Annotated in this window: 36 protein-coding genes; 20 read left to right on the top strand and 16 right to left on the bottom strand. The window is 37.8% G+C overall.

The genetic code is table 11. The annotated features are described in order from the left end of the window. The 7 genes from H0X48_03885 to H0X48_03855 all read right to left on the bottom strand — a co-directional run. Positions 1–9,184: hypothetical protein (locus tag H0X48_03885; GenBank protein ID MBA3954431.1), on the bottom strand; the 9,184-nt coding region annotated here is incomplete at its 3' end. A 150-nt stretch (positions 9,185–9,334) separates the two neighbouring features. Beyond that, positions 9,335–11,386, bottom strand: coding sequence for a hypothetical protein (locus H0X48_03880; GenBank protein ID MBA3954430.1), 2,052 nt, complete (start codon positions 11,384–11,386; stop codon positions 9,335–9,337). Positions 11,387–11,760: 374 nt separating this feature from the next. Further along, positions 11,761–12,381 carry a M15 family metallopeptidase gene (locus H0X48_03875; protein ID MBA3954429.1) on the bottom strand — a complete coding sequence of 207 codons (621 nt, stop codon included), beginning with the start codon at positions 12,379–12,381 and terminating at the stop codon, positions 11,761–11,763. 87 nt (positions 12,382–12,468) lie between these two features. Further along, the gene (locus H0X48_03870; GenBank protein ID MBA3954428.1) at positions 12,469–12,816 is read right to left on the bottom strand and encodes a hypothetical protein; all 348 of its coding nucleotides are present in this window, start codon (positions 12,814–12,816) and stop codon (positions 12,469–12,471) included. Further along, the gene (locus tag H0X48_03865; GenBank protein MBA3954427.1) at positions 12,755–13,060 is read right to left on the bottom strand and encodes a type II toxin-antitoxin system RelE/ParE family toxin; all 306 of its coding nucleotides are present in this window, start codon (positions 13,058–13,060) and stop codon (positions 12,755–12,757) included. The genes H0X48_03870 and H0X48_03865 overlap by 62 nt, the downstream gene beginning before the upstream one ends. A gap of 89 nt (positions 13,061–13,149) precedes the next feature. After that, complete coding sequence (gene radA / locus H0X48_03860; protein MBA3954426.1) at positions 13,150–14,484, bottom strand: DNA repair protein RadA; 1,335 nt, start codon at positions 14,482–14,484, stop codon at positions 13,150–13,152. Next, positions 14,459–15,073 carry a thymidine kinase gene (locus H0X48_03855; protein ID MBA3954425.1) on the bottom strand — a complete coding sequence of 205 codons (615 nt, stop codon included), beginning with the start codon at positions 15,071–15,073 and terminating at the stop codon, positions 14,459–14,461. Before H0X48_03855 ends, radA begins: the two co-directional genes overlap by 26 nt. Positions 15,074–15,210: 137 nt before the next feature. Between H0X48_03855 and H0X48_03850 the strand changes: the two genes are divergently transcribed. After that, entirely contained in the window at positions 15,211–15,756 is a 546-nt protein-coding gene (locus H0X48_03850; GenBank protein ID MBA3954424.1) for a hypothetical protein, read from the top strand. Here H0X48_03850 and H0X48_03845 read toward each other — a convergent pair. Continuing rightward, the gene (locus H0X48_03845; protein ID MBA3954423.1) at positions 15,753–16,751 is read right to left on the bottom strand and encodes a hypothetical protein; all 999 of its coding nucleotides are present in this window, start codon (positions 16,749–16,751) and stop codon (positions 15,753–15,755) included. The genes H0X48_03850 and H0X48_03845 overlap by 4 nt on opposite strands. A 94-nt stretch (positions 16,752–16,845) precedes the next feature. Between H0X48_03845 and H0X48_03840 the strand changes: the two genes are divergently transcribed. From H0X48_03840 to H0X48_03810, 7 genes are read left to right on the top strand one after another with little or no spacing between them, the layout of a single operon-like run. Then, positions 16,846–18,075, top strand: a complete 1,230-nt coding sequence (locus tag H0X48_03840) for a type II secretion system F family protein (GenBank protein ID MBA3954422.1) — start codon at positions 16,846–16,848, stop codon at positions 18,073–18,075. 33 nt (positions 18,076–18,108) lie between these two features. Beyond that, on the top strand, positions 18,109–18,531 hold the full coding sequence (locus H0X48_03835; GenBank protein MBA3954421.1) for a type II secretion system protein GspG: 423 nt from the start codon (positions 18,109–18,111) through the stop codon (positions 18,529–18,531). 8 nt (positions 18,532–18,539) lie between these two features. Continuing rightward, positions 18,540–19,004, top strand: a complete 465-nt coding sequence (locus H0X48_03830; protein ID MBA3954420.1) for a prepilin-type N-terminal cleavage/methylation domain-containing protein — start codon at positions 18,540–18,542, stop codon at positions 19,002–19,004. Next, the gene (locus tag H0X48_03825; GenBank protein MBA3954419.1) at positions 19,001–19,420 is read left to right on the top strand and encodes a type II secretion system protein; all 420 of its coding nucleotides are present in this window, start codon (positions 19,001–19,003) and stop codon (positions 19,418–19,420) included. The genes H0X48_03830 and H0X48_03825 overlap by 4 nt, the downstream gene beginning before the upstream one ends. Beyond that, positions 19,417–20,301 carry a prepilin-type N-terminal cleavage/methylation domain-containing protein gene (locus H0X48_03820; protein ID MBA3954418.1) on the top strand — a complete coding sequence of 295 codons (885 nt, stop codon included), beginning with the start codon at positions 19,417–19,419 and terminating at the stop codon, positions 20,299–20,301. The genes H0X48_03825 and H0X48_03820 overlap by 4 nt, the downstream gene beginning before the upstream one ends. Positions 20,302–20,312: 11 nt before the next feature. Beyond that, the gene (locus H0X48_03815) at positions 20,313–21,482 is read left to right on the top strand and encodes a hypothetical protein (protein ID MBA3954417.1); all 1,170 of its coding nucleotides are present in this window, start codon (positions 20,313–20,315) and stop codon (positions 21,480–21,482) included. Positions 21,483–21,506: 24 nt separating this feature from the next. After that, complete coding sequence (locus tag H0X48_03810) at positions 21,507–23,027, top strand: MCE family protein (GenBank protein ID MBA3954416.1); 1,521 nt, start codon at positions 21,507–21,509, stop codon at positions 23,025–23,027. A gap of 36 nt (positions 23,028–23,063) precedes the next feature. Here the strand turns inward: H0X48_03810 and H0X48_03805 are convergent, their stop codons facing one another. Further along, entirely contained in the window at positions 23,064–23,840 is a 777-nt protein-coding gene (locus H0X48_03805) for a hypothetical protein (protein MBA3954415.1), read from the bottom strand. Positions 23,841–24,024: 184 nt separating this feature from the next. Here H0X48_03805 and H0X48_03800 point away from each other — a divergent pair, with 184 nt between their 5' ends. The 3 genes from H0X48_03800 to H0X48_03790 all read left to right on the top strand — a co-directional run bounded on the left by H0X48_03800 (position 24,025) and on the right by H0X48_03790 (position 26,459). Then, positions 24,025–24,549 (top strand): hypothetical protein, encoded by a 525-nt coding sequence (locus H0X48_03800; protein ID MBA3954414.1) that lies wholly within the window; start codon positions 24,025–24,027, stop codon positions 24,547–24,549. After that, positions 24,546–25,232: an RNA methyltransferase gene (locus tag H0X48_03795; GenBank protein ID MBA3954413.1), complete on the top strand. Its 687-nt coding sequence runs from the start codon at positions 24,546–24,548 to the stop codon at positions 25,230–25,232. Before H0X48_03800 ends, H0X48_03795 begins: the two co-directional genes overlap by 4 nt. 96 nt (positions 25,233–25,328) lie before the next feature. Continuing rightward, a complete protein-coding gene (locus H0X48_03790) occupies positions 25,329–26,459 on the top strand; it encodes a hypothetical protein (protein MBA3954412.1) in 1,131 nt (376 codons plus the stop codon). 77 nt (positions 26,460–26,536) lie between these two features. Here H0X48_03790 and ybeY read toward each other — a convergent pair whose 3' ends face one another. Both ybeY and H0X48_03780 read right to left on the bottom strand, forming a co-directional pair. After that, positions 26,537–26,986 carry an rRNA maturation RNase YbeY gene (gene ybeY / locus H0X48_03785; protein MBA3954411.1) on the bottom strand — a complete coding sequence of 150 codons (450 nt, stop codon included), beginning with the start codon at positions 26,984–26,986 and terminating at the stop codon, positions 26,537–26,539. Continuing rightward, complete coding sequence (locus H0X48_03780; protein ID MBA3954410.1) at positions 26,983–29,448, bottom strand: valine--tRNA ligase; 2,466 nt, start codon at positions 29,446–29,448, stop codon at positions 26,983–26,985. The genes ybeY and H0X48_03780 overlap by 4 nt, the downstream gene beginning before the upstream one ends. Before the next feature lie 216 nt (positions 29,449–29,664). On the opposite strand from H0X48_03780, the gene H0X48_03775 reads away from it, so the two are divergent. From H0X48_03775 to H0X48_03765, 3 genes are read left to right on the top strand one after another with little or no spacing between them, the layout of a single operon-like run. After that, positions 29,665–30,387 (top strand): hypothetical protein, encoded by a 723-nt coding sequence (locus tag H0X48_03775; GenBank protein MBA3954409.1) that lies wholly within the window; start codon positions 29,665–29,667, stop codon positions 30,385–30,387. 25 nt (positions 30,388–30,412) lie between these two features. Further along, the gene (locus H0X48_03770) at positions 30,413–31,606 is read left to right on the top strand and encodes a tyrosine--tRNA ligase (GenBank protein MBA3954408.1); all 1,194 of its coding nucleotides are present in this window, start codon (positions 30,413–30,415) and stop codon (positions 31,604–31,606) included. A gap of 10 nt (positions 31,607–31,616) precedes the next feature. Continuing rightward, positions 31,617–31,961: a hypothetical protein gene (locus H0X48_03765; protein ID MBA3954407.1), complete on the top strand. Its 345-nt coding sequence runs from the start codon at positions 31,617–31,619 to the stop codon at positions 31,959–31,961. Between the two features lie 53 nt (positions 31,962–32,014). On the opposite strand, the gene H0X48_03760 is transcribed toward H0X48_03765, so the two are convergent. The 4 genes from H0X48_03760 to H0X48_03745 all read right to left on the bottom strand — a co-directional run bounded on the left by H0X48_03760 (position 32,015) and on the right by H0X48_03745 (position 35,322). Then, the gene (locus H0X48_03760; GenBank protein ID MBA3954406.1) at positions 32,015–32,623 is read right to left on the bottom strand and encodes a pentapeptide repeat-containing protein; all 609 of its coding nucleotides are present in this window, start codon (positions 32,621–32,623) and stop codon (positions 32,015–32,017) included. A gap of 87 nt (positions 32,624–32,710) precedes the next feature. Next, on the bottom strand, positions 32,711–33,370 hold the full coding sequence (locus H0X48_03755) for a deoxynucleoside kinase (GenBank protein MBA3954405.1): 660 nt from the start codon (positions 33,368–33,370) through the stop codon (positions 32,711–32,713). 40 nt (positions 33,371–33,410) lie between these two features. Next, positions 33,411–34,613, bottom strand: coding sequence for an alanine racemase (alr, locus tag H0X48_03750; GenBank protein ID MBA3954404.1), 1,203 nt, complete (start codon positions 34,611–34,613; stop codon positions 33,411–33,413). A gap of 76 nt (positions 34,614–34,689) precedes the next feature. Continuing rightward, positions 34,690–35,322, bottom strand: coding sequence for a hypothetical protein (locus tag H0X48_03745; protein MBA3954403.1), 633 nt, complete (start codon positions 35,320–35,322; stop codon positions 34,690–34,692). A 222-nt stretch (positions 35,323–35,544) separates the two neighbouring features. On the opposite strand from H0X48_03745, the gene H0X48_03740 reads away from it, so the two are divergent. The 4 genes from H0X48_03740 (at position 35,545) to ftsZ (ending at position 39,714) form a co-directional block, all read left to right on the top strand. Next, a complete protein-coding gene (locus H0X48_03740) occupies positions 35,545–36,294 on the top strand; it encodes an RNA methyltransferase (GenBank protein MBA3954402.1) in 750 nt (249 codons plus the stop codon). 163 nt (positions 36,295–36,457) lie between these two features. Further along, positions 36,458–37,204: a hypothetical protein gene (locus H0X48_03735; protein ID MBA3954401.1), complete on the top strand. Its 747-nt coding sequence runs from the start codon at positions 36,458–36,460 to the stop codon at positions 37,202–37,204. Further along, positions 37,201–38,436, top strand: a complete 1,236-nt coding sequence (gene ftsA / locus H0X48_03730) for a cell division protein FtsA (protein ID MBA3954400.1) — start codon at positions 37,201–37,203, stop codon at positions 38,434–38,436. The genes H0X48_03735 and ftsA overlap by 4 nt, the downstream gene beginning before the upstream one ends. A gap of 15 nt (positions 38,437–38,451) precedes the next feature. Continuing rightward, entirely contained in the window at positions 38,452–39,714 is a 1,263-nt protein-coding gene (ftsZ, locus tag H0X48_03725; GenBank protein MBA3954399.1) for a cell division protein FtsZ, read from the top strand. Positions 39,715–39,789: 75 nt separating this feature from the next. Here the strand turns inward: ftsZ and H0X48_03720 are convergent, their stop codons facing one another. Next, positions 39,790–40,050: a hypothetical protein gene (locus tag H0X48_03720; GenBank protein ID MBA3954398.1), complete on the bottom strand. Its 261-nt coding sequence runs from the start codon at positions 40,048–40,050 to the stop codon at positions 39,790–39,792. 104 nt (positions 40,051–40,154) lie between these two features. Between H0X48_03720 and pgeF the strand changes: the two genes are divergently transcribed. Continuing rightward, positions 40,155–40,901: a peptidoglycan editing factor PgeF gene (gene pgeF / locus H0X48_03715; GenBank protein MBA3954397.1), complete on the top strand. Its 747-nt coding sequence runs from the start codon at positions 40,155–40,157 to the stop codon at positions 40,899–40,901. A 100-nt stretch (positions 40,902–41,001) separates the two neighbouring features. Further along, positions 41,002–41,206, top strand: a 205-nt coding sequence (locus H0X48_03710) for a hypothetical protein (protein ID MBA3954396.1), incomplete at its 3' end; no start/stop codon positions are given.

Below are 41,206 nucleotides of genomic sequence, written 5' to 3'. Positions count from 1 at the left end.
AAATAGTACCTGTTGTAATATCAGCGTCAACTATTAACGAAGAGCTTAGAGCACCTGTGGTGGCTGCAGCATGTACTACTCCAGGGGATGTTGCTCCTAAAGCTGTAAGAGCAGTTGCTCCAGTAAGAGTAGTAGCACCAGTTACGTTAAGTGTTCCGCCAATGGTAGTATTGCCAGTTGATCCTATAACAGTAAATTTGCCATTGTTAATGTTAAGTGCATTACCTGAAGTTGCACCAATAGAAAGTCCCGTTGAATTTGCTTGCGGGGTAAGGGTAAGTGGTGTTATGCTAGCAGCTGTTGTAGTAATACTTAAAGCTCCTGTCATTGCATCGCCAGATTTAAGTACGTTAAGTGCAGCTGAACCTGAGGTATTACCTGTAAGATTTCCTGTTACGTTACCGGTTAGATTAGCAGTAATAGTTCCTGCACTAAAGTTACCTGTTCCATCGCGTAGTACTAGTGTACCAGCGGTATTAGCTGCAGTTGCATTATTAACAGTTACCGTTGTGTTAGCAATGTTTGCTGCTGATTGACCACCAACAGAATTAACAGTAGTAGCAGTTTGAGTGCCTGTAACATCGCCAGCAAGTGTACCTGTAAAGTTTGTAGCGGAAGAAGCATTTCCCGTTAATGGACCAACAAAACTAAAAGCTGTAATAGTATTAGCTGCAAAACTTCCTGAGCTATCTCGTTTAACTAGGCTGTTACTAGTATTAGCAGAGCTTACAAGAGAGCTTAATTTGCTATCTGGAATAGTTGCCTCTGCAATATCGCTGCCAAGTATAGAACCTGCAAGATTAAGCTTTGAATAGCTTATGGCTGCATTAGCTGCTACATCACTATTAACTAGCGAAGAAGAAGAAAGAGTGCCATTAGAATTTGCGTGTACTAAGTTGCCTGAAGTACTCGCTAGCTGAGAAAAAGTAGGCGTTCCTAAGACACCTAAATTACCTGCAATTGTAGTGTTGCCGTTAGCTTCAACAATAAAGTTGGTGTTATTTACCGTTAAAGCATTACCAGCAGTGCTGGTGATTGCTAGTCCTATAGGATTGCTATTTTGAGTTAGAGAGATAACGGGACCTGAATTATTGGTACCTGTCGCGCCAACTGCTATCAGGGCGCTATGATTTAAAGGTGGCATTATTGTTAATGTATCGGTCATAGTATCACCCGCTTTAAGCACATTAAGCGAGGCAGCTCCAGTTAATGAAGCTGTAATAGTGCCAGCTGCAAAATTACCAGTGCCATCACGAAGCACTAAAGTACCACCCGTATTAGTGCTTTGTGCGTTGCTTACAGTCTGAGTTGCATTAGCAACAGCATTTGCTGATTGCCCCCCTATCATACTTACTACTGTAGCCCCTTGTGTTCCTGTAACGTCGCCACTAAGAGTGCCATTAAAGTTGGTAGCCCCAGTAGCAGTACCATTTAAATCACCATTAAAAGTGTTAGCAGTTATAGTATTGGCAGAAAAACTACCTGAGCCATCTCTTTTAACCAAGGAATTATTTATACTACTGCTTGTAACGGGTGAGTTTAATTTATTGTCAGAAATAGTACCTAGAGTAATATCACCATCAACTAAAAGTGATGAAGTAAGTGCTCCGGTACCACTGGCAGCATGGACAAGACCTGGAGATGTTGCACCTAAAGAAGCGAGTCTAGTAGCCCCTGTAACTGAAAGGGTTCCTGCGATAGAAGTGTCGCCAGTTGTTCCTAAAACAGTAAATTTATTGGTATTTATTTTTAATGCATTACCTGTAGTAGCTTCTATGGAAATACCATCAGATGCACTTTCAGGAGTTACAAGTAAAGCAGGTGCATTGGCACTTCCATTGATGGTTACCCCGGCATTGTTTGCTGTTGAATTAACAATTATACCTCCGCCGCTTAGTGGTGATACCGTAAGCTGACCGGTCATAGTGTCACCAGTTTTTAAAACGTTAAGCGATGCTGCGCCACTTAACGAGCCATTAAAAGTGTTAGCAGTTATAGTATTGGCAAAAAAGCTGCCTGAGCCATCTCTTTTAACCAAAGAATTATTGATACTACTGCTTGTAACGGGTGAGTTTAATTTATTGTCAGAAATAGTGCCTAAAGCAATATCACCGTCAACTAAAAGCGAGGAGGTCAGCGATCCGGTACCACTGGCAGCATGAACAAGGCCTGGAGATGTTGCACCTAATGCTGTAAGTGCTGTATCTCCTTGTACAGACAGAGTCCCTGCTATGGTAGTGTTTCCTGTAGAACCTTGTACTATAAATTTGTCCGTATTTACTGAAAGGGCGCTCCCTGATGTGTTGCCAATAGCAATGCCGGTAGAAGTTGTCTCAGCATTTACTAATAGAGCAGGAGCTCCTGCTTGTCCGTTAACTACAAGAGCAGTACCTGCACTAGGAGAAATAACGAGTTCTCCTGTCATAGTATCGCCGGATTTTTGGACAAAACTAGCAGGATTAATGTTGTCTAAATTTGCTTTGTCTGCTGCAGACATAAAGCCAGCTATTGTAGTTGTTGCAAGAGCATGTAATGTGCCTCCGGGCTGATCTCCGTGGGCATGTTGGTGATCTGAGCGTGAAAAGGAGTTTGCTATTCCTGGTTGATTTGTAATGCCTATCGTAACAGATGTGCCAGTAGGTAATGGATCGGCCCCCGTAGGCACTAAGCGATTTGATAGAGTGTTAAGATTTATATTATCAATAAGTCCGACATTAGTAATATTATTAGCACCTAGATCTAAGTTGCCTATCATGCTGCGTGCTCCCGTTACTAAGAGATACTGAGGATGATCGTCATTTAAAAGACCTGTGAGGTCACCATGATTGGTTACACCTGACATGCTACTTGCTTTAAACGTTAAGCGCGGTTGCTCTTGACGTATTGATGCAATTGCAATGCCAGTTACTGGATCATTGGTTACAATAACCGAGGCTATTAATGCAATGTTGCTAGTAAAAGTACTTGGTGGATTAGGTATTGCACCATTTTCTGCTTCTATTAATGTGTTATAGGTTGTTTGAGCATAAACAAACATATAATGATCAGTTCCGTCAGGGTTTCCATTAGCTACAATATATAAGCTATGACGAGCAAATTGTCCTGAGGGTATAGGTGCTAATGTACCTGTACTATTATCATAGTTGCCATCAAGAGTATTGGTTGGAGTGTTCGTCGTAAAGCCGCCTGTGCTACTATGATAATAAGGGGTCCATGTTACAGCAGTACCACCAGTTGGTAAATATTCATGAGTACTATAATAATAACGGCCTTGGGTTACATCAAGTTGCAGAGGCATAGTACTATTTTGAGTAACTATGGAACCAGAAATATAGAGATTGCCTATAGCTTGACGCCAAGCAGTATCAAGTAAGGTAGCTGTATGGTCACCTTGTCGTTTAGTCTGTTGTATATAATCAACCGTAGTAGTGTTAGTGGTAATTATACCAAGAATAATAGTTGAGATACTTGAAGGTCTTGCTTGTGCATAGGTTATTACACCATCTTTGGTTACAAAAATATAGTTGGTTTGATTAAGCGGCAACGTAATATCTTGTTGAGGCCACTCTACATATTTTAAATCTGTAGTAGTAGCGTTTTGTACCATTAAATAGCCCGTACCTGCTGACAAGGTTACGGTAGTTCCATTTATAGTGACTACTTCTCCCCCGGATTGAGTTCCAGTGTTTGATCCATAAAATATTTGAGGTGCAATATTAGTTTGAGTTGCAATACTATTACCTGCTATAATAGGCCCAATTGCTACCGTAGCAGCATTAACAGGATCAGACAAAAGCAACGATATATTAGCGCTTGGATCTATGACTATTTTTGAGCGGTCTACAACACCAGAGACGCTTCCCGTAGCTGCTGGATGATCAATTTGAATATTAGTAGTGTTGCCTGAAGCGTAAACACCTATAACATTAAGATTTGGTCCTACGCCTTCATCTGTAAGATATAATGCTTTATTGAACGCAGTTAAGGTCATACCATCAATTTGAAGTGCAGCACCATTTCTTACTACAAAGGCGTTTCCACCTAAAACACTGACTGCCGATCCTGCAAATATGCCACTTCCTATACATATAGAACCAGTACCATTAAGATTAACGAGGTCAAATGTAGGGCTATAAGAATTAGCTAATGCTAGCCAATTAACGCCATATAAGCCTAAAAGTGAAAAAGTATTTGTCCCTGTATTGCTTACTTGAAACCCAGTGGAAAAGTTACTTAACGGATCTATAGTACAAGAAATGAGCGATACAACAGAAATGCCCTGTAGAGAATCTTGTTTAATATGAATGGTATTAGATAAAAAGTTACAGCGCACTATATCAAAAAAACCGCCACCATTATAGACAATTGCAGCGTTACCTGGCCCTGTAGCTCCTGTAAAGGTAAGCTTTTCAAGTGAGGCGTTAGGTGTACCAATTATTAAATCTTGGTTGGTGCTTGCTGCTTGTATAATACAGGCATTAGTTGATTCACCACGAATGCTTACATAGGGTTTAAGTTGAATGGTAGTTTCACTGTAAACTCCAGGACCTACAACTATAACATAACGTTTAATAGCAGAATTATCAGTGATGCTAGCAAGAGCAGTATTAATAGCATTAAATTCATTTGGTCCTGAAAGAGGACCTTTTGTTACTATGAGAGTGTTTTGTGCTATACCTGGAATATTTTGAGCAAAAGAGACACTATTATTAAATTGAGTTATCCCGTCAACGCTTAGAGTACTTGTCGTACCACTTAACGCTACAGGGCCGGTAATAGTAGTATTGCCAGCGTTGAGTGTAGTTAAGTTTCCTGTCCCCGTTATATTGCCGACTACATTTGCTGTAATAGTACTAGCAGCAAAATTACCAAAACTATCACGAGATACCAGAGTATTTATCTGATTATCGGGTGTACCGTTAGTAGCGCTTAGAGCCACTTTTCCTGGGGTTATTATTTGGGCTAATTTACTGTCACTAATAGCTGCATTAGCAGCAATATCATTGTTTGTAATAGAGCCTGCAAGAGCAAGTTTAGTATACTCAATACCGGCATTAGCCCCTATGTCAGCATTAACAATAGGTGAAGAGCTTAAAATACCAGTGCTGTCTGCATGTACTATGCCTGAAGAGAGATTAAGTTGGGTAGCGCCACCTACAGCAAGAGTCCCTGCTATGGATGTGTTACCATTAGACCCTGAAACAGTAAACTTATTGACGTTAACTTCAAGAGCATTCTCTAAAGTGCTTTCTATAACTATACCTTTGGAATTTCCTTCAGGAATTACTCTAATTGCAGGTGTAGCAGGGGCTCCTGTAACAGTTAAAGCTGTTTCTGATGAAGGGGTTATGCTTAAGGGCCCCGACATAGAATCGCCTAATTTGTTTACATTACCTGAAGCGTTGCCTGTAAGATTAGCAGTAATGATGTTGGCTGAAAAGCTACCTTGTTCATCCCGTAGAACAAGAGTGCCTGGGTCACTAAGTGAGCTAGCAGCTTGTACTTGAGTTACTGCTGAAGCTACAGTTGTTGCTGTTTTACCCCCTACTGAGGCTACTTTGGTGTTATTTTGTGTTCCTGTAACATCGCCTGATAAAGTGCCGGAAAAGTTAGCTGCTGTTAATGCTGTATCAGCAGTACCTGCTAAATGAGCAGTAATGGTACCTGCTGTAAAATCACCATTGCCGTCACGTTGTACTAATGTGCCAAAACCATTAGCGGGTGTAGCGCTGTTAGCTAGATTGACCCCAGTAACAATATTGTTTGTAGGTAGACCCCCTACAAAACTCACTACTGAAGCTAACTGAGTTCCTGTAACGTCACCTGACAGTAAACCGGTAAAGTTTGTTGCTGTATCTGCATTGCCCTGTAAGCTTGCAGTAATTATATTTGCAGAAAAATTGCCATTACTATCTCGTTGCACAACCGAACCGGGGTTATTTGTTGGTGTTTGACCGCTTACGGTAGTAGCCGTCGTTGCGGTATCTGCGTTACCTGCTAAAGTTGCAGCAATAGTTCCAGCAGTAAAGTTTCCGCTGTCATCACGTTTAACTAAAGTGCTTGCAACGTTATTAAAAGTTGCGTTATTAGCAAGAGTTGCACCGCTTGCAATAGAGTTACCTGATACGCCCGAGATAGAAGATACAACTGTTGCTCCTTGAGGGCCAGTAACTTCGCCTGCTAGATTACCAGTAAAGTTTATTGCATTTATTGCCGTACCATTTAGATTAGCGGTTATAGTCCCTGCAGAAAAATCACCATTTGTACCTCGTTGTACGACCGTATTACCTATGTTTGCTGAAGTTTGTCCACTGACTGTGTCTGCTATAGTTGCTGTACTCGCGTTGCCGTTTAAAGCAGCAGTTATAGTTCCAGCAGAAAAACCACCAGTATCATCCCGTTGCACAACGGTGCCTGATATTGATAGCGGTGTTTGACCAAGTACGTTTTGAGCTTCAAGAGCAGTAGACACTGTTCCTGTAATGAGACCTGCTGAAAACCCTCCAAATGCATCGCGTCTTACTATACTGTTATCAGTGTTAGATGATGTTGCTTCATTAGCAAGAGTAGCTCCTATTGCAAGAGAGTTGCCTGATACTCCCGAAATAGAAGATACGACTGTTGCTCCTTGGGGTCCCGTAACTTCACCTGCTAGATCATCAGTAAAGTTTACGGCATTTGTTGCAGTACCAGTTAGATTAGCCGTTATAGTGCCTGCAGAAAAATCACCATTGTTATCGCGTTGTACTACGGTATTGGCATTATTAGCGGAAGTTTGACCTGCTACAGCGGCTGCTAGTGTTGCAGTGTCAGCATTACCTAACAAATTGGCAGTTATAGCTCCAGCAGAAAAATTGCCATTCGTATCTCTTTTGACTAACGTAAAAGCAGTGTTAGCATCAGTAGCAGCGTTTGCTAGTGTTGCTCCGCTAGAGACTAAGTTTGCAGTCAGGCCACCAACTGAGATGACTTGTGTGTTGTTTTGTGTGCCAGTAACATCTCCGTTTAATATACCGCTAAAACTGGTTGCGCTTCCTGCTGATACTGCAGTACTGGCATTTCCTGCTAAATCTGCTGTAATGAGACCTGCAGAAAAGTTACCATTAGAATCACGTTTAACAACGGCTTGGAATGTATTGGTGTCAGTTGCAGCATTGGCCAGAGTGGCTCCGCTTGCAAGTAAATTTGCCGGTACGCCTGCAACAGAAACGACTTGTGTATTACTTTGTGGTCCTGTAACTTCGCCGCTAAGGGTTCCAGTAAAATCTGTTGCAGTGGCTGCTGTGGTTGCTGTTGTTGCATTACCCGTTAAACTTGCAGTTATCGTACCGGCAGCAAAATCACCGTTATTATCCCTTTGAACAACAGCTCCTGCATTGCTTAAGGGTGTTTGACCACTTACTTGAGCTGCAAGCGTTGCTGTTGTTGCATTGCCAAGTAGGTTAGCGGTAATAGTATGGGCAGCAAAGTCTCCCTGTCCGTCAAGTTTAACAAAAGAATTAGCCTGACCAGTTGAGCTTACAGGGGATGCTAATTTAGTGTCAGTTATAACCCTATTGTTGATATCGGCTGTTGTTAAAAGAGCTGATGATACGACGCCTAAAGCATCTGTATGTACTAATCCTTGAGGCAGTGAATTAAAATTAATAGGACCTGTTGTACTAAAAGCTCCTGTATTAGCTAACCCTTGAGTGGTTGTAGTGCCAAGAGTAGATGCTCCAGCTGTCAGAGGACCTGAAGAAATAAGAGATGCTCCACTTATAGAACCTTGTAGTGCTTTAATATCACCAGTATTTGATGTTATATTTCCTGGAGTAGAAATGTTAGGAGCATTAAGAGTTGATACGTTAAATGTTCCAACAGTCAATGCACCTGAAATAAGGGCATCTCCTTGAACATCAAGGGCTGCGTTAGGCATATGTGTGCCTATGCCTAGTGTTGTAGTTTCTATACTATTAGCAGCAAAGTTGCCTTGGTTGTCAAGTTTAACAAAAGAGTTTGGTTGACCTGTAGAGCCTACAGAAGACGCTAACTTACTATCAGTTATAGCAGCATCATTAATATTTTTAGTAGCAAGTAATGATGATGAAACGTTGCCAAGTGTATCTGTATGGAGTAAGCCTTCTGAAAAAGAAGTAAAGTTAACAGAACCTGTAGCTGTAAGAGATCCGGTGTTTGTTGTGCCTAAATGTGCAGTTTGAGCAGTTATATCATCTGAAGCTAATAAATTTTGTGCGCTTACGGTACCCACAGGCACTAAGACATCATATGCTCCTGGGCTTTTAACAGTTGTATTGGGCATTACCATAATAGAGCCATTAACAACAATATTGCCGTGTACGTCAAGTGCTTGGGTTGGTGAGTCTGTACCTATGCCTACCTGAGTGCTTTTAAGAATGCTTGCTGCAAAGCTTCCAGTATCGTCACGCTTTACTATTGTATTAGGTATATTAAGTGGTGTAGCTGATGTTATTGCAGAGATATCAGGTACAATAAAATTAGGTGCACTTAAAGTTCCTGATACAGTTAAATCGGAAAATGTTCCCGTATTTGAACTAATGGAATTGCTGATTAGTGAGCCTTTGATAGTTGCTTTGTCTTGAACGGCAAGAGAATGAGCAATAATGCTTTTTGCTTTTAAACATTTTTTCACTAAAAGATTATTTATTACAGAGTATCTAGGCTGCTGAGACGTTTTGCACATTTTAGTAGTAACAGAAAGGGATGCATCGCCATTGAGTAAAGTCTGATGATATTTTTCTAAAATAGGATGTGCTAACTTGGATGAGCATGGACTTTTCTGTAGGGGCTTATCTAAGATACACGAAAGAGCTTTAGTAATTTTTTCATAAGAAGTAACGTCAGACTGATTTTCAAGAATGGGAAGTAAATCTAAAAAAGATGGTGATAGATCTGTTTTTAAAGCACTTGTGCTCCATTGTCCGCTTTCTCTTAAGGCTTGTTTTACTTCATTTGGTACGTAGACCCAATGAGTGTTAGGCGATTGAGCAACTCTTTTAAGATCACTTAAGGATAAAGAGGGAGCCTTAAGTGACTTTGTATTATCTTGAGTGGTAAGGGTAGTTATAACGTAATCTGAAGAATTTAGAGATATGCTGTTACTGCACGAAAGCAAGCAAGCTGCTAAACCTAATATAATACTATAGTATGTAAATAACTTCATAATGATACCTCCTAATAAATTGTACTCTCTTTAATGTTGATCTTTAACATAGAGCTTAGGTTTTGTCTAATTTGTGTTAAAGAATGACTGGTAAGAGTAGAATATAAGCGCATGGCCTAACTTCAATGAGCGAGAATAGTTAGAGCAATATTAACCCTTTTGGATAAAAGCAAGAAAAGCATCAGAGTGATTTTTTTGTAAAGAGAGGCTTTTGTCGTTTTTAAAAATTACTTTGTAATGGGTAGATTGATACGTAAAATAAGATGTTATGGTGGTATTGATTGTTAAGGTATCACAATCAGGAATACCGTAACAAAAGAGTACATTAGTGAGTTCTGTAGTGGCTTGATCAAAAAATCGTGGTAAAAGTGGGCTTGATTTACAGATAAGTTTTTTGATAAAAATAACGCGTGACGCTTTAAGATCGTCAATAGGTAACAATGCTCCTACTATGTCTTGAAGTGTATCACTGTGAGTTTGTAACTGCGAAATATAACAGGGGTTATTATACAGTTGCCATGGCATAGGACTTGTAAAAATGAGTGGCGTTTGCAGATCTTTTTGAGTTGCTAGAGAGAGATGGGGACACGTTTTTTTTGAAGACAGTAAAAGCTTGAAATGCATTGTATTTTTATGACGTATCCAGGGAATATTGCAAGCATATTCTTTAAGTAAATTACTGTTTTTGTCATGGTAAACATGTACTGATTCTAAGGCCTTAATAAATAGGTGTTTTGAGAGTAACTGCTTTTTTAGAGCACTAAAAAAACTATTAAAACAGAGTTTTGTTGTTAAGGTAAGGCTTTTTTTTCCTAAATCTATAGACTCTGGTGTAATGCCGTAAATGGTTGTATGTGTACCATTTTTTACTTGTCTGTAAGGTGGTAATGCCAACGAAGGAACACTTTGTTTAATAGGGCATTCAGCTACAGATCCTGCAATAATTGTATAATTAAGCCGTAAAGGCTTTTTGTTGTACATAAACGGTATTTCTAAATGGTAACCACCAGCATAACATGAAGCATAAAAAAGCAAGTTTACAGTTAACTGCGTATGGAAAAATAAGAGGAGCTCTCTAAACTCATGTATTGGTAACGTTGCTATGGTGCCTTCGGGTATTTTGTTTTTAGACTTTTTTATATGCTCTTTAATAGTTTGTAGTTTTCTATAAGTTTCCGTTTTATTTTTTTGGGGATTATGTTGATAATGTTTTTCAAGTAATTGGTAATAGTGTTGTTGTTCTTGATAGTTTGTTGAAGCAGAGCCATGGCCTGTAAGATAGATATTCCAGCAGAGTGGCTTGTAGCCTGATTTTTTGTATTCTTGGGTGGTTATAAAAAGTTTCTTTAAAATAAGAGAGAGAGGCTTATAAGAACATGTTAAAATATCGCGGCCAGGTTTTAGTGTAAACTCAGGTAAAAGACTAAGTTTAAATCCTGTTGCATACTCTAAAGGGGAAAACTTTGTATGTGTTTGAGATTGTAATGGCTTTAGGTTTTGCTGTAGAGTTTTAGAGGGCACTAAAACACACATATCTTGGCTAATTGAGTATAATCGCCAATTGTGTAACTGTTTTAACGTAAGCATACAGAGCATATACGTTGTTAGTTCGTTATAACATGTTTTATGATATCTGTTAGTAAGTGCTTGAGTAAAAAGCAGAGGAGCTTGCTCAATAGAAAAGGTAGGAGAATTACTTATGTTTTTAAGTGTTTTAAGAAGTTCTTGTTGAGAAGTAGTATTGAGCAAATTCTTAAGGGAGTTGTTTACCAGGTCATACATAGTAGTTGTATAGGTGGCTTGTATGCGAAATTGTTTAATAAGCTCTTGAGATGAAAATCGTTTAAAAGAATTGTACTTTTTAAAAATATACGTTCTGTTTTTTAAAATAAAATCTTCTAAAATAGTAGTATGATCTTGAATGTTTTGGAGTAAACTTTTGCTTGTTACTATAGGTGCTGCTTGCTGATGTAATGCTACTATAAGTGTAGATGTTATAGCGCCAACTCCTTCTGGTCTACTTAGAGTGTCGTAGCCATCTTGCTCGAGGCTTTTTGCGCACGTTTCTTCGTAATCTCTATCTAAAATAATAATTAATGATTTAGGGGCAATGGGGCTTTTACAAAAGCTTTTTAAGCCACCAAAAAAAACCAAATGGATAAGTAAAATACTATGTATAGTAGTCTTTTGTTTGGCTAACATGGTGTAATTGCTCTAGTATTAAAAATAAGATTTTATGTATATTTCTTAATGATACGCCTTTTGATAACATATGCAATAGATTTGCTAGCTTACCTCTAGCCTCTTTTGGTATACTAACCTAAAAAGTTGAAAGCAGTTATTTTCAGGGAGAGTACATGATACAAGAGATAGTAGGCTGGGTAGCCTTGATTAGTGCAACTATAGCCGTATGGCGCCTTTCAGAAAACCAATCTAATCTTACACGGCGTACGCGTAAGTCTTATAAGCAAGTAGATTACTAAATTAATATATAATAAGGGGTGCGCCCCTTAAGATCCCCAAGAAGATTGCAATAAGTACTAAAAAAGGGGATACAGAAGTATCCCCTTTTTTGATTAACGTGCTAAATCTTCAAAGCTTATATCAAGCAATGGATAATGTTCACTATGCGGCAACTCAAAATGCCACCAATTAGTATCATAAGAAATAAAGCCATATTTAACCATAAGCTTTTCAAGCAAATCACGATTGCTTAAAGCCGTTTGAACAGCACTTGTATAAGAGCGGCGTGTTTTTAAAGTAAATTCATCATACTCTGAAGGCATGATTATCTCAGAGCCATCAGCTTTTACTAGGGTAACGTCAACTGCAGTACCGCGATTATGAGCGCAGCCTGTTGGCGTTGCACTTACATATGCCTCTTCAGGTGCTGCTACACGTATAGTTTCTTCTAAAGATAATGGTCGATAGGCATCAAATATTTTAAGACCTAATCCTAAAGTCTCGAGCTCTTGCTGAATAGCTGTTAATCTTTCACCCAGTGCTGTATGTACGTAGCATTGTGAGGTTGAATAAAGCTTTTTATGCATAAAATTATCAGCCGTTGCATACTTAATATTTAAAACAATGCGGGGATTAAGAGCGTGTACGCTTATAAGATTATGCTTATGCTCATTGGCATACGAATAACCTAAAGAGATAAGTGCTAAGCCAACACTTGAAAAAAGTTTTTTCATAAGAGCCTCTTGTAATAAGTAGCGTTAAAGAAATTTGCTCAAGTATATCTTGTTTAGCTTAAAAGCTCTAGAGAGCTTTTGTAAATATTAGCTTCTTTTGGCTGCTGTTTCATGATGTACAATTTTAGCTATAGTCTTAAGCGTTGGATTGCCATTTTTAGAAAATGCACTTTGAACTGTTGAACGCGTTAGATTAGCATTCTTAGCAACTCTCTTTTTATTTACTCTCAAATAAGAATCTAAAATTTCCATGAAAGCTTCTGTATCATTATCTATTAAACATTGTAATAATGCTTCACCTACAAAAGTATGATCCAGAAAGATGCTTTCGGGATTAAAATCTTTAAGTTTCTTAACTTTGTTAGGGTCTAAATTAATTGTAGCTATAGTGTCCAATGTTAATTCTTGCTTTTTTGATATCTTTTTCTTGGTCATTTTTATGCCCACCCACTAGTAATATAAGTGTATCTTTTATCATAACAAAATAGAGCCGCCATCCGTTTTTCCAACGCAATTCGTATAAACCGTCACCTAAAAATTTAGAATCGCCAAAGTGGCCATATGCTGTTATACGCTCTAAGCGAGCTGTTATTTGTAGGCGCTCTTTTTTTGTAAGGTTAAAAAACCAATCTTCAAAATCTTCTGTTTGTTGTATCTTGACAGTCTTGAGTTGCTTCATATAACTTTAGCTCCAGTTAATATATACTAGTGTATATTATAACAGGCACCTCCTGGTTTTGTCAAGTTGTAATCTAACTATACATTTTATCAGTCACCAAAAAGAGAAAGAAGCTCATAGACGTTAGTAAAGCGCATTGTTTTACAGGAAGTTTCAATTTTTTGATTATGAGCAAGCAGTAATTTACTTATACCAAACTTTTCAGCTTCACTTGCATGAATACCAATATGATTAATAGGCTTAATTTGCCCTGTAAGACTAATCTCACCTAAGGCAAGCGATTTTTCTGGTAACGGTTTTTGAAAGTAACTTGAAAGCAATGCCAAAGCTATACCTAAATCTGCGCCACTTGTTTTAATTTTAAAGCCGCCACTGACTTTAAAAAAAATATCATGGGCACTAAGTTTAACTTGCAAGTACTTTTCCAAAATTGCAGCAATCAATACTACCTGTGTCTGATCAATACCCGACACAACACGTTGTGGCATGCCAAACTTAGATGATAACACTAAAGCCTGCAGCTCAAGCAGGAGAGGCCGTGAGCCTTCGATAAAGCTAATAAGAACAGAACCTGGACTATAGGATATCTCTTCAAGTAATTGCTGATTTATATTAGGTACCTCTTGCATGCCTTCTTCGACCATTTCAAAAAAACCAAGCTCATGAATAGTGCCAAATCTGTTTTTAACTGAGCGTAATACACGTGTTTGCCAGCGATCTTCGCCTTGCAAATAAAACACTGCGTCAACCATATGCTCAAGCGTCTTAGGCCCGGCTATAACGCCGTCTTTCGTGATATGCCCAGTAACTATAACCGTAATATCATGCTCTTTTGCAAGACGCATAAGCTTAAATGCTGACTCTTTAAGCTGTCCTATGCTACCAGGTATACTATGAGCATCTTGGGTATAACAGTTTTGAATAGAATCAATTATTACCACATGCGGTTTATGTGCTTGAGCAGTAGAAATAATCTGATCAAGATTGGCTTGATCGGCAAATAAAAGTTGAGGGCTTGTAATACCTAAACGGTCTGCTCTGAGTTTTACTTGCTCAAGAGATTCCTCAGAAGAAAAATAAAATATAGTGTAACTACGCGCAAGTTTATCGGCAATTTGCAATAGTAAAGTTGATTTGCCAATGCCAGGATCACCTGTAACGACAGCAAACTCACCTGGCACTAGGCCACCACCAGTAACACGATCCCATTCTTTTATACCTGACAGCATGCGAGTAAAGGGTTTAGTTTCAATACCCGACAGTGCCGTAAGGGTCACTGGAGCAACAAGTGTTTTTTGCCCGCCACTTGGCGCTTGACTAAGTTCAAGAGTATTCCAGGATTTACACTCAGGACAGCAGCCTAGCCATTTTATAGTTTGATAGGCACAGTTGGTGCAATTATAAGTTGTTTTGATTTTGCTCATGTTTAACCCACGCTTTCTGGTCAATAATATAGCAGTCTCTACAGCGCGCTTGATAACACTCTTGAGCTCCAACCATTATAATAGGATCATCAAATTTAGCTGCTTTTCCATCAATAAGTCTTTGGGTATAATGGGCGTCTTTGCCACACTCTCTGCACACAGCCGATAGCTTAGTAACTGAGTCTGCAAGTGCCATTAGCGTAGGCATACAGCCAAAAGGGACACCCCGAAAGTCTAAGTTAAGTCCTGCTGCAATAACACGTTTTCCTGAGTCAATAAGATCAAGAATAATAGCAATAATGTCGTTTGAAAAAAATTGCACTTCATCCAGAGCGATAACTTGAGTTTCATCTGAGATAAATAAATACATATCATAAGGATTTTCTAAAGCTATAGCTTTAAACTTTTCACCACTATGAGCGTAGATATACTCTATAGTCATGCGATCATCAAGTTTATGTTTAAAAACACACAGCTTTAAGTTAGCTAACTCTGCTCGTCTTAAACGTTTAATAAGCTCTTCAGACTTTCCTGAGAACATTGAACCACAAATTACTTCTAGTGTTCCTTTAGTAGCGCGTTTAAGCATGAGGATCTCGCCCTTATTTTTATAAAATTATTGTAAAATGGAAAATAAATTTGGTACTATTAATCTGTAAGAGTGTACAAGTAGTATCTATAAAAAGCACTCTCTACTACTATTAAATCTACCACGAAAGAGAGATTATGAAAAACGTTATTTTATCTATATTTTGCCTATGGGCAACGGCAAATAGTTGTGTAAGGGCACAAAGCGCACCTGAAAGAACACTGTTTTTTTGTTGTTCTCCATCGGGCTTTTGCTCAGATGTTGGTTTTGAGCTTATAACTGAGTGTCAAGGAAGCTGTAGAGATTTTAGCCGCTGCCAAGCGCGATCTATTCAGTCTGTACCGGTAATTGCTGCCCCTTCTCAAGAATGTTTGTTCTCTCAACAACTATTTCAGTGGTTGCTCAGGGAATACCAATTATCAACTAGAACGATAGCTCCGGTAACACAAAGTTTAGTCCCTCAGTCTACCATACTAGAAACAAGCATTGGCAATCCTGGCATAGCGCCTTTTGCTGCAGTAGTACCAACTCAAGTAATTGCTCCTCTAGGTCGATCTAATGCACTAGCAGCTCCGGTTCAAATCAATAGTGCCCTTGTTAACAGGCCAGTTTCTAACTTTGTCACTGCTACAACTGACTCTGGCCCTCTAAGAACCGGTGCACCAACGCCAGGAGTACGTTAATTTTTAACTATAAGCCCCGTTTGGTACGCAGTAGCAGTAACTTGTGCTGCTATAACTGCTTGTTCAAGATGCTCTTTTTTAGAAGTAATAAAAGATTCTTGTTCTTTTAAAGAAAGAAGTAAGAGTGAACTTTGAGCTAGATCTTGCTGTATTGCACTATAAGTTTCTTGATTAAGTTCAGGACCCGCAGTTGACAATAGGTAACAAAACCGGTGTATAAGTGACCAATAGAGTGCTTCAAGTTCTTCGGTGCCTACAAGGCCGTTTACGGCTAATAGATCTTCAAGTTTATAAGAAAGTTCTTTTACACAAAGCCATATATCTTGTTGATCGTAAGGGCTCCAAATAACTTTGTTGAGTGCAATTTCTAAAAACTGCTCAACTGCCTTTTGCAATTCGTAGATGCTTATGTCTTGGTCATCTTGTGCATTTTGACGCATAGTTATATCATAGATAGTATAAGACAATTGTTTTAAGGTATCTTCAGAATTTTCCTTAAATTTTTTAAAGTCTTTTAAAAGAAAGTGATAAAGAGCTCGTTCGATTGCTTCTTGTTTGGCAGCTTTTTCTGATTCATGGAGCATAAGGGGCCTCATAAGCTCAGGTAGTTTGTCTGCAAGTATTAATAATGCATAAGTATTGACATGTGGTGTAGCTTTTAGTTTTTGACCAAAGAGTTTAAAGATTGATTTAGCATATAAGCGTGGCTGTGGGCTTTGGGTAGCAAAGCTTAGAAATTGTATAATATGAGAGAAATCAAGCGCAAGAAGATTTTCTGCATAAGCTGTGTGATTATAAGAATGAGTTATAAAGCTTGTAATACTTGCTCTGTTAAAATCTATAGGCCTAAAAGCACTATCATACAAAGAAGATGAACCTAATTGAGAGATATGTTGATTCTCAAAACCTTTTTGAGTATCTTTAGAGCAAGTAGCTTGCATAATGAGTAAAAAACTAGTGAAACTAATACAATAGATCGATGAGCGCAGTTTCATATAACTCCTTGAGAGTAAAGACACTTAAAACTTTGTAAATCAGGGTAACATGAAAATGGCCTGTTGTTCAAGCGCAGTTTAAAGGATTTTTTTTATGGCATTATATTTTTATCAAGCTTTTTCTAAAGAAGGCAAAAGAGTAACCGGTTATGTTGATGCTGCAACAACGCAAGCGGTACGCGACCAGCTTGCCAAAATGAATCTACTACCAACCACTATTACACCTGCGCCAAGCCAAACAGCACGTTTACCATTTTTTCAGCGTATTTTTCAACGTGGTGTAAGTCTTAAAGATAAAATGTTCTTTACCAAGCAACTTTCGGTATTACTTAAATCAGGTATTGCGTTAGTACAAGCTCTTGATCTGCTTGCAGAACAAACAGAAGGGCGATTACAATCTATTGTTATCTCGTTACGTGACGGCATAAAAGAGGGTCGTTCATTAGCTGATGAGTTGCAACGCTTTCCTGCAGTATTTGATACCATTTATATACAGCTTGTTAAAGCAGGTGAAGCAAGTGGCAAACTCGAGGTTATTCTAGAGCGTCTTAATGATTATTTAGAACGTACTGATGAAATGAGAGGGCGCATAAAAGATGCTATTAGATATCCGCTCATTCAGCTTGCTGTTATTGTTCTTATTACGGTATTACTTTTATGGAAAGTAGTGCCACAAATTGTAAGTACTTTAGAAAGTCAAAAAGTACCGCTACCAGCTCCTACGCGATTTCTTATAGCTCTTTCAACTTTTTTTACTCATAATATACTGTTTATAGCTGTAGGTTTAGTGATTATTATTGCAGGTCTCTATTTTTGGAGTCGTAGTGCGTCAGGAAGTTATACTATAGACAGATTAAAACTAAAACTGCCTCTTATTAAGTATTTTTCAAAAATGGGTGCTATAGTACAATTTAGTCGTACGCTGGGTATACTTATAGAAGGTGGCGTAAATCTTCCTGAAGCTCTTGGTATAGTAACCAAAATTGTAAACAATAAAGTACTTACCCAGCAACTTGAAATAGCGCGTGATAATATTATAAAACAGGGTAAAATGGCGCCCTATTTAAAAGAAACAGGACTTTTCCCACCAGTAGCTATCTATTTAATTAATACCGGCGAACAAAGCGGTCAACTAGATGCTATGCTATTAACCGTAGCACGGTATTACGAAGACGATCTTGAAGAAAGAGCTGATAGCTTGTCAGCATTATTAAACCCGCTTATGCTTTTGATTATGGCAGGTGTTATAGGATTTATTATTTTAGCGGTACTTGGTCCGTTACAAAACATAGGTAGTGTTGCTCAAAAGGCAACGAGCCGTTAATAAGTGATTATCTCTCAATACAGAAAGGATACTATGAAAGTACAAACGAACCATCTCAAACCAGGTTATAGTTTAATAGAACTTGGTATAGCGCTTGGTCTTATTTCTATGCTTATGCTTGGTGGCTTTGCTATCATTCGTCAAATAACGAGCAGCAATAATAAAAGTACCACAGAAAATCGTTTAAGAGCTCTTGATACAGAACTTGAACGTTACAAAATAAGTGTTGGCGATTATCCAAAAGATCTTGAAGAGCTCTTTCAAGCACCTCAAGGAGCTAATGCTAGAAAATGGAGTGGTACCAATTTAGAAGAAAAAGATCTAGAAGATGCTTGGGGCCAAAGATTTGACTACGCTCCTAATGGTAAAGGTGCACAGCCACCGTATGATTTAACTTCTAAAGGTGCTCCCGGATCAACTGCACCAATCTACTCAGCTCGTTCTCAAGAGGCATAAAAACTGATATGAAGTCAGGATTTAGCCTTATAGAATTAGTAATAGTTATAGCACTTATAGGCGTTATAACCGGTCTTATGTTACCTCGACTAAGAAAACGGGAAACGTCTGTAGGTCAAGATTTCATCGTGCGCCTGAATGCTTTTGTGCAAGAGGGCGCACAAGCTGCGTTACAGACAAGTCATGCACAAACGATAACGTTTAATTTTGCTTCAAATACTATTGAGCGTAGCCCCGAGCAAGGCCGTATGACCATGCCGAGTGAACTAGAATTTACTGATATTGTAATAAATGGCGAATCGCAACTTGCTACTGGTAAAGTTACCAAAACTTTTTTTTATATTTTACCTGACGGTACTGCTCAAGAGGTACGTATACTCTTTGTTGATCATGAACAAGAAAAATTACTACCAAATTCAGGTAACTATGAGCTTGTGCTTAACCCTTTTACTGTACAGTTTAAACTTTTATGAAAAGCTTTATCTCTAACTCGTGTAGTCGTGTAGCAGGTTTAACGCTTGTTGAGCTTATGTTTGCTATTGTACTTGTAGGGACAAGCACGTTGTCACTAGTAAAGTTACAAAGCATTTTGCTACGAGGTGTTTTTGAAGCACATGCTCTTGAAGAGCGTATAAGCATACTTAAAAATGTCTTTGTACAAGCTGACCGTGAAGGATGGCAAATAACCGCAGGTACCAAAAAAATTGAAGTAGCAGACCCTGAAACAAAAATTACCTATACACTATCAAAAAGTAGTGGAGAATCTGCTTTAGGTAAAATTTCTGGACTCTATAAAGAACAGGTAGAAGGTTCTTGGGACGATATTAGAGGAAATCGTCAAGAGAGTTTTATAAGCTTTAAGTTCTCTCCTAAGGAGCCAGTAAAATGAAGCAGGGATTTACGCTTATTGAATTATTAATAGCGGTATCTATCTCATCGATGCTTTCACTGAGCCTGTATAAGCTTATTCAACAAACACGCTTTGTTGTGTCTGATATTACCACTGTTATTGCTACTGATGTACCTTTAAGTGCTTTGTATGGGCAACTGGAAAAAGATATTACTGGTATACTCTATCCGTTTAGCGTTCAAAAAGAGCTTGAGCAACAAGCCCAGCAACCGGAAAAGCCTGCAGGCTACGCAGTTGAGCAAAAGTCACCTGAAAAGCCAGAAGAAAAAAAGCAGGAAGAAAAAAAATTACAAGATATTTTTTATATTAATCAAACAGATAACGGGCTCTTTTGGTCATTTTTAACAACCGGCGGTCTGCAAGCTATAACCAGTAAAGGTGAACTACAAGCTCGTCCCCTTATTAAACGTGTTGCTTATAGACTAGAAAAAGATCCAAGCGACCTGGGTACTTTTAGTTTATACTACAGCTCTAGTGTAGATAAGCTTGATTTAGATACCCTTAAAAATAGACCTCTAAAACAGTATTACGAACTTATTGGTTCTCTAAGGCAGCTTAAAATACAAACAACGGTGTTTGATGTGCCTGAAGCTCCAGAAGCACAGACAAATCAAGCTGATTCTAAACCCGAAGCACAACCCAAGACACCACAAAAGCTTGAAAATTGGAACGAAAAAGAAATTAAAGAAAAATATCGTACTGTTATTCCTGCCTTTGTTTCTTTAACAGGCAGCGTTGTAGTAGCCCAGACAACACGAGAAGTCCCCTTTGATTTTGCTTTTAAAGTGCCTGCTTATCGTATACCAGAGCCTAAAAAGCAAGTAAAACCTGTAGCTCCTTTAGTACCACCTAAACCTTAAAAGACACTACTATGGATAAGAAATCTGGTTATATACTTATATTATCGCTGATGCTTGTTTCTGTTGCTGTTACACTTATTACCAGTGTTGTGCAACGAGCTATAAGTTACCAGCGTCAAGCGCGCTTAGTGCTTGATAGAGAAAAAGCACGTACTCTTGCTCTTGGTGGTATTGAAATAGCACGTGCTCAATTAGCGCTTATTATTCCTAAAGAGCAAAAAAATGGGCCAGCTCAAAGCGCTTATGCTGGATCGTTACCGCAATCAAATCAATCGAGTAAGCCTGAAGATAAAACTAAAGAAGAAGAGGCTAAGCAGCCACCTCAGCAGCGTTGGTTTGGGCAGCTTGTTACTCTTATTAACGCGTGGCAGCAGTTTAGTTTAACTGACAAAGCTGACGGTATAGATGGCATAGTGCAGCTACACATATCTTCTGAACAAGGCAAATTAGCTATAAATCAATTACTACCGTTAATGCAACCGAAACCTGCAGCTCAAAATAAACCAACTCCTAATGGAGCGCCAGGGGCTAAACCTGCTACCCCTACTAATCCGCCTAATGCTCAAGCTCAAGAAACCAACAAACCCTTAGCAGTGGTACTGAATGAACTGTTAGCACCAGCTGTTGGTAATGGCCAGTTTTTTGCTTCTGTTGAGCAGCTTAAAAAACAGTTAGGTCGTGGCTTTGAGGATGCTACCGAGTTACTGCAAGCGAAAGATATGCAAACAGCATTTCAGGAGAAAATAACCCTTATGCCCGGTAAAAAGCCTGATAAACAAACAGTATATCTTACAGATCTTTTTACTATTCATTCAGGTTCTGGTAGGATTAATCCATGGTTTATAAGTAATTCGTTTGGCAGTCTTTTAGGTTTTACTCAAAAAGAGGGGCCACGTGACACAAAAGAATGGGTAAAAAACTTTAAGCCTTTTATGCAATGGCAAAGTGTATGGGATAAGCTACTGATGCCTACTTTTGGAAAATCGTATGCTAGTTTGCCTAAAGAAATAACTGCTTTGTTTTCGTTGCAATTTGAAGCAACAGCCTTTTTTGTGCTATCGTATGGTACCGTAGGCGGTATTACCCAGAAAGTTGCGGCTCTTTTAGAAAAAGATACAGTGCCTGCAGAACTCTCGCCACAAAGTGTTATTTTTAAGATCACTAAACTATATTGGTTATAAAAACTTTTTTTTTGAGGAACTACGTTGCATTTTAAAGCAGAAACAACTGTTGGTATTTTTATTATAGCAGCGCTTTGCGCATTTTTATATATGAGTTTTCAAGTAGGGTTTTTACGTTTTGATAAAGCTCGTTATGCAAGCTATACAGCTCACTTTAAAGATATTGCAGGAGTATCAAAAAAAGCAGAAGTTAAAATAGCTGGGGTAAAAGTTGGATGGGTTGACTCTGTGCAATTAGAGTCTGACGGCTCTAGCGTGAAAGCTGAGCTTAGAGTGCTTAAAAAGTATGCTCTTTACCAAGACTCTCAAGCTACCGTTAAGCAAGAAGGTATTTTGGGCGGTAAATTTGTAGAAATTGTACCAGGTAATGATACTACACCTCGTCTAAAAAGTGGTCAAACATTATGTTATAGTCCACGTGAATCTGTTTCGATGGACGATCTTATGCAAAGCTTTAAAAAGATATCTCAAAACGTTGAAGATGTAACACGAACGCTTAAAGAAGCATGTATAGATACTGATGGCAGTTCAAATTTAAAAAATACCCTAGGATTTATTAATGATGCTGCGCGTAAGATAGCGTGTATTAGTAATTCACTAGATAATCTTATTACACCAAATCAAGAGAGTATGCAAACTATAATACAAGATATTAGATCTGTTGCTGCTGAACTTAAAAATCAGTTACCTGAATTATGTAAAAATATAACATGTGTAAGTGATAACATTAATAACACAATGTTACCCCATATTCAAGCTAGTATAGAGCAGGTGGCTAGTAGTATAGAGTTAGCTACTGATCAGCTTACCAACGGTGTTTGTACTCAAGCAGAACAAGCTCTTGCTACAGTTAATTGTATAGCACAAAAAATTAATCAAGGTGAAGGTACCATAGGGCAACTCGTTAACGATACAGCAGCATACGAAAATATTCAGCATGTTGTCAGTGGTCTTGGTAGTGCAGTCAATACTTTAAAAAACTTAACTTTTGCAGTTGATTCTCATCTTGAGTGTCTTAAAGATGTCGGCTCAAAGACTGCATGTAAAGATTTTAAACTCTATGCTAATGGCAAGATTCAGTATAATAACGATCTCTATCTTTTAGGTGGTGCTACGTATTCTACTAGAGGTTTTATAAAACGTGACATACTACAAACACGTTCTTGTGATCTGTATGGTAATACAGGAAAATCACGTTCTGAGTGTTTTGAGTTTACTAAGCAACATTTAGATTCGCTTAAGCTAAATTTACAGCTTGGTAAAATATATAAGAATGCAGCCTTTAGATTGGGTATTTTTGAGGGCACTCTTGGATTAGCAGTTGAATATGCTGTGCCATTTGGTACACGTGGTGCATTTTTAACGAGTTTTGAAGCTTTTGATTTACGTGGACAAAATAGACTCTATTGCGATCGTAGACCGCATCTCAAATGGCTTAATAAGATTTATATTGGCTCTCATGCGTATTTAGCATTTGGAATTGATGATTTTGTAAGCAAATACAACAAAAGCGGCTTTATCGGTGCGGGCGTTACTTTGTGGTAATAAAAAAGCTTGGTAATTATACCAAGCTTTTTGTTTTTATAACAAAGGTTTTTGTATTTCTATTTTATGATCTACAAGCCAGGTAAAAAAAGTATTTTTAATATAAGCAAGTCTGTGCAATCTGTCAGGCGTTTCTTCTAAAAGCTTGTCATCAAACCATATAATTCTATTTATTTTATACAGCTGAACCTTTTTTATTAGTGATTTATAAAGATTAAGATATTTAATTTCTGTTTCTAAGTCACGCACAAAAGATATAAGCGGTGTAGTGAAGTCAAGAGGATTAGAAAGCTTGGTATAGGTATGTTGTATATCGTTTATCAATTGTTTTGCTAAAGTTGGTTGAGGTACGGTATATAATTCACTAAGGGTTTTTGTATTATGCCATTTGGACCAACAATCGGGAAGATAAAGATTGTGCCTTAGATATAAAAGAGTACTTTGTAGTGCTATATAACTAATACTTGCTACAGTAAGGGCAGTTGTAAATTTATTATGCATTATAACATGTGATAATGAGTTAATATGCTGCTGCGCTCGTTCTCGACTAGAATCAAGTAATTTTTGACGAGAAGAATTTTTAGCTGCAGACGCACTAGCAGATCTACTATCTGAGTTAACATGAACATTAATTGTAGGTGTAAAGAGAATATCATTGGGATTAAAACTTGTAGCGCTTTCTGTATGTTTTGAACCACTATTCTTTGGTGCTGCTACTGATTTGTTGAAAAAACCAAACCAAGTATAGCTTGTATTAAAGACGCTAAAAGTAAGTGTAAAAACGATTAAAATATAGTTAATCCGAGCGCTCATACTCTTGTCCTTATAAGTTAATACTGTGTAAATTAGTATAGTATCCTATAGAGCCTATCAAAAGTATATTTAAAACTACTATAATTAATGTAGTTATGTTTATTTATTCTGTTAGACCAACAGTTGCTGATCCTTTTAGGCCTGATACACTTATACTAGTACTAATTAATTTATGGGGGATTTCATGAAACAAAGCAATAGAGTACTTCTGTTTTTAATACTTATAGCAAGTACTCATATTAAAGCTGATGCATTAGAAAATGCTATCAAAGAGTCTAAGCTCAACGAATTTATAGAATTTTTTAATAATTCAGTTGTTGCGCGTACATTAAAACAGCAAGATGCTAAACGTTATGCAGAACTTGCTCAAGAAGTTTTAGGAGAGCGTTCGTCGTATCTTTTAAGGCGCTTTGATATTTACGATATTACTCGTATGGCTACGGGCTTTATGTTGGGAGCTTTAGGCTTTGAAGGTTTTCAAGTAGGAGTCAACAGCTGTAATGACAAAAATGGTGCTAAAATAAACGTAAGCACTGTTCATCATGCTGCTTTAGCTAGCTTGGGACTGGTGACTTTTTTGCTTGGTGCTGATCAGTTGCGTAAAGGTTATTTTAAGGATGACCGGTATGAAAAATATAAAAATTCTCTTGCTATACACACTATTTTACAAAGTACCCAACCTAACCATTGCCAATTAGAGACAGAATGACTATAGACGATAAAAAAAAGATTTTTGATGAATTTTGCCAGTACATAAGCCCTGAGCGCGCTGAAAAGATTATAAAAAATAGTGCAGAGCGAACACGATATATTACCATAGTGCTTGAAGATATCTATCAAGGCCACAATGCAAGTGCAGCTTTACGCTCAAGTGATTGCTTTGGCATACAAGACGTTCATGTTATTGAACAAAAGCATAGTTATAAATTAGCAGAAAATGTTGCTAAAGGGGCAAGTGATTGGCTGAATGTTAAACAATATAATGATAAAAATGTTAATAATACGCAAGTGTGCTTTGATGCACTACGTGCTCAAGGTTATAAAATAGTGGCCACCAGCCCGTGGAAAAATGACGTATTAATACATGAACTGCCATTAGACACTAAAACTGCTTTAGTATTTGGTACTGAGCAATATGGCCTGAGTGATTATGCGTTACAAAATGCTGATGCCTTTGTAAAAGTTCCTATGTATGGTTTTACTGAGAGTTTTAATATTTCAGTAAGCGTAGCTTTGTGTTTATATGAAACTACCAAGCGTATACGAGAAAGTAATATGCCTTGGCAATTAACTCCAGAAGAGCGTATTGAATTGCAGCTCTATTGGCTTGGTAGAACGACGCATAGATACGGACAAATACAAGCTCTTCTTAAGGGTGTCACTACCAGTTGACGTAGAGTTACTATAGGTAATACTTAACTTAAAAGAAGGTAGAGTAACGAAGCTAGAAAAATATAGTTTAGGCTCGTATGCTTTAGGATCCAATTCATGATGTTAAGTAAAAAAAATCGCAGTATGATCGCGCTTTGCCTTTTTGGGTTAACATTAGCGCAAACACGTGTTGCTCGGGGTAGTATTACTCTGGGCATTATTGCTGGAGTTGCAAGTGGTCTTACGCTTTTTGGTGGTGGACTGTGGTGGTACAACTCATCAGTTGATAAAGCTCAAAAGCAGCTTATAGAAGATAGTAAATTATTGTACACCAAATACAGCAGATTATACGCCGCAGAACTGCGTATTTTTAAAGATTGTAAAGATACACCTATGCTTGCAGCTACCCTACCTAATGGCGCTTTTAATGTGTATGTTACTGAGCTTTCAAAAAATCGTGCTACGGTACAAACGGCTTTAGTCTCTTTGCATGGTATTATTAGTTCAAAAAAAATCGGTGATACTCTTTCAAGGCAAGCACAAGAACAAATACAGTATTTGTCTGTTTTAGCTGGGCAACTTGAGAATTTCGCTCACTTTTTAGATGTGCATTATGGGTACTTTGAGCTGTATAAAAAGCATCAGACACTTGCATGGCATTATGCAAAAGAAATGGAAATTATTACGCGCTATGGTCAAAACGATCCTGATAGAGTGAGCAAGCAAGTCAAGGCGACTCTTTTGAGCTCGTGTAGCGACAGTTCCATTGCTTATCCTTACGTTACGTATAGCAATGGGGTACATGATGACCTGCGTGCTTTAGATAGCGCGTTAGAATCTTTTACACGAACTGAAGGACAAACAGTTGATGGAACTGCTGGTACACTTTATAAAAATAGTATGTCGTTGCGTTATGCATTAGAAACTATAAAAAACGTAGTAGCTCAAACACGTGAATATCAAGCACAAAGAGAACTCTATCAACAAGCATTACGTGCTCAAGCCTTAGTTGAAGCTGAACAACGTAAAGCTTTGGCTGAAGAGCAAAAAAATGCTATAGAAATGCAAAAGCTTGAAGAACTGCGTCGAGCAAACTCGTTACAGCAACAATCTATTTATGAACAACAGCGTCAAGCTCGCGCTTTAAAAGAAACAAAACAGCTGCTTAACCAGTCACTTGTTTCAGTTAATGATCACAATGCAAAGCAGCAATTAAAGCATATTCAGAAAAAGCTTAATAATTTATAAGCAAAGTATACTAAGATACAAAAAGAGCCCTGAAGCATTTAAGTAATTAGGGCTCTTTTTGTATCTTTAAGAGATGTTTAGATTAGCTTTTTAAGTAGCCAAGCTTCTTTGCCACGCATACGGCTGTAATCAGCATCTTCTATATGATCGTATCCAAGTAAATGACAAATACCATGGACAACTAGTACGCGTAAGCGTTTTTCAAGAGTAGTTTTATATTTTTCAGCTTCTTTTACTAAGTATTCCATGGATATAATTAAGTCACCGAGATTTTTATCTTCTTCTGTTGTAACTTTAATACGTTTACCAGCTTCTAGATAATTGTGATAACTAAAAGAAAGTACATCTGTAGCTTTATCTTTATCTCGGTATTGACGATTATAAAAACGTATAGTTTTATTAGTAGTCAACCAAATGCCAATATCAAAATCTTGATAATTTAAAGCAACAAGTAACTTTTGAACATCTTGACGTAGGTGCTCTACGTCAAGATGTATTTTTCTTTGGGTATTTTTAATAGTTATCATGAAATGGTTATTTCTCCATGCCAGAGTTCATCTAAAGCGGTAAGCTTGCTCGATGCGGCTTGAGAGCTATAGGTAATTTCATGCGCTTTAGTAACCGCTTTAAGCAAGGCCTCTTGGCCTTTAAGAGCTTGAGCTAGTACAGGATCTTGTACGTGTATTGCAAGAGTGGCTAATTCAGTTTTAAGTGAAAGTTGCTGCTCAGTTTTAAGTCTACGTACTTGGCTTATAATAGTTAAGATAGCTTCCATTACCGTAGTACTTTGTTCAAAAACGTACAGTTTCTGGAATCTTGTAAAGCGTGTTTGATGAAGAGACGGTGTGCCTACGGTTGCTTTGTAAATCAAGCCATAGAGCGTTTCTGTTACATGCGGTACAAAAGGAGCATACAGCTGTAAAATCCTTAAGCCTACTGTATATAATGTCCAACGAGTTGCTTCTACCTCTTGTGCAGTATAATTAGCAGGGTTCATAAGCTGATCTTTTATAATTTCTAGATAATTATCACAAAAATCATTCCAGAAAAACTTTTCTACTGCTGCTAAAGCTAAACTAAACTCATTAAGCTCAAAGTAATGGTTATAACTAGTAAAGCAGGTACTACTATTTTGTAGTAACCATGAATTTACAGGTCCTAAATGAGTTGGTACTTGATTTGTGTCAGGTGTATACCCCTCTAAGTAAGGTTGAGCAAACCTAAATGCGTTCCAAAGTTTAATAAGTAGTTTTTGGCCTATAGAGATTTGGCTTTCAGAAAATGCCATGTCATGGCCAAGAGTGCCTGAAGCTGTCCAGTAGCGTAAAGCATCTGCTGGATAAGTATTCAGCAATGTCTCGGGTGCTAGGGGGCTATTACCTTGAGATTTAGATATTTTCTCTTTTTCTGTGCTTAATACATGGCCAGAGATAACAATGGTATACCAAGGTATTAATTTATTATGCATCCAGCTTTTAACGATTGTATAGAATGCCCAAGTACGAATAATATCATGAGCTTGAGGACGCATGCTCATAGGCATAAACGGTTCTGCTTGAGCAAAAACATTATCACTATTTTTGTTATAAAGACCGGCTACTATATAAGGTGTTAGTGACGAAGTATTCCACGTATCCATAACATCAGTATCAGGTACTATGCTATTTTCACCAGGGCAGTTAGAGCACGTGCCTGGATAAGGAGTCTCTTGGGGGTCAATAGGCAAATCTTTAGGATCTGCAAGCAATGTTTCGTTACAGTTAGTACAATGCCACGCAGGAAAGGGGATACCATAAAAACGTTGACGGGACAGGCACCAGTCCCAGCTTATATTCTCAACCCAGTTTTTGTAACGGGATTTCATAAATGTGGGGTACCATTTAATTTCTTCAGCAAGAGCCAAGAATTCTTGCTTGTAAGCTAATACTTTTAAAAACCATTGTTTTAAGATTAAGTATTCGATTTCTCTTTTGCAGCGCTCATGTATATTTACGTTGTGCTTAATAGGCTTTTTGGCGAGCAACAATCCCGTTTGTTCAAGAACTTCTAGTACTTTTTCTCGTGCTGCTGCTACACGTAGCCCAGCGAGCGGCCCTGTTGATTCAACCCATTTTCCATCAAGACCAATAGATTGTCTGTAGGGTAAATTAAATTTTTTATACCATAAAATATCTGTTTTGTCACCGAACGTACAGCACATCACAAGGCCAGTGCCTTTAGCTGGATCAACATCTGTGTCTTCTAGTACGGGTACTTGGTAATTAAATAAAGGCACCGTTGCTGTTTTGTTTTTAAGGTGTTGGTAACGTGTATCTTCTGGGTGGTAAAGCAGAGCTACACATGAGGGTAGCAACTCAGGACGCGTGGTACCGATAACTAACTTTTCTTCATCGCACATAAATACTATATCATTAAACGTTGAAGGCTTTTCAGCATCTTCAAGTTCTGCTTGTGCTACCGTAGTTCTGCAGGTGGTGCAGTACAGAGCAGGTTCATCTTTGCGATAAATAAAACCTTTTTTATAAAGCTCTATAAAAGATTGCTGAGAAATTTTACGAGTACGCGCATCTATAGTTGAATAAGATAATGACCAATCAATAGAAAATCCTAAACGTTGCCACAATGCTTCAAAATGCTTTTCTACTTGAGCAGTTTCTTGAAGGCAAAGGTTAATAAATTCTGAACGTGCCATACCATGAGCATAGACATTATGTTTTTTTTCTACAAAACGCTCAGTTGGTAGTCCATTATCGTCAAAACCAAAAGGGTAAAAGACGCTGAATCCGTTCATTCGTTTATAGCGAGCGATAATATCAGTTTGTGTGTAAGAAAACACGTGACCTATATGTAATGCGCCTGATACCGTAGGTGGTGGTGTATCTATGCTATAAAGCGGCCCAGGATTATTGTCAGCGCTATAGGTATTTTGAGTGTGCCAAAGCTCTTGAGCTTGAGCTTCAGCTTGTAAGTGTTCGTACTTTTTATCCATATTAGTCAAATCTATCTCAATAAAAGTGGTATATTATATTATATTAATAATACTAGTAGCTGAAAAAGTGGTCAATTAGTTTAGTATATACTATTTTTGCAAGAGTTTTATATAAGTGCTTAAACAGGCTGTCCCAGTTGACCCTAGAGTAAAATTCTCTTAAACTAAAGCTACTTAAGTACACAAATAAAGCTCATTACAACGAAATATTTTTTTATGTCTAGTGTTGATATACTTACTTTTGCCTCATCGGCCGTTATTTTAGGTTTAGCCTACGTTATTGTTTGTACAGTAAATGGTTATCTACAAACATGGTTTATAGATAAGTTAGGAGATCCAACAGCTAAAGAGCTGGGCTATTTAGCTCTCAGTCCTGAAAGGCATATAGACCTTGTAGGCTTTATTGCCTGCGTATTATTAGGTATTGGCTGGCATATGCCGGTTCCTATTAATGCTCAGAGAATACAAGGTTATTTAAGGCTACCCCGTGTACTATTAGCTTATTTAACATCAACGTTATGTGCTCTTATATTGGCTATGGGAACGTTAGTTGTATCTCTAGCAGTATTTGGCGAGAATCCTACCTATCGTTTTTTAAGTATTGTTTTTCACTCTCAAGAAAAACTAGATTTCGGTCGGATTTTAAGTATTTTTGAAGGATATTCTTCTAGTGTAATACTTATTGGCCTGCTTATTGCTGCAAGCATTGTGCTTAACTTGTATATAGCTGTTCTTAATTTTATTTACAATATGATACGACTGTTTCTTTTTATTGGCGTTGAAAAATCGTATACTTACGCAAACCATTCTGAAAACATTTTAACTTTTGGAACGTTGCTGGGTTTTTTTCTCTTTAAGCCTTTTGTTTCAAATATATTTTTTAGCTTGATTATAAGAGCAGCTCATTATATTACCTATTTTTTAGGCATACTATCTTAACTTTTTAAAAACATAAGAAACTAACATGAACAAACAAGAAGTTTTGGAAAAACTACGTGCTGGTACAGAACAAGTTATTCCCCAAGAAGCGTTTATAAAAAAATTAGAACTTGGTAGGCCTTTGCGCATTAAATTAGGTGCAGATCCTACGTCAGCTGATCTTCATTTAGGCCACGCGGTAGTACTTTCTAAATTGCGTCAATTTCAAGATATGGGCCACGAAGTTATTTTTTTAATTGGTGACTTTACTGCACGTATTGGCGATCCTACAGGCCGCTCAAAAACACGTCCAGCGCTTACTGATGAGCAAATAGCTTATAATACAGAAACCTATTTTAATCAAGTAAGTAAAGTACTCGATCCGGCAAAAATTACTATACGCTATAATTCTGAGTGGCTCGATAAGCTTTCTAGTCGCGAATGGGTAAGCTTATGTGGTAAAGTTACTTTAGCTCGTTTAATTGAGCGAGAAGATTTTGCAACACGTATAGATGCTCAGCAGCCTATTGGTTTTCATGAACTACTCTATCCACTTATGCAAGGGTATGACTCGGTAGCACTGCATGCTGACGTTGAGCTTGGTGGCACTGATCAGACCTTTAATTTACTTATGGGACGTTATTTACAAGAGCATTATGGTCAAGAACCGCAGGTTATATTAACTGTACCGTTGTTAGAAGGCCTTGATGGTATTAATAAAATGTCTAAATCCCTGGGTAATGCTATAGGCCTTTCTGAGCCTGCAGGTGAGGCATATGGTAAATTAATGTCACTTTCGGATGACCTTATGTGGCGTTATTACAGTGTAGTGCTCCATAAAACTGCTCAAGAAATAGAGAGCATGAAACATGATGTTGCTCAGAATATTGCACATCCTATGGTACTTAAAAAAGCATTAGCACACGCTATTATTACTCGTTTTTGGTCACCTCAAGAAGCAGATGTAGCTCAACAAGTATTTGAAGAGCTCTTTCAGAAAAAAGATTATAGTAATGCCCAACAAGTGGATTTGTCATCGTTTTATAATAAAGACATTTGGATACTAGATATATTAAAAGAACTTGAAGCCGTAACAAGTTCATCAGAGGGGCGTAGGTTGGTTGAAGCTGGTGCAGTAACTATAAATGGCGAGAAAATCGTTGATCCTAAAAATCATACTATGCTAAAACCAGATATGTATATTAAAGTCGGAAAACACCGTTTTTATAAAACTATTTAGGTAATAGAGTATGTTAAAAAATCAATGCTTAATGTTTGCTTTACTAAGTTTATTTATTGTCTGTTCAGCTCAAGGAGTAAAATTTGTTGAGCTGTTTTTTAGTAGTGAGGCTTCTAAGCCCTCTAAAATTGATAGCTGTGAAGCAAAAATAAAAGAAGTTAATGAAAAACTAGGCGTAAAAGTTACTAGCCACTGTATTGGTGGAGGTGTCTACTCATGGACAATAAGTGTGCCTGATGCTGTTTGTTTAAAAACTTTAAAAGATAACTACGCAGCTGCTTCTATGACCCAAAACGATGGTGATAGGGCAATAATTCAGGAAATCAAGCTGCTATTTAATCGTGAAGATATCTGATTTTAGCTCACTTTATAATTAAGAATCAATTATTATTGGTTCTTAATTATTTTTTAAACTAAAGCTCCTGCATTTTTTAAAAAGAGCTTCCATTGCTCAGATAAGTTTTCTATACCCCGAAAATCTGAATCTTGAAGCTTCGCGCCCTTAAAGTTTATGCCATCTAAGCTTTTTATCTGGCTAAAATTACAACTACGTAGATCAGCTCCTTCAAAATTTACATTACTAAGTGATGTTCGTTTAAATTTTACTTCAACTAAAATAGCTCCCATAAAATTTGCTCTATCTAAGACAGCATCAGTAAGCTTTACTTTATAGAGCTGAATATCCTCTAAATTGGCGTCTTTTAAGTTACTTTCACTTAAGTCCGTTTCAGCAATAAGAGCTTTCTGTACTTGAGCTCGTTCTAGGTTTGCTCCTCGCAGATTTGAATCTAAAATAGTTATGTCGCCCATAGTGGCATTATACAAGTTTACTTTTGCAGCACTTGTTGCTATCCACAGATTGTTATGGATATCTGCTCTTGTTAGATTGGCATTTTCTAGATCGCCATTAATAAGTATTCGCTCTTGAGGATTTTTGGCACGTTCAATATCTTTTTTATTAAAAGCATGCACAACCAAGGTTATACACATAAGGGCAAGTATATAGTTGTATTTCATAACGACTCTCTTTTATTATACATCGACTATTAATTTTATATTAGTATTAAATATAGCAAAAAGGCTTGTTTGAAAGCAAGAGTATAGTTAGAGAGTAGCTTGCATAAATTCTGCGACTGCTTGAATATGTTTTTTAAGAAGTTCAGGATCTTTTTCAAACTCTTCGTTGCAATCTAAAATCAATACCGGGATCTTTTGTAAGCTAGGTAAGATACCCGCTTTTTCAACTAAAAATTGTTCATGGCATGTATCTATTTGTTGCAAATACTCAAGAGGAATACCGCTTTCGCCTGAGCGTTTACGTTTTTGTATACGAGCACTGGCTACTTCGGGTGCAACTTTTAGATAAATAAACCCTCGAGGAGGAGTGCAATGGTTAGGAATTAAGAAGTTAAACCAAGAGTTATACATAGTCCATTCAAGCTGTGTGAGAAAGCCGCTTTGATAATCATTGTAAGCAAAACAGTAGTGCCCTGAATAAATAGAGCGTTCAATAAGCCGAAAAGGAGAGGTATGTTGTTGTTCTTTAAGATGTTCAGTTACTCGACAGGCCATGGCTAACGTTTCCATGCTATAGGCCCAGCGCTGTGGTTGTTGGTAAAAGCTTGAGAGTAACGATTGACCCTCTTGATTGCTTTGCCAATTATGAATTGGCTCAAAAACAACCGCTACATAAGACAAATGCTCTTGAATAAGCTTTAAAAAAGTTGACTTGCCAGCTCCAATATTTCCCTCAACAATAAACATGCTTAATATTCTCTAGGTGTCTTTATGTGTGTTAAAAAGATTACAGTATATTTTCAGTATACGGTACTTCTCGAGTTTTGGAAATGTTTAATGGCAACTGATTTTGTGGTAGTATAACGCGCGGTAACGAGCTGCTAATGCGTGTTGCTATTTCATTAGGTATGGTACTTGCGTAATCTGCTACTTGTATTAAGCTTATCTGCTCATGTCCTACAAGGGTAACTATGTCGTGCATTGTAACGTTAGGTATAGCGGTTATATCAATTGCTGTTAGATTCATACTTACTATACCAACAACGGGTGCTTTTTGGTTTTTAACAACCACAAAACCGTTGTTTGATAATCCTCGTGGATAGCCGTCCCAGTACCCTACTGGTAGTAGTGCAATAGTGCTTTGTCGACTGGTTTTATAGGTACAGTTATAGCCAATATAAGAATCTTTAGGTATCTGCTTGATTTGAGCTATATGCGTTTTCCAGCTCATAACAGGCTGCAAATTAAACCCAGGATAGAGTGTTGAAACTAATTGTTGCTGCTCATGTGATTTCCACATACCATACGCTAAAGCACCAGCACGAAGAAGATTATACTTTTGTGAAGTTGCAATCGATAGACCGCTTGAGGATAATGCATGGCTTAGAGGTATACGTATACCAACAGATTCAAGTTCTAAAAGCACAGCATTAAAACGCGCTAGTTGCAGCTGACTAAATGTTGCATCAGGGTTTGCTGTGTCACATAGGTGGGTAAATATGCCATATATAGTAATATGTGAAAGTGTTTGTAGCTGCCGTATAAAACTAACCACTTGTTCAGGTGGTACGCCTAATCGAGACATGCCCGTATCAACTTTAATGTGAACCGCTAGCGGTTTTCCTACATGTTGAGCAGCTTGATTAAGACCGTAAGCTGTGTGGTAATCATAAATACCACAATGAATGCCATACTTAGCAGCACTTTCTGCGTCAGCATCAAGATACGAAAGAGCAAGAACTTTTTTAGTTGTTTTGCTTTTAATTTTAAGATCTAATGCTTCTTGAAGACCAGCAGTACAAAGCCAAGAAATTTCTGGTAGTTGTTCAGACAGTTGAGCAATTTCATGCATACCATGGCCATAGGCATTGCTTTTTACTACAAGAGCAAGCTCAGTTGATCCTAATAGAGCACTTAGTTGCTGTATGTTATGTCTAAAAGCAGACTCGCTTATTTCAAGCCAACTTCTTTGGGTTGATAATCCTGTCATGCGCTCTACTTTCTTATAAATTAAAAGACCCAGACGCAAAGTCCAGGCCTTTTAGTTGTTTTACTCTATAACTTTTTTATGCATGAGCTATAGCAATTTTAGCTTGCTTTTTTTTGGCAAACGAAAGTATAAAGAAATTATCTTTGGTTTCTGCTTTTACACTGTTAACATCAACAGTTTGTGGCAGTAGGTGGCCACGTGTTACAAGATCACTAAAATAGCTTACCTGACGTGGTGTTCTATTAGATGTAGTGTTTTTTTCGTTTTCAACTTGAGCGTCTTGAGTATTAGTCTCTTTTTTAATTTCAATACGACGTGAAATTTCAAGATAGTTATGTGCAACTCTAAAGTCTACACGACCATCTTGAGCAGGAATAGTGCCTTTAAGTATGTTGTCTTCTACCGTAACAGAGATGTTTTTCTTATCTATGGCAGGGATAGGGAACTTAATTATAACACTGTTCTCGTCTTGAGTGATTTCAGGTTTTATGCTGGTAATATTTTTACGTGCTTTTTTAAAAGCTTCTGCTTCTGGAGTATTGAGAGAAACAGGTGTATGAGACCAGAATTGCTGTTGCATGCGATTCATTTGTTCATGCATGTGTTGCATTTCTTCAAACATATCATCAAAGATAAAGTGACGTAAGCGCGCTTGGGTTACAGCTACGGTGCTTAGAAGGGTAAGCGCTAATGTAAGAGTCTTTTTCATAAAGGATCTCCTGTAATATAATATAAAATAAAATATAATTACACTCTTTTTAATAATAATAAGTATACTCTTGCTAGAGCCAAAAAGCAAGACCTAGCTTTAATTTTTTTATTTAGTTAACAATGTTGCATAATAGAATTTATAGCATGGTTACTTTGCATAAAAATTAAAAAAACCGTATTGTTAGTACTATAGATATAAAATTTTAACTACGGATACACGATGATCAAAGCGCATAAAGCAGCAGTAAAAAAAGAAAAAGTTCAAGAATTAGTTTTTGGGATACACCCTATTGTTGAGTTACTTAAAGCCAAACGACGCAAGCTTTATACTATTTATACGACTAAGCCTACTCCTAAAGCGTGGGATCTTATAGCGCCCCTGCTTTCAAAAGAAACACAGATTCAATATGTAAGTCGTGATATTATAACACGTATGGCTGGCACTACTGATCATCAGTCAGTTATTGCCTGGGCTGGACCATTTTGTTATCGACGCAAATTTTTTGAAACAGATAAAAGTCCCTTTTTAGTTATGCTTGATAGTGTACAAGATCCACGTAATCTTGGTGCTATTTTGCGTACTGCTTATTGTACGGGTGCTGGTGGAGTAATTATTTGTCAAAAGCAAGGTGCACCTCTTAATGCCGCTGCTTTAAAAGCATCAGCAGGATTAGCTGAATATTTAGAAATTTATGAAGCTCCTTCGGCTGTAGCGGCAGTACAAGAGCTGAAAAAAGCCGGTTATACACTGTATTTTACTGCGCTTAATGGCGAAGATGCTACCACCGTAAGTTATCAACCTAATTTGTGTGTTGTAATTGGTAACGAAGCAACCGGAGTTGCAAAAAATTTGTTAAGTTCAGGTCTTACGGTAAAATTACCACAAAGAGTTGCAGACATTTCTTATAATGCATCAGTTGCTGCAGGTATTATATTGTTTATGGTAGCGCATCAGCAAGGTAAAATTTAAAAATTTTAGAAAATTATTTTTTGCTATTAAAAACCCTTAAGCCTAAAAACTTGAGGGTTTTTCTTGCTTGTAAGTGCAAATAAATAACTAAATTCTTGACTCAGCGTAGTATTAAACGATATGAACATATTAGTACCACCGTTGTCAAGAGTTAGGGGGATCTATGGGAGCCTTACAGCGGGTAACAGGTATCTTAAAAGTACTAGGCTTATGTGCAGTGGGGACTGCCGGAGCCTATGGCGTTAAGCGTCTTTTAAGACCCTGTACTCTTACTATTACATTTGATATCTGTATAGCAACAGAATCACGCACTGCGCTTAAAAACAGTATTACACCTGAAGTTCTTATAAAACAAAGAGCATCTGGGTTACAACAAGAGCTTGCTAAGCTCTTTCCAGCTTTGCGCGCACTAAGTATTGCTTATGATGCTTCTGGTAGAGCACGTGTAGCTATTAAAGCGTATACGCCATTACTACAAGTTATTTCTCACAAGCCTCAAGACAATACTAAAGGCTACTGTATTGCTAGTAATGGAAAACTTGTACCTAGTGTTCTATTTAAGCCTGAGGCGCTTGCAGGACTTCCTGCTCTTTACGTTGTGTCTTATGGTGTGCTTGATGCTTGTATCGGCTCTATAGAAAAAGAGTTATTACCACTTTTGAGTACAAGCATAGTGGCCTCTCTATTTAATAATTATACAGTTACTTGGCATTCAAAAAACAAGCTCACGCTGGTAAGTTATACACATCCAAAAGTAACGATCATTGCTGATTGTAGTGCGCTTAAAACAAAAAAATTAGGGTATGCCGAGCGTATTTATAAAAGTATGCAGAAAGAAGGTGCAATAACAGTAGATATTCGTTTAGGGGACTTTATAGTTTGTGCACACCTAAAGGGGGGTGGAATATGAAATCGCACAATACAGAAAATTTGTTGGTTGCTCTGGATGTAGGAACGACCAAAATTTGTGTTTTAGTGGCTCAAAGACTTGCAGCTAATAGCTTGCACATAGTTGGTATTGGAAAAGCACCATCGCATGGTGTATCACGTGGCGTAGTAACTGATATTGCTCAAACAGTACATGCTATAAAACAAGCGCTTAAAGAAGCTGAGCTTATGGCAGGGTGTACGATAGAATCTGTGTATGTTGGTATTTCCGGTGCACATATACATTCTCTTAATTCCCAAGGCATGGTACCTATAAAGCAAGGCTGTGTTAAAACGCATGATATTGCAGCAGTTTTAGCAGCAGCACGTGCAGTAGTTATTCCTGAAGGACAGCAAATTGTGCATATACTGCCTCAATACTATACCATTGATGGGCAACAAAAAGTAACTGATCCGTTGGGTATGTTTGGTGTTCGTCTTGAGGCTAATGTCCATATTATAACTGGCTCTATTGCGTCAGTGCAAAATTTGGTGCGGTGCTGTGAAATGGCGGGCGTTAAAGTAGCAGATATTATTTTAGAGCCACTGGCATCAGCGGACGCAGTGTTAAGTGCTGATGAGAAAGAGCTTGGTGTAGGAATTTTAGATATTGGTGGTGGCACTTCTGATTTTGCTGCTTATCAAAATGGCAGTATTAGGCACACTAAAGTATTTGGTATTGCTGGTAATCATTTTACTCATGATATAGCTCTTTGTTTACGGACTACTATAAAAGATGCTGAAAGAGTTAAGCATGAATTTGGCAGCACGATAGATTTTCTTTCAACAAATCAAGAACGCTTTGAAGTTGAGATGGTGCATGGGCAATTACGTAAAATAGTAAGTGTTAATGAGCTGGTTGCTATCATTGAGTCGCGCGCAGTTGAACTTATGTATATGGTAAATCAAGAAATCTCTAAGAATAATCTTGCACATTTAATCCCTGCTGGTATTGTATTAACTGGAGGAGGCTCCTTACTGCGTGGTATAGAGTATACTGCTCAGTCGTTAATGCATATGCCGGTACGGATTGGAAACCCACATGTACCAGCTCTATGTAAAGAGTCATTAGATAGTCCCTTATATGCTACAGGGTATGGTTTATTGGTATACATGCTCCATAAACAAAAGTCGGTTCCTCTAGATCATCTGGCCGGACCGTTAATGAGCCGTATCTTGTGGCGTATGAAGTCATGGGTTTCAGATTTTTTCTAAAAAAGGAGATAGGCTATGATAGATTTTGAATCTGAAAGTGTCAGTCAGCATATGCCGATTGCGCGCATAAAAGTTCTTGGTGTAGGTGGTGGCGGAAGCAACATGGTTAACAGCATGATTGATGCTGGTTACTCAAGTGTTGATTTTATCGTTACCAATACTGATGCTCAAGCACTTAAAATATCTAAAGCACCGCATAAGATACAGCTTGGCGTAAAATCAACTAAAGGCTTAGGAGCAGGAGCTAATCCTGAAGTAGGCCGTCGTGCAGCTGAAGAAGATATCGATAAAATACTCGATTGTTTAGATGATGCTGACGTAGTGTTTTTAACCGGTGGCATGGGTGGCGGTACCGGATCAGGTGCTCTGCCAGTTATTGCTCGTGCGCTTAAAGAAAAAGATATTCTTACTATTGCTGTGGTTACCAAGCCTTTTGTGTTTGAAGGAAAACGGCGTATGAAAGTAGCTCAAGAGGCTCTTGATCTGCTTAAACGTGATATCGATACGCTTATTGTTATACCAAACCAAAAGCTTATAGATGTTGTTGATCAAAAAGTATCTCTTATGAATGCTTTTTCAATGATCAATACCATACTTAACCAATTTGTCCGTTCTATTGCCGATATTATTTCAAAGCCTGGCCACATAAACGTAGATTTTGCTGATATTAGAGCTATTATGAAGCAAAAAGGATTTGCAATAATTGGCAGTGGTAGAGCAAGTGGCGAAGATAGGGCACGTGAAGCTGCTCTGCAAGCTATTTCTTCTCCGCTTCTTGATAGTATGCAAATTGCGGGAGCACGTGGTGTACTTTTAAATATCACTGGTAATAAAGATCTCGGTCTTCATGAGCTGGGTGCCGCTGCTTCTATTGTGTATGAGCAAGCTCATGAAGATGCAAGTATTATTTTGGGTTCCGTAATTGATGAGTCTCTGGGTGACGAAATAACGGTAACAGTTATTGCTACAGGGTTTTCGCAACCAGGCGCTGATGTAACGCTTGATATGCGCGAAATGAGATCACGCTTTTCTGAGCCTAGTCGTTACGCACAACCAGAAGTACGTGCTGAACCTAAACCAGAGCCTCGTGTTGAAACTCGTTATGAGCAACGCCCTGAGCCGAGATTTGAGCAAGTCGTAGAGCAAAGAACAGAAGCAAGATCTGAATCGATTATGCCTGCTGCTACTCCAATACAAGAAAAACCGTCATTAGATCTTAATAATTTAGATATTCCTGCAATCATGCGCCGCTTGGCACAAGAAAAACAGATGTCTTAAATTTTTTACGAGTAAGAAGACACCGGCGTCTTCTTACTCGTTTTATGGTACTTAGTGGTAAATAGGCGTTAGCACTTAAATACCGAGTTTTTCAAAAAGATCTTCAGCATTTTCTGCTTTAATAAGTTTTTTTCTAGCTTTAACTTCTTCTATTGCTTTAATAGTTTCTTCGTTTGGCTCATGGTTACCGTACTTGCATTCTTCTACGAGTTCTAATGCTTCTAGTACTATTTGGCGCATAGATACGCCCAACTCAGCAGCAAGCCTTTTAAGCTTTTTATGCTGAATCTTAGGTATATCAATTGATATACGAGAAAGTCCATTTTTATTATTCATAAGTAAATCTCCTAGTATGATTACTATTTCCATAGTACCACAAATGTGTAAATGTGCAAATAAAAACATTGTAAGCTCAGAAATCCTGCTATATACTAAAGCGCATGAAGATACACAAAAATAACATAACTATTTTTTTTGGTGATGCTCAGCATCCTATCGATAGGGAATTTTTTAATCAAGCTAAAACTCAAGCAGAACTTGAGCAAGAGAGTTCTTTACACTATAGTAAGCAAGCATTAAATATTGAAAGTTTATTTTTTACTAAACAAATACATAGTGCTCAAGGCATTATAATTTCTCAAGAAAATTACACTAGTTTTTTAACTATGCAGCCTGAAGGAGACTTTTTAATAACTAATAAAACTCATGTGGGTCTTGGTATCTATACAGCTGATTGTTTGCCTATTGTTATCTATGATCCTGAGCATCATGCAGTAGCTCTTGCTCATGCAGGTTGGATGGGCTCTGTGCAAGAAATAGCGGTTAAAGCAATGCAAGCTCTTGAAAAAACGCATGGTAGCCAAAAAAATAAAGTACACGTGTATTTTGGTCCAGCAGCAGGTGTCTGCTGTTATATCGTGCAGCCTGACTTTAGAGAAAATCTAACTAAATTTAGTTTTGCGGACCAAGTTATTATAAAACATGATAACCAGCTTTATTTTGATCTACTATTGTTTAATAAGCTTCAGCTGGTTAAGTATGGCGTTAGCTTAGAAGCTTTTAATCAAAGCTACACTCAGTGTACAATACACAACGCATCTTTTTGTTCATATAGAAGAGATAATAAAAATACTGCTCGCAACGTGACTCTAGTGGCTCTTAAAAATCAGCAAATTGATACTCTCTAACCTTGCTAATGACGATCTGTTGTTTTTATGCTATAATCACACTTATTTGGTGAGTAGCTCTGATCTAAACTTAAAAAAGACCCGATCTAAAGGATAAAAAATGATTTCAGCCCTGTTAGCAAAAGTATTTGGAACTAACAATTCGCGGCAGCTTAAACGCTTGCAGCCGCTTGTTGATAAAATTAATTCACTTGAAGCTCGTATACAAATTCTCTCAGACGAGCAGCTTGCTTTTAAAACCAACGAGTTTAAAGAACAAATAGAGCGTGGTAGAACTCTAAACGATATTTTGCCAGAAGCTTTTG

The sequence above is a fragment of the Candidatus Dependentiae bacterium genome (genome assembly GCA_013821315.1).
In the GTDB taxonomy this organism is placed as follows: Bacteria; Babelota; Babeliae; order Babelales; family Babelaceae; genus JACDHA01.
The sequence above is the reverse complement of the archived record's forward strand: the minus strand, read 5'-3'. Positions and strand labels throughout refer to the sequence as shown.

Coding starts and splice junctions, on each gene's coding strand:
- H0X48_03880 (MBA3954430.1), bottom strand. CDS start 11,386: ATGTTAGCCAAACAAAAGACTACTATACATAGTATTTTACTTATCCAT.
- H0X48_03875 (MBA3954429.1), bottom strand. CDS start 12,381: ATGAAAAAACTTTTTTCAAGTGTTGGCTTAGCACTTATCTCTTTAGGT.
- H0X48_03870 (MBA3954428.1), bottom strand. CDS start 12,816: ATGACCAAGAAAAAGATATCAAAAAAGCAAGAATTAACATTGGACACT.
- H0X48_03865 (MBA3954427.1), bottom strand. CDS start 13,060: ATGAAGCAACTCAAGACTGTCAAGATACAACAAACAGAAGATTTTGAA.
- radA (MBA3954426.1), bottom strand. CDS start 14,484: ATGAGCAAAATCAAAACAACTTATAATTGCACCAACTGTGCCTATCAA.
- H0X48_03855 (MBA3954425.1), bottom strand. CDS start 15,073: ATGCTTAAACGCGCTACTAAAGGAACACTAGAAGTAATTTGTGGTTCA.
- H0X48_03850 (MBA3954424.1), top strand. CDS start 15,211: ATGAAAAACGTTATTTTATCTATATTTTGCCTATGGGCAACGGCAAAT.
- H0X48_03845 (MBA3954423.1), bottom strand. CDS start 16,751: ATGAAACTGCGCTCATCGATCTATTGTATTAGTTTCACTAGTTTTTTA.
- H0X48_03840 (MBA3954422.1), top strand. CDS start 16,846: ATGGCATTATATTTTTATCAAGCTTTTTCTAAAGAAGGCAAAAGAGTA.
- H0X48_03835 (MBA3954421.1), top strand. CDS start 18,109: ATGAAAGTACAAACGAACCATCTCAAACCAGGTTATAGTTTAATAGAA.
- H0X48_03830 (MBA3954420.1), top strand. CDS start 18,540: ATGAAGTCAGGATTTAGCCTTATAGAATTAGTAATAGTTATAGCACTT.
- H0X48_03825 (MBA3954419.1), top strand. CDS start 19,001: ATGAAAAGCTTTATCTCTAACTCGTGTAGTCGTGTAGCAGGTTTAACG.
- H0X48_03820 (MBA3954418.1), top strand. CDS start 19,417: ATGAAGCAGGGATTTACGCTTATTGAATTATTAATAGCGGTATCTATC.
- H0X48_03815 (MBA3954417.1), top strand. CDS start 20,313: ATGGATAAGAAATCTGGTTATATACTTATATTATCGCTGATGCTTGTT.
- H0X48_03805 (MBA3954415.1), bottom strand. CDS start 23,840: ATGAGCGCTCGGATTAACTATATTTTAATCGTTTTTACACTTACTTTT.
- H0X48_03800 (MBA3954414.1), top strand. CDS start 24,025: ATGAAACAAAGCAATAGAGTACTTCTGTTTTTAATACTTATAGCAAGT.
- H0X48_03795 (MBA3954413.1), top strand. CDS start 24,546: ATGACTATAGACGATAAAAAAAAGATTTTTGATGAATTTTGCCAGTAC.
- H0X48_03790 (MBA3954412.1), top strand. CDS start 25,329: ATGATGTTAAGTAAAAAAAATCGCAGTATGATCGCGCTTTGCCTTTTT.
- ybeY (MBA3954411.1), bottom strand. CDS start 26,986: ATGATAACTATTAAAAATACCCAAAGAAAAATACATCTTGACGTAGAG.
- H0X48_03780 (MBA3954410.1), bottom strand. CDS start 29,448: ATGGATAAAAAGTACGAACACTTACAAGCTGAAGCTCAAGCTCAAGAG.
- H0X48_03775 (MBA3954409.1), top strand. CDS start 29,665: ATGTCTAGTGTTGATATACTTACTTTTGCCTCATCGGCCGTTATTTTA.
- H0X48_03770 (MBA3954408.1), top strand. CDS start 30,413: ATGAACAAACAAGAAGTTTTGGAAAAACTACGTGCTGGTACAGAACAA.
- H0X48_03765 (MBA3954407.1), top strand. CDS start 31,617: ATGTTAAAAAATCAATGCTTAATGTTTGCTTTACTAAGTTTATTTATT.
- H0X48_03760 (MBA3954406.1), bottom strand. CDS start 32,623: ATGAAATACAACTATATACTTGCCCTTATGTGTATAACCTTGGTTGTG.
- H0X48_03755 (MBA3954405.1), bottom strand. CDS start 33,370: ATGTTTATTGTTGAGGGAAATATTGGAGCTGGCAAGTCAACTTTTTTA.
- alr (MBA3954404.1), bottom strand. CDS start 34,613: ATGACAGGATTATCAACCCAAAGAAGTTGGCTTGAAATAAGCGAGTCT.
- H0X48_03745 (MBA3954403.1), bottom strand. CDS start 35,322: ATGAAAAAGACTCTTACATTAGCGCTTACCCTTCTAAGCACCGTAGCT.
- H0X48_03740 (MBA3954402.1), top strand. CDS start 35,545: ATGATCAAAGCGCATAAAGCAGCAGTAAAAAAAGAAAAAGTTCAAGAA.
- H0X48_03735 (MBA3954401.1), top strand. CDS start 36,458: ATGGGAGCCTTACAGCGGGTAACAGGTATCTTAAAAGTACTAGGCTTA.
- ftsA (MBA3954400.1), top strand. CDS start 37,201: ATGAAATCGCACAATACAGAAAATTTGTTGGTTGCTCTGGATGTAGGA.
- ftsZ (MBA3954399.1), top strand. CDS start 38,452: ATGATAGATTTTGAATCTGAAAGTGTCAGTCAGCATATGCCGATTGCG.
- H0X48_03720 (MBA3954398.1), bottom strand. CDS start 40,050: ATGAATAATAAAAATGGACTTTCTCGTATATCAATTGATATACCTAAG.
- pgeF (MBA3954397.1), top strand. CDS start 40,155: ATGAAGATACACAAAAATAACATAACTATTTTTTTTGGTGATGCTCAG.